Source organism: Thalassospira sp. ER-Se-21-Dark (genome assembly GCF_017922435.1).
Classification (GTDB): Bacteria; Pseudomonadota; Alphaproteobacteria; order Rhodospirillales; family Thalassospiraceae; genus Thalassospira.
The window spans coordinates 115,343-173,013 of sequence record NZ_VDEZ01000006.1; the positions used below are offsets into that span (position 1 = coordinate 115,343).

A 57,671-nucleotide genomic window follows, 5' to 3' on the forward strand; every position below is an offset into this window, starting at 1 on the left:
TCGATCAGCCACTCGACCGTATCGGACAGAACAATATCGCGCGCCGACAGGTTAAACGATACGGGCAGGTTTTCCGGCCAGTCCTGCATATCAACCATCAGCTTTTCGAACAAAACCCGTGTCAGAAAACCGACCTGGCCAGTTTTTTCTGCCACCGGAAAGAACGTGCCTGGCGAAACCGCGCCCATCTGGGCACTTTCCCAACGTGCAAGCGCCTCAAGCGAGCTCACCTGCCCGGATCGAATATCAAATACCGGTTGGTAATGCAGGCTGAGCTCGGTCGATAAATCCGCCTTGCGCAGCGCCTGTTCGATCTGGGAGTCATGGCGAATCAGTGTTTCGTGGTGGGCGGCAAACAAAACCGCCTCGCCGCGTGCATTCTTTTTCGCATGGTAAAGCGCAAAGTCAGCACGCTCGAACAGACCGTTCGGGCTGCGCGCCACTGTGGGATAGGTCGCAAACCCCAGTGATGCCGAAACCTGCACGGTCACACCATTTAGGACAAAAGGTCGATTGAGCGCGTCACAAAGCTCCTTGCCAAGGGCAATCAGTTCGAGTGCGTCGTCATAGCCCTTAAGCAACAATCCGAACTCATCCCCGCCCAAACGCGCCAGAAGCGTATCGTGACCAAGGACTTTGCGAAGCCGCCTGCCCGCCTGCTGCAACAGCTCATCTCCCGACGGGTGACCATGCACATCATTGACCGGTTTGAAACCGTCCAGATCAATCATCGCCACCGCGAATGTTTCATTCTCGGTGGCGGCATTCACCCTATCTTCCAGCACGGAAAAAAAGGCCCGGCGGTTGGATAAACCGGTCAACGGATCAATCAGCGCCAATGCCTCGTTCTGGCGCGACAGTTCGATCATCGTCTGGTGCTGTGCTTCAAGGTCGTTCTGGGTCTGGATCAGGCCAGAAAAATTGGCATAGAAGCTTCGGATGATCTGAATGATCATCAACGACACAAGCGCCATATTGACCGCGATCGCGACATAAACTTCGTTGCCGCTGGTGCCGAAGAAGAACACGAAGGTGCCCAGCACAATCGCAACAACCAGCAGTGCCGCCGGCGGAAAATTCACCAGACAGAAAATACAGCCAACAACCGTGATCGATATGAAATAGGCAACGTGGCCGCGCTGATACGCATCGCCATAATCAAACATCGTGATCGCCCAAAGGGTGAACAGGACGGATATCACCACCGCCAGCACCCTGATGCGCTTGAGATGTTTGATACAGACATCAATGTCACCGACATCAACGCGGGCGCGGTTCCAGGCAACCGCACGAATAATACAAATGACACCGAGAACAATCACCGCATGGACTGTCATCCAGTCGGGTGCTGTTCCGTAATGGGTATAGGCAAGGGCCACCGCGTTGGCCAGCAGCAGCATATAAAGGACAGGTATCTGACGCGAAAGAGCACCAACCTGCGCGCGCAACAGTTCCGGCTTGTCTGTCCGAATTTTTAACGTGTCGGCAAAACCTTGCCAGAAACTACCGGCTGCCACTTGTCCCAGACCTAACGCGTTCTTTATCCCGAAAAAATACTATACAGGAAAAGTGCGACCGAACATCACTGATTGCAAGCGGCGTCTAAATACACCTGCCCCGAATATCCCGGGATCTGTTTGTTTTGGCCAAGCCTGGTTACTTCTTGGCAGTTCGGCCCTTTTGTGCCTGTGAACGGCGCGCAGCCCCAAGCGCCAACGTGGCAAATTCAAGAATTTGTTCTTCATTATCAAGCCATTCACCAGGCACCTCAAAATAAGACAGCGTCACCGGCCTTCCCGACGGTACGGCAAATGGCTGCATCCCCATCGCATCAAAGCGCTCCTTGGTCTGTGCGTCTCCTTTGAGATACAGGACATCATCGGAAATGATCGCAAAGAAGGCGCCGTCACAATAAAGCCCGACGGCGCCAAACATCCGTCTGGACCTGATGTGCCCCAAAGGTGCCAGCAGCTCTGACACCAACAGAACGAACTCGCTATCGTCCGATGCCATTAAGGATCTCGCCTTCAACACCTTCGGAAATCAGATAATCACGCAATGACCGCCCCGGAACCGGGCGAAAGCGCGATGTCGATATCTCCATATGCGCAATCCGGTCGGCCCGAAAAACGCGAAAGGCCTCGCGCAATTCGCACCAGCTGGCCAGAAGCCACGTACTGCCAAAAAACAACATGCCAAGTGGCCAAACCCGGCGACGGGTATTGTCGCCCTTCGCATCGGTGTAATCGATATCGATCAGAAACCGTTCGCGAATGGCCCGCCTGAGGTCGGGCATCGAAATGGCAATCGGTTCCTGCGCGATTTCGGCAATCGCAATCGGAACACCCCCGACCAGACCACGGATCTTTTCGGGCAGCACCGCCTCAATTTTGGTCAGGGCATCACCAGCGGCACGCGCCATCTGCGGATCGGTCCAGCTTTGAACCATGCGGGCCGCAACAACAAGCGCCTCGATCTCGTCGGCATCGAACATAAGCGGCGGCAAGTCATACCCATCACGCAGGATATAGCCAACGCCCGCCTCCCCCTCAACCGGGACGCCCGATGCGGCAAGGTCGCGAATATCGCGGTAAATGGTGCGTTCGGAAACTTCAAGTTCCTCGGCCAGGTCACATGCGCGGCACAGTTTGCGTCGGCGCAAGATTTGAACAAGGCGAAATAATCGGTCAGCCCGTCTCATGATCACTCCTTTGTCATCCTGCCCCAAAAATTATCATACCGCTCCTGACAGGCTCCTGTCAGGAGGGATGTGCAACCATTGACAAATCGGGACAGGATTTACCCCCAACGTCAGGAGCATGACGATGAAAGTCACCAACGCCTATCAGATCATCATCACCGAAAAATTCACCCAAAGCCGCGCCTTTTACAAAAAGCTCGGCTTCACACCGGTCTTTGACGGTGACTGGTATTGCCAGCTTGTCTGGCCGTCCGCACCATCCGTTCAGCTTGGCCTGATGAAACAGGGACACGAAACCCAGCCCGCCATGTTCCAGGCGGCCACCATCGGCGAAGGAACGGTTCTTACGCTGGAAGTCGAAGAAGCCCGCGATGCAGCGGATGAATTGCGAGAAGCCGGGTTTGAATTCGCCCTTGATGTCCGCGATGAACCTTGGGGCCAGCGCCATTTTGCCTTTCTTGATCCCAATGGCGTGCGCATCGACATCGCAAGTGCCACCGCCGAACTTTCCCCTGAATATGCCCAGCAGTTCAAGGAAACCGGCGAAGGCGTACTTGCCTGACCTCCCTCGCGCACCAAGCCCCGCAAACTTTCTGCCAACGGCCTGCCCAAGTGGCGGGCCGTTTCTTTTAACCGAGCATCTTTGCAAACCGGGATATCGCCGTGGCGGCATCGGCGATGTTCTGGCTTTGGGTACGTCCGGAACTTTTGCGCGGCTTGAAGTCATGTTCACCGTCTTCAACCCAGTGAAGCGCAATACGGTCCGAAAGCCCGTAACCCGCAATCTCATCCGGACTGCCAAACGGATCGCGCGTGCCATGACAGATCAGGCTCGGCGTTTTCAGGGTTTTAAGATGTTCTGTGCGCAGGTTTTCAGGTTTGCCCGGTGGATGGAACGGATAGCCAAGGCAAACAAGACCAGCGACACCAAGATTATCTGCCACCATGCTGGCGATCCGTCCGCCCATGGATTTTCCGCCGATGATCAACTTCTCTGCCCCGCCAACTGCGCGAACAACTTCACCGTAATGGTCGATCAAAACCGGTGCCCGATCCGGCCCACGCTTTTTGCCATCGATCCGGCGTTTGGCCATATAGGGGAATTCAAACCGTGCGACGCGTAAACCCGCCTTGGCCAGTTCGCCCGCCATTTCGTTCATGAACGGGCTGTCCATGGCTGCCCCTGCCCCATGGGCAAGAACAATCGTTCGGGCAGCATCTTCATCGCCATCAAACTGAAAATGGATTGGATCGGTGCTCAAAACAGGTTCCCCACAGACTGCCGCATATTGCTTAACGTCATACAGAACCCGCCGATATTCTCCAAGTCCGACATGGCCTTCATCTGGCGGGATCACGCAAATACTCGCATCCATCGCACAAGCTGGCTATAATTGCGATCCCCACCTTGACGCCCCCCACAGGCGCCAGCACGCCATCACATCGCGCCACCCGCGATCAGATGCCTTCCATAAATGACAAAGGCCGCATCGTGTCATCCGAACCAACGTCACCGATCATAAATCCCCCCAAAGAACGGCTTGGCCGTCTGCCGAAACCGGTTCAGTGGTTATTGCTGATTTCCACCTCCGTCGTGTTTTCGGTCCTGCTCCATCATTGGCAAGTCCCTGCCTCACTTCTGGTGGGGCCGATGATCATCGGCATTCTGATGGGCACCAACGGCGCAACCATTGCCGCCCCCAAGCAACTTTATCTTGGCGCACAATCGGTGTTGGGCGTGATGATCGGTGGTTCAATGACCGTCGGGATTTTGACATCCTTTGCCACCGACTGGCCGATGATCCTTGGCGTTACCGGTATCACTTTGCTTGCCAGCAGCTTTTTGGGCTGGATCCTGTGTGTCAAACAGGTTCTGCCCGGAACCGCAGGCATCTGGGGATCAACACCCGGTGCGGCATCGGCCATGGTGATCATGGCAGACGCCTTTGGCGCGGATGCAAGGCTGGTGGCCTTCATGCAATATGTGCGCGTGGTGATCGTTGTCGGTGTCGCATCCAGTGTCGCCAATTTCTGGGTTGATCCGGAAACGCTGGCTGCCATGGGCCCCCATGACTGGTTCCCGGCTTTTGACCCGGCCGGTTTTGCCCTGACACTCAGTCTGGTGGTTGCCTGCTGCTTTGTCGGTCAAAAAGTACGTCTGCCATCCGGTCCGCTTCTGGTGCCGATCATTGTCACCATGATCCTGCATGTCAGCGGCTTTTTCGATGTCGTCCTGCCGGAATGGTTTCTCGGCCTGACCTACGCCATGATCGGCTGGGTGATCGGTTTGAAATTCACCCCACCGGTCCTGCGCCACGCAGCACACGCACTTCCCAAAATCCTGTTATCAATCTTTGTACTGATCGGCTTCTGTGCCGGGATTTCGGGGCTTTTGGTGTATTTCATGGATATTGATCCACTGACCGCCTATCTCGCCACCAGCCCGGGCGGCCTTGATTCTGTTGCGATTATCGCGGCCAGTACGAATGTCGACCTGTCCTTCATCCTCGTGCTGCAGGCAACACGCTTTTTCATGGTGCTGGCCTTCGGACCGCCCCTGGCACGGCTGGTCGCCCGGCGCACCCCCATCACGTCGAAAATCGGATGAACGGATCAACCTAGGTCACTAGGCGATGCGTATCTTGCCAACAAACCCTTCGACGCGGGCGCTTAACTCTGCACCCTGTTTTTCAAGATCATGGGCAGCGCTCCCAAGCTCGCTTGATACGTGCTCACTGTGTTTGATCGCTGCGGTTATTTCCGAGACGCCATCACCAACCAGGCGGGAGTCTGCGACCGCGGCATCGACACATGATGCAACCGAAACGCAGGTTTCTGTTTGCTGATCGGCTTGTGTCGCTGTCGCCTCTGCCCGGCTCTGAAGATTATCCATCGCCAAGGCAATCTGTTCGATATCGTTACCGGCTTTAGAAATCGCGTCGAGTATTTCACTCATCCAGCGGGCGATATCCTCGGTCGCACTGGCAGACTGGCCTGCAAGCGCCTTGACCTCCTTGGCGACAATCGCAAACCCCTTGCCTGCCTCACCGACGCGCGCCGCCTCAATCGAGGCGTTCAAGCCCAGCATCTTGGTCTGCGCAGCGATGGCTGAAATGGAAGCCAGCATTTTCTCAGCATCAGCGGCACGATCTTGCAGTGCGGCAAATCCGGCGCGCATTTCTCGGGCCTGACTGCCCATATCGTGGGTAATCTTGACGGTTTCGGACGCATCCGTACCAACGACGGCCAACGCATCCTTAAGGCTTTCCATCTGGTCTGCGACGTCTTCAATCCGTGAAATGGCTCGCCCTGTCGCATCATCAATGCCGCTACTGCATTTGCGGGTTTGATCTGTGCTTTCGGCCAATACATCAAGCGCACCGCGCATTTGACTGACAGCAGCCGCCACCATGCCAACAGTTCCCTGAACTTGCGACTCAAAGCTTGATGCCAGGGCCTCACGCGACCGAATGACGCGTTCACGTTCCAGCACACGCGCAACCTGCCCGCCAACAAACCCAAGAAGCTCAAGCATTTCATCATCAAGCTGTGCGACGCCCGGACTAAAGAATTCAATAACGGCCTCTGTCTGCCCCTCCAGCTTGACTGGCAGGGCAAAACAGCCGCGCAACCCGTTTCTGGACGCCGCCGCCGCACGCAAAAAGCCGTCTTTCACGGTGACATCGGCGATACACACAGGCGCCCCCGTTGCCGCGACAGCGCCAATAAGGCCCTGCCCGATCGCAAACACAGTCTGTTCGGACTGGGTGCGAAATTCGGCAATGTCCCCTGCCGCAATCGAAGAACTGATTGACCAGATACCTGCAGACGATAGTTTGTCATTCACACGCAGATACGCGTGCCCAACCGGCCAGTGGCAATAATTGCAGACTGCCGAAAGGATTTGGGTAACTGCCGTTTCCTTGTCTGCGGCCTCATCAGCGACAGCACTGACCGTCCGCAACAGCTGCAGGATATCAGTCATGCTGGTTTTGCGATTGGGTCCGTTAAATTCCGGATCGTTTTCAGGGGAAATAGGGCGAATAAAACCAGCAAGCATTTGAATAACTCCGAGGCATAACCGTCGAGCGCCACCAAAAGACGCTGACAAAGTTGCGCAAGCCTCGTTGCCTGCCGATAAATCATTGGGTGAATGGCGCCGTTGCCATCACGTGCATTACAATAACCTAAAGCTGCACACGCGAAAAGAATATTTCGCACGTGCAGCACACTTAGTTGATGTTCATCATAAGATGAAAATGCCCTGATTGAAAAACAGTCAGTTCAAGGGCCTAAATTCGTACGCGACGAAACACACCAGACGCCGTCATCACGCCAAGGATCACCAGAACAACCGCAAGAACCAGTGCAAGATTGCCCGGTTCCCCCAACAGGATCACACCGCCAAGTGCGGTCAGGGCCGGTGTCATCGCGCCAAATGCGGACGCACCGGTCGATCCGATATGGCGTACGGCTAGGCCATAGGTAATCACCGCAACACATCCGGCCAGAAGCCCCTGCGCTGTCAGCAACATCATGATATCCCCCATCGGGGCATCGCCAATCGTGGTGCCGGTAAACAGCGCAATAATCGCCATCACGACAAATGACCAAAACCCGACAAAGGATGCGGCTTCGAGCGCGCCAAGGCCGCTTTGACGCATGGCATGGGTGTAGCACGCCCACATAAACGCCCCGGCCGAAACAAGGCCATAGCCCATCAGCATGTCATCACTGATCACACCGGCCGGTTTCAGGGCGACAAGCGAAGCCACACCAATCACCACGGCGGCATAGCCAACGATGCGGACCTTGCCCGGACGTTCACCGAACAGAAGCATGGCAATCAGAACCGCCCACACGGCCATCACACCGGGCAAAAGAATGCCGACATGGCTTGCCGGAACGAACTCAAGGGCGCTTGCAACCATCAGGGTGTAAAACGCGCCGGAACCAACGATCATCAGAAGACCATTGGTCACGGAAAGCCCCTTTGGCCAGATGCCTTTTCTAATCCAGATCGGGGCAAGCAGAACAAAAGGCACAACAAAACGCATCAGGCCAATATCAACAGCGGTAAAGCTTGATGTCATGGCATAGCGGGTGGCAATCAGCCAACCGGCCCAGATGCAAACCGTCGCAAGTGCGGCGGTCACACCAACCAGTCGGCTTTCCGTCGCACCGGTGGCAGAGAGCGCGGAAGTTTCAGACATAACAGGTTATCCAGTAAGGGGTTGATTTTGCCCAATACCATCACGCATCTGCGAAGACGGCAAGACCTTTGACCTGGGGTCAGCTATGCAAAGCAAAAACGGCGCGAGGTTTCCCCCGCGCCGTTTGGATACTCCGTGAACTGATTTCTGATCAGATGCCGAATTCGGCGAAGAAATCATTGCCCTTGTCATCAATGACGATGAAGGCCGGGAAGTCTTCGACTTCGATCTTCCAGACGGCTTCCATGCCAAGTTCCGGATACTCGTGAACATCGACCTTCTTGATGCAATCCTGCGCCAGACGGGCTGCCGGACCACCGATAGAGCCAAGATAGAACCCGCCATATTTGGCACAGGCATCCTTGACCGCCTTTGACCGGTTACCCTTGGCCAGCATGACGAACGAGCCGCCAGCGGCCTGGAACTGTTCGACATAGGCATCCATACGCCCTGCCGTGGTCGGGCCGAATGAACCGGACGGCATGCCTTCCGGCGTTTTGGCCGGGCCCGCATAATAAACCGGATGGTTTTTCAGGTATTCCGGCATCTCTTCGCCGGCATCAAGGCGTTCCTTGATTTTGGCATGCGCGATGTCACGGGCCACAATCACGGTCCCGGTCAACGACAGACGGGTTTTGACCGGGTATTGCGACAACTGCTTGCGGATTTCATCCATCGGACGGTTGAGGTCAACCTTGACCACTTCGTCATCAAGATGCTCGTCGGTGACCTGCGGCAGGTATTTCGCCGGATCATGTTCAAGATCTTCGATAAAGATACCGTCCTTGGTGATCTTGCCCAGAATCTGACGGTCAGCCGAGCACGACACGCCCAGACCAACCGGGCAGCTCGCACCATGACGCGGCAGACGGATCACACGCACATCGTGGCAGAAATACTTGCCACCAAACTGCGCACCGATGCCCATTTCGCGGGTCATCTGAAGGATCTTCTGTTCCCATTCCAGATCACGATAGGCCTGACCATGATCGCCACCTTCGGTCGGAAGGTTATCGTAATAACGCGCCGATGCCATTTTCACGGTCTTAAGGCACGCTTCCGCCGAAGTACCACCAATGACAACCGCCAGATGGTATGGCGGGCAGGCAGAGGTCCCAAGCGTGCGGATTTTTTCATCCAAAAATTTGCGCAGGCTTTCCGGGTTCAGCAGTGCCTTGGTCTGCTGGAACAGGAAGGTCTTGTTGGCAGACCCGCCACCCTTGGCCATGAACATGAATTTGTATTCATCGCCCTTGGTCGCATAGAGATCAATCTGTGCCGGAAGGTTCGAGCCGGTGTTCTTTTCCTCGAACATATTTTTCGGCGATACCTGCGAGAAGCGCAGATTGTGTTTCTGATAGGCCTGCCAGATGCCCTTGGACAGGGCTTCTTCATCGGAACCATCGGTGATGACCTTGCCACCGCGCTTGCCCATGACAATGGCCGTACCGGTATCCTGACACATCGGCAAAACGCCGCCCGATGCGATGGAGGCGTTTTTCAAAAGATCCATCGCCACGAACTTGTCATTCGGGGTGGCTTCTTCGTCATCAAGGATTTTGCGCAACTGTTCGAGATGCCCCGGACGCAAAAGGTGCGAGCAATCAAAGAAAGCCTGAAGGGTCAGTTTCTCGATCGCCTCGGGTTCGACTTTCAAATAGGTCTCGCCATTGACGTCAACGGTCGAAACACCCTCGTCCCCGATCTTGCGGTAAGGGGTGGTGTCCTTCCCCTGCTCAAACATGGGTTTATAGACAAAATCACTCATCGGAAGGTTCTCGTCTCTCTCAAAAACAAGGTGGGTTTGTTCTTTGTGTGGCTGGTTTTAGCGCCAAATGGATCAAATTGCCACGATACATTAGCGTAATACGCCCTGCCCCGGACGCGGGAAACATCAACGGGGATCAGGCAAAGAAAAAGGGCGGATCAAGCCCGCCCTGTAAATCTTCTATTTCTTACGGAACGCATCAAGTGCGATGACCTCGCCGGTTTCATTGGCATCCGGCTTTGGTTTTTTGCGCGATTTGGATGGCTCGGTCACGAGCGTCGGCGCACCGTCTTCGCCCTCAATCAGATCGGCATCAAGATCATCATCTTCATCATAGTCGAAATCTGCATCATCCATTTCTTCTTCGACACTGAATGTCAGCATGAAGTTCGCGGACGGATCGACAAAGGCCAGCATCGCGTCATAGGGCACGACAACCGTGGTCGGCATGCCATCAAAGCTCATTCCGACCGAGAAGTGATCATCTTCGGATTTCAGATCCCAGAACCGATGTTGCAAGACAACCGTGATGTTGTCTGGATGCGCCTTGCGCTGACTTTCAGGCAGGGCCACACCGGGATGGTTGGTCTGGAACGTGATGTAATAGTGATGCTCTCCGAAAAGGCCCTCTTCGGCCACACGCGCGAGGATATCTTTCACCACACCGCGCAGCGCCTGGTCGACCATAAGATCGTAGCGGAATTCTTCCGGTTCTTGCATCAGTAATCCTGTATCTGGCGGAACCACCGGCAATGTCCAGCGCGTCCCGTCATTGTCATATAGCATCTCTGCACGCCAATTACATCTTGGCGTGTTTGATAATCACTCTATTCATAACGAAGCGGGAAAGAAATACAAGAGTGGGGCGTTCTGTTGCTAGGTGCCCCGTCCCCCACCAAATTACCGCTCCCGGCAATCGGAATTTCGCTTTGGTGCTAGTACCGCTTAGGCGGCAACAGCAACCGGAGCATTGTTGTCGTTTGCATTTACAAACATTGGCCCGATGCGGTGGTACCATGCCGAGCGCCCACATTGACTTTTACTGCTCACGTCGATCCTATTTCGGCCCCACGAAGATTGTCTGAGTCGGACAACCGATAAATTTGGTGGAGCCGCCGGGTACCGCCCCCGGGTCCGTAAAGCCTATTCTGTCACGCAGTTTAGCGCCGTAGTCGGGTTGCCCCGACAGCCCCTATATAGGTCAAACGCCCCCCGCTCCACAAGGGGAATCGGGAAATCTTTTTTTGGTTTTCCTCGGAACATTTCGGGGTCCGGGTAATGCACCATCGCCAGTTTTTGGCAAAGTCACACCCGACGGAAGGTATCGGGGTAATCAATGACAAGCCCCGCATCATCGATCTCAAGCTCTGCCGAGAAATTGCGAAACAGCCCCTCATAGCGATAACGACGATCCGGAATCAGACAGGTGTAACGTTGTGGCGCGCTACGTGGCAGAAAATCGCCCTCTATCTGACTTGGCAGTGGCACGTACGCCGCCGAAATATCACGCGCTTCGCCCTCGGCCAGCTTCAATCGTTTGATCGGAAGCATGTTTGTCGCGGGTGTTATCCCGATATCGACATCGAAACATCCCGCCAAAGACGGCAGGGTCTGCTGCCCAATGCAGTCAAACCAGCTTCCCTTTCCATCCGAGGTCACATGCATCTGCGCCCCGCCGACATAACTTACCTTCACTTCACGGGTGGCAAACATCGCATCCGTCACCACAAGGTAAGACCCGCCATAATGACCATGCCGCGTCCCGACCACGACTCCTTCAAGCTCTATCCCGTCCGGATCTGACTGACAGACACAGTGTTCAAGACCGTTTCCATCCCAATCAACCCACTGAACAGTTTTTTGCAAAATCAACACTCCCATACGGCAAACGTGCCCAAAATTCAGATAGTTGAGTATATCCACTGTTCTCAAGTTTACCTGACCTGTCCTGACACCTCCTGTCAGCAGAAACGGTTCAAATAACGGTCCGGCAAAGATCGGATGGCGTCGCTTGCCCGTGACCATCGACCTGACTATGCTGCGACAAAAGTGATTCTTAAAATGCAGGACTGAGCATGCAGCAATATCTTGATCTGATGCGTCTGGTGCGTGACACCGGCACGCGCAAGGAAGACCGGACGGGTACTGGCACGGTTTCGATCTTTGGTCACCAGATGCGCTTTGACCTTTCCAAGGGTTTCCCGCTGGTCACCACCAAAAAGCTGCATTTGAAATCGATCATTCATGAATTGCTGTGGTTCCTTGATGGCGACACCAACGTCAAATATCTGCAGGACAATGGTGTTCGCATCTGGAACGAATGGGCCGATGAAAATGGCGACCTTGGTCCGGTTTATGGTGGCCAGTGGCGTTCCTGGCGCGGGGCCAATGGCGAAACCATCGACCAGATCACCGGCCTGATTGACCAGATCAAAAACAATCCCGATTCCCGCCGCATGATTGTGTCGGCCTGGAACGTTGCGGATGTGCCCAACATGGCGCTGCCGCCGTGTCACTGCCTGTTCCAGTTCTATGTCGCTGATGGCAAATTGTCCTGCCAGCTGTATCAGCGCAGTGCGGATATCTTCCTGGGTGTGCCATTCAACATCGCATCCTATGCGCTGCTGACCATGATGATTGCGCAGGTCTGTGATCTGGATGTTGGTGATTTTGTCCATACCCTTGGCGATGCACACCTCTACACCAACCACCTTGATCAGGTCGAAGAACAGCTGTCGCGCGAACCCCGCCCGCTTCCGACCATGAAGATCAACCCGGCCGTCAAATCGATCTTTGATTTCAAGTATGATGATTTCGAACTGACCGGCTATGACCCGCATCCGCACATTGCCGGCAAGGTTGCTGTCTGATGGCAGGTCCCAAGATTGAACGGGTTGCCGTGGTTGCGGCGGCCGCCAATGGCGCAATTGGCAAGGATGGCTGGATGCCGTGGGAACTGCCCGAAGACCTCAAACGGTTCAAGGCGCTCACCCTTGGCAAACCGATGATCATCGGGCGCGTAACGTTCGAGGCAATCGGTCGTCCTCTTCCCAAACGCACATCGATTGTTGTGACCCGCGACACCGACTGGTCCTTTGACCACGAAAATGTGAGGGTTGCTCACACTATTGTAGAAGCCATTGAATTGGCGGACGAAATCGCCGTGCGCGATGGCGTCAATGAAGTGATCATTGGCGGAGGTGCGCAGATCTATCACCTCGCCCTGCCGTTCACGACACGTTACGAGCTGACCGAAGTCCATGCCGAGATCGAGGGCGACACCTTCCTTGATCCGCTGCCCGCTGATCAATGGCGTGAAACCAAGCGTCAGAAAATCGATAATCCTGACGGGCCGGATTACAGCTTTGTAACCCTGGATCGGATCGCCTCGTAACCCCAAGTTTACCAGCAAATCACAAGCTCTTATTGATTTTGCGGCGCAGTCGGCCCATCTTCAAAGCAATTACAGAACATTCGTTCCAAAGTATGGATCTGATCGAAGGAACTGCCAATGCCACGGCCGCGTGCGTTTGATGAAGAAAGCGTTCTTGATAACGCCATGAACATCTTCTGGAGCAAGGGGTTTGAAGCAACCTCTATTCAGGATCTGGTCAATGAAACCGGCCTGAACCGGGCGAGCATGTATGCAAGCTTTGGCGACAAGAAGGCGTTGTTCCTGCGTGTCCTTGATCATTACAGCCAGAAAATCAGCACTGAACGCTTTGCCGATCTGCGCAATATCGAAGATGGCCGCGCCGCAATTGAAAAGACATTCCGTGACGCGGCCAAAACCGGCACCGCAGAAGGACGGCACAAAGGCTGCCTGATGGTGAATTCGGGCATGGAGCTTGCCCCGCACGACCCGGAAACGGCCGCGATCGCCCATCAGGCATTCCGTCGGGCCGAGGACACCTTTGCCGCCGCACTGAACCGCGCAATTGGTCAGGGCGAAATTGCCGAAGGCAAGAATGTCCGCGCCCTTGCGCGCTTTTTGGCCGGATCGTTTCAGGGGGTTCAACTGATGTCGCGCCGTGGTGCGGATCAGGAAACCTTGAACGACTATTGCGAAACTATTCTGGCCGCACTCGACTAAACCTGCGCGATTTTTCGTAACCGTTTCTGGTTGCGCATTGCGCTGCACTCCTTGATAGTCACGCGCTTGTTTCAATGCCCGCACATCGGGTGCAAAAGCCGGATATATCATGATACGCAGCGACACGTTCTGGGACTCTGCCGCCGAAAAATACGCCCGCAAACCGATCGGCAACGAGGCCGCCTATGCGCAAACCCTTGATCGCACGCGCGCCTATCTTTCCCCCGATCAGAACGTCCTTGAAATCGGGTGTGGGACTGGCACCACGGCCCTGAAACTTGCCCATAGTGTCGGGCATCTGACGGCCACCGATATTTCCGCACGCATGATCGAAATTGCCCAGGGCAAGGCCAAAGATCAGGCGACCAACAATGTCACCTTCGCCCAAAAGACGATTGATGATATCGCCCAAGGGGCAGAGCGCTTTGACGTGGTGCTTGGCTTTAACATCCTGCATTTGCTTGATCAGCCGGAAGACGCGATTGCCGCCCTGCACAAGGTCATCAAGCCGGATGGCATGTTCATCACCAAAACACCCTGCCTTGGTGAAAAGCTTTGGTATCTCAAACCCCTGATCTGGGTCATGCAGAAACTTGGCAAGGCGCCGCGCGTTCATTTTCTGAATTATGCCCGCCTTGAGGGCATGATCCACACTGCCGGGTTTGAGGTGATCGAAACCGGCTCCTATCCGGCCAGCACCGGATCACGCTTCATCGTCGCCAAGCGGGTATAACAACACTTCCCGAGACAATATCCGCCATCACGGTTCGGTGATGGCGGTTCTTTATTGTTGATTTATAGAATGATCGTTCCATAATCATCTCCAATTAAACCTGACCCAAGTCATGAGGAACGAAATGTCTGCAATTACCCCGCTGATGCCGCGCCAGAAGGTGCCATCCCTGTCCGTCCCGCTTGTTGGTGGCGGCACATGGTCGCTTGCCGACCAAAGCCCGGAAAACTTCACCATGGTTGTTTTCTATCGCGGCCTGCATTGCCCGATCTGTGGAAAATACCTCAAGGACCTCGATACCAAGCTTGCAGACTTTGCCAAGCGCGGTGTGAACGTCGTCGTTGTATCATCCGATGGCGAAGATCGCGCGACCGAGGCCAAGGCGAAATGGGAGCTTGAGAACGTTGATCTCGGCTATGGCCTTGATCTTGATAACGCACGCGAGTGGGGTCTTTATATCTCGACCTCAAATGGTGTGACCTCAAGCGGTTATGAGGAACCTGCCGTATTCTCTGAACCCGGGCTGTTTCTGGTGCGTCCGGATGGCACGCTTTATTTCGGCACCGTCCAGACCATGCCGTTTGCCCGTCCGGCATTCGATCAGATCCTTGGCGCGCTTGATTTCGTGATTGCCAAAAACTATCCGGCACGCGGCGAAGTGATTGATCATACCAATCCCTAAGCCCACGACCAAAAGCCGATAAAATGCCAAAGGGCCGGTTCCAAAGCGCAGGAACCAGCCCTTTTATTCCTCATACAATTGAATCGGTACAACTAACCCGCAATTGCAGCGGCAAAATGCGGTGCATCCAGTTCCTGTGCACGCTGATAGGCCGGGCGGGCATCAATCCGGGCGATGTAGGCCTCGAATTCCGGATATTTCGGCAGAATGCCGAACATGCAGCCAAACCGAATGGTCGAACCAAACACCACATCAACGGTAGTGAAGTTCTTCCCCATCAGCCACGGGTCGGCCTTGCCAACAAAATCGACCAGAATGGGCACCAGCGTCTCCCAGTCACGATAGGAATTCTGGCTGCTGTCTTCTGCCGTGTACTGGCGCACGCGGTCGATCATGGCCGGTTCGATGGTAGACGGTGAAAAGAACAGCCAGCGCAGATATTCACCGCGTTTCGGATCATCCAATGCCGGGGCCAGGCCGGCCTCAGGATACAGATCGGCCAGATAGCAGCAAATGGCGGCAGCCTCGGTTATAACCGTGTCGCCATGCACAATGGTTGGCACCTTGCCAAGCGGATTGAGGGCCAGGAATTCCGGTGTTTGCCCTTCGCCACCCCGGATGTCGACAAGTTTGACATCAAACGGAATGCCCAGTTCCTGCAACATCCAATGTACGGTACCGCTGCGTGACGGTACGGCGTGATAAAAGGTCAAGTTCCGCTGTGATGGCATTCTTAAGGCTCCTGCGTTTGCGCGTGTGATTATGTTTGAAATCCGGCGGCAATTTCCCCTTGTTTCCCAACAATGTAAATCGCCCAGTACGCAGGCTCCTGACAGCAGCGTGGCAGGAGAGCGCAAGGACATTCCGTGGCCTGATCAATCGACCCTAGAATAATCGGCGGATTAATCGTCGCGGTCTGATCTCTTGCGCGTGCGCAGCACGATCCACCCTGCCACAAGTGTCAGCAAGGCCATGCCAAACCATGTCAGCGCATAGCTGAGATGGTTATTGGGGAAGCGGATTTTTGTCAGACCACCCAGCGGGAGTTTGGCCGGGTTTTCCACCCCGTCAGCATCAATGAAATAGGGCGCGACGTTTATTGGATCGAGGCCACGCTTGGTTGCCATCGCATGCACATCGCGTGAGTACCAACGTTCCTCGCTTGGCACGTTGTCGCGTATGAAGGTGCCAACAGGCTCGTTGATGCGAAGCAGGCCAGTCACGGTGACTTCGCCCTCGACCATGCCCTCCGTCCGCGTATCGGGATCACGCTTTTCGGTTGGAACAAAGCCGCGGTTGATCAAGACAATCGTGCCGTCATCCCGCATCAGCGGTGTCAGAACCCAATAGCCCGCCCCGTAATCAGTGGCAGTATAAACCTGCGTTTCAAGATCGTTGCGATAGGTGCCCGTCACGCTGACCTTGCGGTATTCATCACGCGCCCGACTGATATTTTCCCAGTCATTACGTACCGGTGCCGCCACCGCATCGCCATGAACACGCGCTTCAACCCGCTCGATCAGATCAAGCTTCCAGGCCCGACGCTCGACCTGCCAATATCCAAGGCCACAGAACCCGGAAAACAGGATAGCCGCCAGCATCAGGACAACAATCCGGGTTGCCATGGAGGGGCCCTTTTTCGGGTTATCAGTTGCGTGGGCGGAAACGTGGTCGTCGGACATGCCGGGTTCTTTCAAAAGGCAATCTGGTGAAACAAAAAGGGCGCGATCCCCCTAAAGGTATCGCGCCCCCTTCACATATCAAGCAGTCCCTAGCCGAAGCTCGGGATCATGTCGTGATCCATCTGCGGCATCATGTTGGTGTTTAGGTGATACATCACCCACAGCGACCCGGCGATGGCAATCGCAACGATCACAAGGGTAAAGATCAGCGCCAGGAAGTTCCAGCCACCTTCGGATTTGGTGTTCATGTGCAGGAAAAAGACCATATGCACAATGATCTGGACAACACCAAGCCCCATCACCCAAAGGGCGGTTGCGACCTTGCTGTCCAGAACACCGTCCATGACAAGCCAGAACGGGATCGCGGTCAGAATGACCGAGAGGACAAACCCGATCACATAGCTTTTATAGGTGCCATGTGAGGCCCCACCATCATGATGGTCATCATGTGCGTGTGAATGTGCGCTCATCCCAGAACTCCCAGCAGATAAACAACGGAGAAGACACCGATCCAGACGACGTCAAGGAAGTGCCAGAACATCGACAGGCACATCAGACGACGCTTGTTCTCGACGATCAGGCCGCGCTGGGCGACCTGAACCATCAGGGTTACAAGCCAGATGATGCCAAACGTCACGTGCAGACCGTGGGTCGCCACCAGCGTATAGAACGCCGACAGGAAACCACTGCGCATCGGGGTCGCACCCAAGCTCCAGAGGTGATGGAACTCATAAATTTCCAGCCCCACGAAGGCGATACCAAACAGACCGGTAATCGCCAGCCACAGTTGCGTGCCTGCGGCATTGCCCTTTTCCATCGCCAGCATGGCAAAGCCATAGGTGATGGACGAGAACAGCAGCATGGACGTGTTGATCGCCACCAGTTCAAGGTCAAACAGATCCGCCGGTGCAGGACCAGCAGCATAGTTCTGACCAAGAACCGCATAGGTTGCAAACAGGATCGCAAAGATGAGGCAATCGCTCATCAGATAGATCCAGAAGCCGAGCATCGTCCCCGTTTCCGGGTGATGCTCTTCTTTCAGGTAAAAGACCGGCGCTTCGGTCTGAGAGGCAGTTGTATTCGCCATTGTCATTCCCTTACGCCTGCTGTTTTGCCAGAAGGGCGGTACGTTCTTCTTCGGTCTTCACAACTTCGGATGCCGGAATGTGATAATCGCGGTCATAGTTGAAGGTGTGAGCAATGGAACCGGCAATCAGAACGATGAAGCTTGCCGCAACAAGCCACCAGATATGCCAGACCAGTGCAAAGCCAAGAACGAGCGAGATCGCAGCCAGGATAAAGCCAGCGCCGGTATTTTTCGGCATATGGATATCCAGGAAGCCCGACGTCGGACGGACGTAACCACGTTTCTTCATGTCTGCCCAAGCGTCCAGGTCATGGACAACCGGGGTAAAGGCGAAGTTGTAAGCCGGGGGCGGCGAGGACGTCGACCATTCCAGCGTACGACCACCCCACGGGTCACCGGTTTCATCACGCAACTTGTCGCGTTTGATCACCGCAACAACGATCGACATGATGAACGAACCGATACCACCGGCAATCAGAAGCGCGCCAAAGGCCGCAATGATGAACCAGATCTGAAGCGACGGATCGTCAAACTGGCTCATACGGCGGGTGACGCCCATCAGGCCGAGAACATAAAGCGGCATGAAGGCAAAGTAGAAACCGATGGTCCACAGCCAGAAGGACATCTTGCCCCAGAACTCGTCGAGCTTGAAGCCGAATGCTTTCGGGAACCAGTAAACGATACCGGCGAACATCCCGAAGACCACACCACCGATAATCACGTTATGGAAGTGCGCGATCAGGAACAGGCTGTTATGGAGCACGAAGTCGGCCGGCGGAACAGCAAGCATCACACCGGTCATGCCACCAATCACGAAGGTCAGCATGAAACCGATGGTCCACAGCATCGGGACATCAAAGCTGATGCGGCCCTTATACATGGTGAACAGCCAGTTGAAGACCTTGGCCCCCGTCGGGATCGAAATGATCATCGTGGTGATGCCAAAGAAGGCGTTCACACTTGCACCCGACCCCATGGTGAAGAAGTGGTGCAGCCAGACGATGTAGGACAGGATGGTAATAACCACAGTGGCATAAACCATCGAGCTGTAGCCAAACAGACGCTTGCGGCAGAAGGTCGACACAACTTCGGAAAACACACCAAACGCAGGCAGGATCAGGATGTACACTTCCGGGTGACCCCAGATCCAGATCAGGTTGATGTACATCATGGCGTTACCGCCAAGGTCGTTGGTGAAGAAGTTGGTGTCTGCGTAACGGTCAAGACCCAGCAGAACCAGAACCGCCGTCAGAACCGGGAAGGCTGCAACAATCAGGATGTTGGTGCAAAGCGCGGTCCAGGTAAAGACCGGCATCTTCATCATCGACATGCCCGGTGCGCGCATCTTTACGATGGTCACAATCAGGTTCACACCCGAAAGAAGCGTACCGACACCGGCAATCTGCAAGGCCCAGATATAGTAATCAACCCCGACCCCCGGACTGTAGACAATGTCAGACAGTGGCGGATAAGCCAGCCAACCGGTCATTGCGAATTCGCCAACAAACAGCGACGCCATGATCAGCGCGGCACCACAGGTGGTCATCCAGAAGCTGAAATTGTTCAGGAACGGGAAGGCAACGTCGCGCGCGCCGATCTGCAGCGGCACAACGAAGTTCATCAGACCGGTCACCAGCGGCATCGCAACGAAGAAGATCATGATCACGCCATGCGCGGTAAAGATCTGATCATAGTGGTGCGGCGGAAGGAAACCTTCGGCACCATTGAAAGCGATGGCTTGCTGGGCACGCATCATGAGGGCATCGGCAAAGCCACGCAGAAGCATGATAATTGCCAGAATGATGTACATGATGCCGATCTTTTTATGGTCGATCGACGTGATCCACTCGCGCCAGAGGTATCCCCACAGACGGAAGTAGGTCAGACCACCAACGACGGCGATGCCACCCACAACCACACCCAGAAACGTCACAAGAATGATCGGATCATGGAGAAACGGGAAGGAGTCGAGGGACAGCCGGCCAAATATAAAATGTAAAAGGTCCGGATTGGAGAACATCGGATTACTCTTCTTTCAAATGCAGAATGGCACCGCAACCGATGCCTAAACTGCGAAGGGCCGGTTGGCATTCACCAACCGGCACTGCTTTTAGAACCCTGTCGAAACACCTGCGGGTGCAACACTCATCGCGCGCGAGACCGGCCCGTTGTCAAACAACGGAAGGTTCGCGATTTCGCCAGACAAGCCACCCTCGGGGGTGGTGCACAGCGTCGCAACGAACGACTTGCTATCCGGCAACGGCTGACTGCCGCGCATCTGCGGAACGTCATAGGTCAGTGACATGACGTTGTAGACACCGGCAAGACCGCCACCGCCATTTTCGTCAATGTGCATCATCTCGTTCATGCACATTTTCGACTGGTCAACGCACATGTTGAGAATGGCCTGATAGAGTTCCGGGTCCACAGAGCTGTAATAGCGGACCGGTTCCTTCACACTCGGCTTTTCAAGTTCGAGATATTGCGAACGGCCCAGGAAGTTCTCGTCGGACTTCACATCATTGACCCAGGCATCAAAGCCGTCCTGGCTCAGACCATGGAACTTGAAGCGCATGTGAGAGAAGCCCTCACCACTGTAGTTCCCGGAGAACCCGTCATACACGCCTTCTTCGTTGATCACGGCATGGAGTTTGGTTTCCATACCTGCCATCGAATAGATCTGCCCTGCAAGGGCCGGAATGAAGAACGAGTTCATGATGCCCGATGATGTAATCTTGAACTGGATCGGCGTATCAACAGGAGCTGCAAGCTCGTTGACCGTCGCAATGCCCTGTTCCGGGTAGATGAACAGCCATTTCCAATCAAGGGAAACGACTTCAACCACCATCGGCTCATGATCTTTGGGCAATGGACGTTCAGCATCAATACGGTCGAGCGGACGATACGGATCAAGCGTATGGGTCGTGACCCAGGTAATCGCCCCAAGAGCAATAATGATCACCAGCGGCGCGGACCAGATGACAACTTCCAGCTTGGTGGAATGGTGCCATTCGGGATCGTATTCTGCATCCTTGTTACCCTGGCGGTATTTCCAGGCAAAGAATACCGTCAGTGCCATGACCGGAACGATGATTAGCAACATCAGGATGGTCGAAACGATAATGAGGTCGGCCTGCTGGGACGCAATATCACCCGACGGATCGATCACAACCAGGTTGCAACCGGCCAGAAGCGAGAACATCGAGGTCAAGGCGACGCCACGTACAAGTTTTGAAAGCATGCGCTTCATACTTCCTCAGTCTCTGGAAGATGTTCTCACAGACAACCATATGCCTGCGAGCCGCATAGCGACCCACCAAAGATCGCCACGCGTCGTACCCTGCCGCACACGCATATAGGAATTATAATTCCAGACATCCACGGAAAGGGCACAAAGAAAGCAATTTTTTTTCAAAAAAATGCCAAATCGGAAATTCGCGGGAATTGCTATAGCTGCGTTGCAGCAATGTCAAGCTACCCGCGGCGCATAGCAGGGTCGTAATGACAATTATCATTCGGATGTAAACCACGCGTTGTGCGGTGCATCACAATAATTGACACTGACGTTTGCAATTCACATGTCTATAATTAGACTCGATCCAAAGTCGTATCGTCCTTTGATCCGAATTTGTGATCCAATCAAAAGCAGTTAGGGCCAAAAGGCCCGACCAGTGAATAAGGGAGAACGGCGTGACCCAAACAACAGAACACTACGCGACCGCCACCTCTTCGGGTTTGGAACGCGATGCGCGGCATCACAATGCCGACGCCACCAATGATCCGGGACAAATCGCGCTTGGCGTGATCATCGGCCGGACATCAGAGTTTTTTGACTTCTTCGTCTATTGCATCGCATCGGTACTGGTTTTCCCGCAATTGCTGTTTCCGGGTGAAACCGCACTCATGGGCACCATGTATTCGTTTGCCATCTTCTCTCTGGCCTTTATCGCCCGCCCTGTCGGATCGCTTGTCTTTATGACCGTTGACCGGCAATACGGACGCGGCGTGAAACTGACGATTGCCATGTTCCTGCTGGGCGGTTCAACCGCTGCGATGGCATTCCTGCCAAGTACGGCTTCGGCCGGGATCCTTGCGATTTACCTTCTGTGTGCCTTCCGCTTCCTGCAGGGTCTTGCATGGGGTGGCGCATGGGATGGTCTGGCGTCGCTTCTGGCACTCAACGCGCCAGACAACCGCAAGGGCTGGTACGCGATGATCCCGCAGCTGGGCGCGCCGCTTGGCTTTATGCTGGCATCTTCGCTGTTTGCTTATTTGCTGCTGACACTTCATCCCGACGACTTCCTGGCCTTTGGCTGGCGCTATGCGTTCTTCGTTGCCTTTGCAATCAACGTTGTTGCGCTGTTTGCCCGCCTGCGTCTGGTGGCAACGTCCGAATTCGGCCATCTGCTTGACAAGAACGAGCTTGAGGCAGCCCGTGTCATCGACACGCTCAAACATAATGGTCGTACCGTTGTGCTGGGTGCGCTGGTCCCGATGGTCAGCTACGCGCTGTTCCATCTGGTCACTGTCTTTGCGCTGACTTGGGTCTATCTTTATGCCAACGGTAATCCGGGGCAGTTCCTGCTGACCCAGGGTGTTGGTGCGGTGCTGTGTGCCTTTGGCATCATTGCATCGGGCTTTATCGCCGATCAGCTCGGCCGTCGTCGTCTGCTTGGTTACAGTGCCGGTATTATCCTGCTGGGTGCGATCCTGACACCGCTGCTTTACACCTATAACATCATCAATGAAGGCATGATTGTTCTGGGTGGCTTTGCGGTTCTGGGCCTGTGCTTTGGTCAGGCGGCCGGTACGCTGGCATCGAACTTCAAGCGTGAATACCGCTACACCGGATCGGCCCTGACATCCGACCTTGCATGGTTGCTAGGGGCTGGTTTCGCACCGCTGATCGCACTTTATCTGTGTGACAAGTTCGGTCTTGCCGGTGTTGGTGCCTACCTGCTTTCGGGCGCGGTTGTCACCCTGCTGGTGTTGCAATTCAACAAGCAGTTCGGGGCAAAAACCACCGACTGATTGCCAAGACATACACATCAAAGCAAACACCCCGGCCAGATTGGCCGGGGTGTTTTCGTTTGCAGACCGCGAAGGGGTCTTATGCGTAGTTCGACGGGAACATGGCGCGTTTTGCGTCTTCGTCCATTTCGGTTTTAAAGGCGTGGTCCTTGCCAACCTCGCGCGCACTAACGGCTGCCGGCAGGCGATTGATCGCATCAAACCAGCGTTTGATGTTGGGATACTTGTCCCAGACATCCGGGTTCTTGTGCACGAACGGGGCCTTGTCGATCCAGCCCCAGGCAGAGATATCAACAATCGTCATTTCATCCCCGACGATGAACTGGCGACCTTCCATATGGTCTTCCAGCACCTGATAGTGGCGGGCGATCTCGTTGCGATAACGGTTTACACCATAGTCACTGCCCTCGGGTGCGACATGCTGGAAATGCACCGCCTGCCCTGAAAACGGACCCAGACCGGTGGCAATAAACATCAACCACGACAGGAATTCACCGCGATCTTCGGGCTTACCCAGGAACTTGCCAGACTTTTCCGCGAGATACAGCAGGATCGCGTTTGAATCAAACACGCGCACTTCCTTGCCCCCTGGTCCGTCGGTATCGACAATTGCCGGGACCTTGCCATTCGGGTTGATCGCGCGGAAGGCCGGGTCATGCTGCTGACCTTTACGGGTATCAACCGGTAGGACCTCATACGGCAAACCGGATGCCTCAAGCATCATCGAGATTTTCTGCGGGTTTGGGGTCGGATGGTAATAGAAGCGGATCATGACACGTCTCCTTGCCAGGTATCGCCGTTACACAATGGCGTGACCGACTCTTGCATTTTGGAATGATCGTTTTAAATTGACCGATAACGCCCCGATTGGCAAGCTTCGATTATGGAAATCGCCATCACGTATACATCTAAGGAGCCTATGGTTCATGATTGATCTGTATTACTGGCCAACACCCAACGGCCACAAAATCACGCTGTTCCTTGAAGAAGCCGGACTGGACTACAAGATCGTGCCGGTCAATATCGGCACCGGCGATCAGTTCAAGCCGGAATTCCTGGCCTTTTCGCCCAACAACCGCATGCCCGCGATTATCGATCACGATCCCGCAGATGGCGGCGATGCCATCACCGTGTTTGAATCCGGTGCGATCTTGCAGTATCTCGCCGAAAAGACCGGCAAGTTCCTGCCCACCGATGTGCGCGCCAGAAAAACCGTGATGGAATGGCTTTTCTGGCAGATGGGCGGTCTTGGCCCGATGGCGGGACAAAACCATCATTTCAGCGCCTATGCCCCGGAAAAGATCCCTTATGCCATCACCCGTTATGTGAATGAGACCAACCGTCTTTACGGGGTTCTGAACAAGCGCCTTGAAGGCCGCAAATTCATTGCCGGTGATGACTACACGATTGCCGATATGGCCAGCTATCCGTGGATTGTCAGCCACGAAAAACAGCAGCAGGACCTCAATGAGTTCCCGAACCTGAAACGCTGGTTCGAAGCCATACAATCCCGTCCGGCAACGATTGCGGCCTATAAGGCGGGCGAAGGTCTGCGCGCTAGCGAAATGAGTGAAGAAGACAAAAAGGTCCTGTTTGGTCAGACGGCGAAAAGCACTCAGAAATCCTGACCAGATGGACCAACCCACAAGATCATGAAAAAACCGCCAGCCCTGTTACAGAGCTGGCGGTTCTGTTTTGCGCGATCGTCTCAGGCTTAGGCGTTGCGCACTTCGGCCAGGAACGATTCAACTGCTTCGTTCAGGACAGCTGCCTGACGTCCAAGACCCTCGGCAAGGTCAAGCACCTCGCCCGAAAGCTTTTCGGCGTCATTTGCCGCCGTCGACACGCCCGAGATATTTTCAGATACATCGCGGCTGCCGTGTGATGCCTGTTCGACGTTGCGGGCGATTTCCTGAGTTGCGGCCCCCTGCTCTTCAACGGCGGACGCGATTGTCGTCGTCGCCCCGTCGAGGCTGCGAATGGTTTCGGCGATTTCGGCAATCGCATTAACGGCATTGGATGTGGCGACCTGAATGTCGCTGACCTGGGACCGGATATCTTCGGTTGCCTTTGCCGTCTGGTTTGCGAGGTTCTTGACCTCGTTGGCAACCACGGCAAAGCCCTTGCCTGCATCACCGGCACGCGCGGCCTCAATCGTTGCGTTCAGGGCCAGAAGGTTCGTCTGTTCGGCAATGTCGGTGATCAGCGAGACAACTTCACCGATCTGGTTTGCCGCCTCTGCCAGCAATTCGATCTTCTGATGGGTTTCTTCCGAGGTTTGAACCGCACCTTTGGCGATGGTTGCGGACTGTGCGACCTGATTGCTGATTTCGGCAATAGACGTGCTCAGTTCCTCAGCCGCCGAGGCAACCGTTTCCACGTTGGTCGACATTTCCTGGGATGCTGCCGAAACAACCGTCGAACGTTCACCGACCTGCTTGGAGGTATCGGTCATCGCATTGGCAGAGCTTTGCATATTGCCAGATGCCTCGATCACCTGGGCGACAACCTGCCCGACACTGGCTTCGAAACTGTCGGCCATTTTGCGAAGGGCCGCACGTTTGTCTTCTTCGGCGATGCGTTCCTGCTCTTCACGCTGGGTGCGCATTTCTTCCATTTCGATGGTTTTCGATTTGAAGATATCCATCGCCCGCGCCAGATCGCCGATCTCGCTTTTCTGGTGGGTGTAATTAACCTCGATATTGTGATCACCCTGCGACAGACGCAGCATGTTTTCCGAAATATCGAAAAGCGGGCGGGTAATCCCGCGACTGATCATCAGCGAAACGCCGACAACCGCGACCAGGATCGCCAAGGCAACCCCACCCATCACCAGCATGATTTGCATGAAAACAGCGTTTACATCATCGATGTAAATGCCGGTGGCGACGATCCAGCCCCACGGTTTGAAATCCTTGACGAATGAAAGCTTCGGACGAAGATCATCCGAATTCGGGACCTTGTAGGTATAATCGACAAAGCCCTCGCCCTTTTCTTCGGCGACGCGTACGAACTCGCGATAAAGGAATTTGCCCGATCCATCGACATTGTCGGTCAAGTTCTTGCCGACAAGATCCTTCTTGATGTCATGGATCAGAAGAACCGGCGTGTGATCGAACACAAAGAAATAGTTCTTTTCATCATAACGAAGGGCTGCAACAGCGCCTTTGGCCGCATTTTGCGCCTCTTCGGTGGTCATTTCGCCGGACTGTTCCAGCGCATGATAATGACCAATCAAATTGATTGTGGATTCAACAAGGTTCTTCGTTTTTGTCTTGCGATCCTCAAGCATGTTTTGGCGCAATTCGGTCAGACCGAACGCCCCGACCAGCAACACCGCAAGAACTGCGCCCGCGACAATAATCAGCATACGTGTGCCGATTTTCACCGAACTCAATGATAACATCCCAATCCCCTTGAATATTCCTTGCCAAGGTGGCGGCAAGGTTTTCTTGTTTTAGAACCACTTCACAAACACTGAAGTCGGCAGCCCGTGACCATGTCACAAATCATCATACCAATTGAATCGCATATATTATGCATTGTCTCTTTGCTGTGACGGCCATCACAGTTGCTTGCCATTTCAGCTTGGCATCCGGTAATCTTCCTATCGCTATCCGGGCACACCAACGCACGATAAGACGCGCCAAACAAGTGATCTGTAGTGCGACGTTTGACGTAGCCATTTCAGTGATTTACATCAAAACGAACTCGTTTCTCAGCATCATGGCCAAAGGACACCTCATGCGCCCACTTCGCACAATCCTGTTGGCCCTGATCCCGGCAAGCCTGCTTGCAGCCTGCGCATTCCCTCCGGAAAACGCGCTTTATGATCAGTCACCCGGTATCCCGCCCTACACGCAGGATAATTTCGAGGATTACGTATCTGAAACGCGTGACTGGATCGCCGCCCATCGGGTTTTTCTGACCGATGACCACGAAATGGAAATTGCGCGCAACATTCCATTTGAAGTGCGTCCGGACGCACCGGATACACCAGATACGACGGCTGCGGACCAGCCCAGCCGAGGCGTTCTGTTTGTTCACGGTCTGGGATCAAGTCCTTGGTACTTCCATGATATTGCTGTGGCAATGGCAAAGGATGGCTGGCTTGCACGGTCGATGTTGCTGCCCGGCCACGGCACCCGCCCGGGTGATCTCAGCCTGCCCGATTATGATGACTGGACTGGATCGGTCGCCCATCAGGTTGCTCTTCTGGAACGCGAGGTCGATGAAGTCTGGCTGGGTGGCTTTTCAACCGGTGGCAATCTTGTCACCAGTTACGCTGCTCGAAACCCGGACATTGACGGGTTGTTGTTGTTTTCGCCGGGCATCGAGCCGGGCAGTGATCTGTTATTCCTGACACCACTGGTCCAGTATCTGTGGGATTGGGTCGATGCCGATCCGGAAGACAACGTGATCAACTATCAATCCCTGTCGACCAAGGCATCGGCACTTTATTACCGCAGCGTCACCGACGTTGATGATGCGCTTGACGTAAAGCCGTTTGACCGCCCCGCCCTTGTGACCATGAGCGCGGATGACAGTGTGCTCGATCCAATTGCAATGCTTCGTCGCTTTGAGACGCATTTCACCAACCCGGCTTCACGCCTGGTCTGGTATGATGAAGTCAACGCACCAAGCAAGGACAGCCGGATCGAGAACCTCAACAGCAATCTGCCAGATCAACAGATAAGCAGTTTCTCACATCTGAGCGCGCTGTTCTCGCCCGACAATCCGTATTACGGTGCAAAGGGAAGCTTTGTCTTCATCGAGAACGGTCAGGAAGACATCGAACGACCAGCGGATCGCGTACGGCTCTGGCGCAGTGCATGGGGATATGTGGAACCGGGCAAGTATCATGCCCGCCTGACATGGAACCCCTATTTCGATGCCTTGATTGACGCAATCGGCGACGTCACCAACTAGGCCAAAGGACCCGTCAACACCATGACCAACAGCGAACAGGAAACGATGAGTGCAGGGCGTATTCATCACCCCAACCATCGCACCCGTGTCTTTGCCTTGATTGCGTTTATGGTGTTGTGTCTGATCATATCGGCATTTGGCGGGGCGGTGACAGCCACCAGCGTCAATGACTGGTATGCGGCACTGAGCAAGCCGTTCTTCCGCCCGCCCAACTGGGTTTTCGGCCCGGTATGGACCGTCATTTATTTCATGATCGCCTTTAGCGGCTGGCGCGCCTGGCTCAAGGTGGGTATCGCCAACGCCAAAGGCGCGTTTGGCCTTTATGCAGGTCAGTTGACGCTTAACCTTGCATGGTCGTTTTTGTTCTTTGGCGCGCAGTCGCCACTATTGGGCCTGATCGATATCGTAATGCTGCTTGGCCTGATCATCGCCAACATGGTTGCGTTCTGGAAGATTGACCGTCTGGCCGGGATGCTGTTGGTGCCCTATGCCCTTTGGGTGGCATTCGCCACCCTGCTCAATGCCGCGATCTGGCAGCTTAATTAACTGCTTGGTTCTGCGGCGACATCAGTTGCGGCTTCGGTGGCCGCACGATCACTCTTGGGCTTCGCAGCTTCATTTGTCTGCGCAACGCTATCCATGCCCAAGCGACCGATGGATGGCAAACGCAGTGCCGGACGGTTGAAATCAATCCCGAAGTTCAGACCCAGCAGGTTAAGCTCGATCCCCTCTTCCAGACCAAGCGACATACCAAGAACGCCCAGCAAGTTGGCCTGCACGCCCTGTCCGCTGGAAGAAAGCCCAACCGGATTGGTGATCGGGCGATAATCCTTGCCGATTGCGTTGGCCGGCATATCAAGGTTCAGCCCCGGCACTTCACGGCCGATATGAGCGATGAAGGTGTTGCTGTTCGGGCCCGGATAACTGCGATATTCGCGCGGGAACGGATAGGATTTGATCGCCGCTTCGATCTCGGGGATCAGCTTTTCTGCTGCCTCGCCCCGATGAGCCGCCAGAAGTTCCGGTTCCGAGCCATACCAAAGACCATCCGGGATCGCGTAATTCTGGCGAACGACATTGCCACTGCCCCACCCCACCACGTCATAGCGGGTGTATCGGGTTTCACCCGCACGCTTATAGATGATCCATGGATGAACCGCGAAATAGGCGCGCCAGCCAAATGTTTCGGCCGCCATCACCATGACAATCGCCTGATCCCGGTTGGCGACCGCATCAGGCGCCACACCCGAAGAATGGCGCGGCGCGTTGCGCCATGTATAGCGTTCCTTGGCTTTTTCACCCGGTGGGTCTTCTGCCAGGCTGATGCCAAATGGCAGGACAAGAACGGCCAAAAGACCAAGAAACAGGGTTTTGCCTTTACGCAACGTCGATCCAATCAAACTAACAGGTCATGACCTTATTGTTACGGTTAAAGCAGACAAGTAGGATCAAAAAAAGGCAACGCAACCTTCTATCCTGAGGGGAATCAATCTGTATTCCGCCTGAAATGGCGAAACCGGGCCTATGGCCAGGCCGCAAAAGTATCATCACGCACACGCTCGTGCGCGCGCCGCAACCGACGATAGCCACCGGGTGCCTCGCCCATATAACGTTTGAAAAACCGGCTGAAATAAGCCGGATCGCGAAAACCCAAACCATAGGCGATCTGCGCCACACCAAGCGGGGATTGTTCCAAACGCATGCAGGCCTCGCGCAGGACACGTTCATGGATAATCGTTAAGGGCGGCTTGCCGGTTGCGCGCAACACCGCAGACCCCAATCTGCGTTCACTAACACCAAGGGCCTTTGCATAATCAGCAACATTCCAGTGTTCACGAAAATGCAGCTCCAGCACCTGCAAAAATCGCTGAAAGGTGATCGAGCCCGGACCGTGCTGGTTACGTTGTGCCGTGACACCTTCCGCCAGACGCAGAACCATGGTCAGAATGATCTGTAAATGCGCGCCAACCACAAGACTGGCACCAAGCGCATTTCCCATCAGCTCAGACCGGATGGCTTCAAAGCTGCGTTCAAGCAATACCAGATTGCCACTGCTCTCTTGCGGGGTAACGTTATGAACGGTGTCTGCGGCAAAGCGCAAGGGCAAGCCATTCTGGGCGAGACCACCTGCCACTGAACTGCCATCGCCGCAATGGCGGGCCACCAGATCCTCGGCAACGGACAGCAAATAACCGTCACTGCCGGGGCCAACGCTGAAGCGCTGCGTTTCACCGAGCGGCAACCAGACAAGGGCGGGGGCCGTGCAACTGATCGTGCCATGCCTCAAGCCAACCTCGGCCCGGCCACTTTGCAGCAACACTGCATAACAGCGATCTCGCCGCGCCGGATCGTTCATCACCCAGGCCTGTTGCGACAACGGGTGATCAAAACGATCCATCATTGTCTGTGCTGCGACAGGGACAAGATCCGTAAACGGGCTTTCGGTATCTTCGTCCCGATCAGAGGCCGAAAACGGATGACCTTGTCGATCAATCATGCCTTTTTATCGCCTATCTATTCCCAAATAGTTATAGGTATAAATGTACAATTTTTCGTCTTAAATTGTCAATTTCGGTACCTTTACATTGAAACAGTTCCATTGCCTACTGGAAAAAAGGTCAAAGAAACCGTCAAAAACAAAAAAATGTAACGAATACAAACCTGTTATTTTGAAACATCAAAACAACAGTGGGGAGGATAACCACCAATTTTACTTCGTGATGCGAAGTATATTGGTAAAAATGCGACCGTATCCTCCGAAAATACATCAACCGGGCCAAGGTCCGGGTCATCACCCTGCTGTGTCAGGCGACGTTTGACCGTTTGGTCATGAGCTATATTTTGCTTCGTCGCCGTCCGGCAGATAATGAAAATTCAGGAGAAACGTCATGAATCAGACCCAACTTTTGATCAACAATCAGGATGTAAGTGCGTCAAACAACCGCACTTTTGAACGCAAAAACCCGGTCACCGGCGAAGTTGCAACCGTGGCGGCGGCCGCCAATGCCGCCGATGCCCGCAAGGCGGCTGATGCGGCAGCCGCGGCCTTCCCGGAATGGTCGAAAATGGGTCCGGGTGGACGGCGCAAGATCCTGCTTAAGGCCGCCGACATCATGGAAGCCAAGGGCGATCAGTTCGGCCAGCTGGTCCTTGATGAAACCGGCAGTACGCGCATGTGGGGTGGATTTAACGCCCATCTTGCCGCCAATATGCTGCGCGAAGCCGGTGGCATGACAACGCAAATTCAGGGTGATCTCATCCCGTCTGACACGCCGGGCCTGATGGCCATGGGCATTCGGCAGCCTGTTGGTGTGGTTCTGGGCATTGCGCCCTGGAACGCCCCGGTGATCCTTGGCACGCGTGCGATTGCCATGCCGCTTGCCTGTGGGAATACCGTCATCCTCAAGGCGTCCGAACTTTGCCCGGCCCTGCATCGCCTGATCGGTGATTGCCTGGTTGAAGCTGGTGCCCCTGAAGGCGTGGTTAACGTTGTGACCAACGCGCCTGAAGATGCCCCGGAAATCGTTGAAACCCTGATTGCCCATCCGGCCGTGCGCCGTATCAACTTTACCGGCTCGACCCGCGTTGGCCGCATCATTGCCAAGCTTGCGGCGGAACACCTTAAGCCGGTTCTGCTTGAACTGGGCGGCAAGGCACCGTTCCTTGTTCTGGATGACGCCGACCTTGATGAAGCGGTCAATGGTGCAGCCTTTGGGGCCTATATGAACCAGGGCCAGATTTGCATGTCGACCGAACGCCTGATCGTCGATAATGCCGTTGCCGATGACTTTGTTGCCAAACTGGCCGCCAAGGCCAAAACCCTGACCGCTGGCGATCCGGCCAAGGCCGAAAACATCCTTGGCGGTGTTGTCAGTGTCGAGGCGGTCAATCGCATCGAGGAACTGGTTGAAGACGCGGTTTCCAAGGGTGCGAAACTGGTTGCCGGTTCTGGCAAGGCCAAGGACGGCGTGTTGATGGACGCGACCTTGCTTGACCATGTGACCCCGGCCATGAAGATCTATTCAGAGGAAAGCTTTGGTCCGGTTTGTGTCGTTATTCGCGCTGGCAACGAAGACGAGGCCGTGCGTATCGCCAATGACAGCGAATATGGCCTGTCTTCTGCGGTCTTCTCGACCGACATTCCGCGCGCGATGGAAGTTGCCAAACGCATTGAAAGCGGCATCTGCCACATCAACAGCCCGACCGTTCAGGACGAGGCACAGATGCCGTTTGGCGGTGTGAAATCATCGGGTTATGGCCGTTTCGGATCCCAGGCATCGATTGATGAATTCACCGAAATGCGCTGGATCACGATCCAGAGTGGCAAGCGCCATTACCCGTTCTAAGTCCACACAAACACAAGGCCCTTGCGCAACATCCGCACGGCCTTGCTGTTATTCAAAGATACGCAGGGGGGAAGCCTGATTTCGTGAGAATTGTTCCCTCACCAAATCAGGACCTGTGTGCGGGCCGTCAGATTATTCATCTGGCGGCCCGTGTTTTTTGGGGTTGTCGATCAGCCGCGCAGAACGGCCTGCACCAGAACTTCCAACGCGCTTGAAAACTTTGATCGGTCTTTCTGGGTGAACGAAGCATTGCGCCCCTGCTCGCCGGTGACTTCGCGCATGTGGGCGGCAATTTCACGGCCCGCTAAGGCATTGCCAATATTGGCCTCGGTAAATTCCTGACCGTTGGCTTTGAGAACCCGGGCACCGATTTCAATCCCCCGCGATGCCAGCGGAATATCATTGGTAACGATGACGTCACGGGCGCGCGCGTTTTCCGCAATCCAGTCATCGGCGGCATCGGGTTCCGGCGGGACAATGACGATTTTGATCAATGGATTGCGTGACGGGCGAATGCCGCCGTTTGATACCATGATCATCTCGATCCGGTGGCGTTCGGCGACACGTTCGCATTCTGCCTTCACCGGGCAGGCGTCGGCATCAACAAACAAACGTGGACGGGTGGTTTCAGTATTTTCGTTCATGGCGCGATAATCGCCGGGACGCGATCAAAGTCAAGCCATCATGAATCCTGCCCGACCGTCGCAGAATGCTTTGCATCGCGCATGACCGCCAAAACCACCGCCCCGACAAAGGCAAACGCGCAGGCCATCAAAACGGTTGTCTGAAAATCAAAGGCACTGGCCACCACCCCGGTCAAAAGATTGCCGATCAAACCACCGACAAACAGCGTGCTGACATAGTAACTGGTCGCAACACCGGGCTGATCGGGGGCGAAGTTTTGAACGAATGTCATGCTGATCCCGGCAAAGATGCCGTAATAAAGCCCATCAATCGCGGCGAGTGCCAGCACATCGACAAGTGTTGTGGCGTGATAGATCAGGCCAAAGAACACCGCCCCCAGAAGGGCTGCGATCAACATGCCCTTACGCTCGCCCACCCGTTTGATCAGCGTTGCGCAGAAATAAATCACCACCACTTCGACAAAGCATTTAACCGTCAAGGCTAAACCCGCCGAAGACGCCACCAGCCCCAACTCGGTCGAGAAATAAAGCGGCATGGCCGAAACAAACACTACATTGGCCGCCCCGATGAAAAATACCGGCACACAGGCCGACAACAGGCCAAAGTTAAAGGGGACTTTCTGCCCGGTTTTCAGACTGTTGGGGTGATGGGTTTTAAATGCGCCCGGCACAATCACCAAACAGGTTACACACCAGATCGCGGCCAGTCCGGCAATTGCGTAATAGGTCGGTGCAAAACCATAGACGCCATAAAATGACAAGGACGCCGCCGGCCCGACCATCCAGCCAAGCGATGTCTGGATGCGCAGGAAACCATTGAACTTGACGACATCACGTCCGGTCTGTTCGGCAAACAGGCGCCCGAACGAATACATCACCGAAAGCGCACCGGACCCGATACCAAGCAGGACCGATGCAATGCCAAGATAAACCCAGTAGATCTGAAACAGACCCAGCAGGGTCATGCCAATACCAAAGCACAGAATACTGGTCACCAGCAGGAACTTGACGGGCACAGCCCGATCAATCGCGCGGCCAAATGTGCGGTTCACAATCAGGGTCACACACACCTGCACAATCGCCACCAGGCTAAGCTTCCAGGGGGCTTGCCCCAAACCTTCGACAACATAAAGCCCGGCCAAGGGTGCTGCACTCGACGAGGCAAAAGCCCCAACAAGCAGCAAGCCAAGCACAAGAAACGGATAGCGATCGAGAACCGCCATGATTGGCGACAGCCCGGCTTTTTCGCCAGCCCCAACATCACTTGCCCCGTCACCTGCCCCATCACCCTGCATCGAAACCGTCCCTTAACCTGTCATGGCATCACGGGAACCGTTCTAGCGCCTTGTTGCAAATTTACTAAGCCTTTCGGACTATTGGACAAAAGATGTCACAAAAGCATCATCACAAATGACGTCCGCAAAACAAAACCCCCACCCGGTTTCCCGGATGGGGGTTTCGTTAATACGGTGCCCTTCACAAGGAAGGACAAGCCGAATTAGGCAGCGGTCAGATCATCTGCCGAAACGCGGCCCGAACGTGAGTCGGTGCGCAGTTCGTAGTTGATTTTGTCGCCTTCCTGCGGGTGGCCCATGCCAGCGCGTTCAACGGCGCTGATGTGCAGGAATACGTCATTTCCGCCTTCGTCCGGCTGAATGAAACCAAAACCTTTAGTTGCGTTGAACCATTTAACGGTACCAGTTGCCATCTTTAGATCTCCTATCGAGTATTGATTGGCGTTTCGACACACCCCGCGTGGGTGCGCCTATAGGGGTTTGAAAAACAATCAGGCGCGTTCACGCCTCGGCTGTTTTCCAGAAGTGTTTTCGTGGCCCGCACCACCCGGCTGCCCGCCGGACTGTGCGCCACGATGATTGCGATTGCGGTTTACACCGCCGCGCTTGCCTTGCGGTCCGGTATTTCGGGCACTATTGCTCCCGTTACCAGTCGCGCGGCGTTCCTCGGCACTGCCCATAAAGGACAAACCGGAAGAAATTGAATTGTCAGCTTTCGCCCCGTCGCGACGATTTCCATTGGAATCAACGCGTTTCGTCGGGCGCTTGCCACCGTCATTCTGACGGGGGCCATTTTCAGGGTTCCCGCCACGACCATTGGCAGGTTTCGACTTGAGGCCACCCTTGTAACGGCTTTTGGATTTCTCCAGCGCCGGGTTCGAAGGGGCCTTCTCAGCCGATGCTCTTGATGCATTGCCTGCGCCATCGCGGCTTTGGGTCGTTTGTTTGCGGGCATCATCACGATCACGACGCGGCGCAGAAGCGCGCGCATCACTGCGATCCGAACGATCATTGCGGGCATTCCGGCCATTGGCCGGGCGACCACCGCGACCATTACCACCCGATGCACCACGTCCGCCATTTCCGCGCGACTGACCACCACCATTGCCACCACTAGTGCGGCGACCACGGTTGCTTTCACGCGCTTCGTCGGAAAGTGCTTCCTGCTCGGCTGCGGCCTTTGCATCGCGGCGATCAATCACCGGAATGCTCTGGCGGGTGGTTTTTTCGATATCGCGCAGCAGACCACGTTCTTCTTCATCACAAAACGCAATTGCCGATCCGCTGGCACCACCGCGGGCCGTACGGCCGATACGGTGAACATAGCTTTCCGGCACGTTCGGGAGTTCGAAGTTCACAACGTGGGTCACGCTGTCAACGTCGATACCGCGCGCGGCGATATCGGTTGCGACAAGCACGTTGATCTGACCATCCTTAAAGGCGTTCAGAGCACGTTCACGCTGGTTCTGGCTTTTGTTGCCATGAATGGCAGCCGCGCTGATTTTATTGGCTTCAAGATGGCGCGCGACACGGTCGGCACCGCGCTTGGTCCGGGTAAAGACCAGCGTACGCTTGAAAGCCGGATTATCAAGAAGCTCTGCCAGCAGCTGACGCTTGCGCGTGCGTTCGATCAAATAGACCGACTGTTCGACACGTTCCTGGGTGGTGGCAACCGGGGTTACCGACACCTTGACAGGATCAGACAGCATGTCCCCTGCCAGCTGACCAATCTGGGTCGGCATGGTGGCAGAGAAAAACAGGTTCTGACGATTGCGCGGTAACATCTTGATGATGCGCTTGATCGGCGGCAAGAAGCCAAGATCAAGCATGTGGTCGGCTTCATCAAGCACCACCACTTCAACATGTTTAAGGCTGAGCTTGCCGCTATCAACATGGTCAAGCAAACGACCAGGTGTTGCGACAAGAACCTCGACGCCGGGGGTTATTGCCTTGATCTGCGGACCAGGGGCAACACCACCAACAACGACAGCCGTGCGAACATTGAGAAAGCGGCCATAGGCACGGAAACTTTCGCCAATCTGGGCGGCAAGTTCACGCGTCGGCGCAAGAACAAGTACACGGCATGCCCCTTTGGGCGTGCGGGTTTGGGATTTGGAAAGGCGGTCAAGGATCGGCAATGCGAACGCTGCCGTCTTGCCAGTACCGGTCTGTGCGATACCAAGTAGGTCCTTACCGTCTAGAAGAGAGGGAATGGATTGTGCCTGGATCGGGGTCGGCGCGTCGTAGCCTTCTTGGGCAAGCGCGCGAAGGACCGGCTCGGCGAGGCCGAGTTCGGAAAACTGGGTCAAATAAGGGTAACTCGTAAATTGGAGGCTGCAGACAGCTGGGACTTCGCCCGGTGAAAATTAGTAATCAGGTCTGCGCCTTGCAGTTCTGGAAGCACCCGCGTAGCTGGATACTTCAATGCGTTCTTGGGTTAACCACTCGACAGTAGGGGCGTTAATTCCCCTCTACGCTTCTGGAGCGATCAAATAACAGCCACACCATGCGCAGAGTTTTACCCCCTTGTCAAACAGCTTATTTTTGACAGCCCCGCGTTTTACGCACAACGGCACAGCAGAATTGCGCTGCCATGCCGTTGTAATTTCAAATGCATACTGCCTTTGGCGGCATCAATATGCCGCACACGGGTTCCCTGCCCCGCACGGATTATAGGCCGCACATGGATTGCTGACAGCACATGGGTTACTTGCCGCTGGCGCGCACGGAGACGCGGCACACGGGTTATAAGCGGCACACGGATTTCCTGCCGCACATGGGTTCGAAGCACTACACGGATTGAATGCAGCGCAGGGATTGGCGCTGCATGGTGCAGCGGCGCAGGGGTTAACCGAGCGCACACCGCAGGGGTTAAAGCCACCGCACGGACTGGAAGGACTGCAAGGGTTTCCTGCCGCACACGGGTTGTAGGCCGCGCACGGATTGGCCGCACACGGGCTTGCCGCACAAGGATTATAGCCCGCACCACATGGATTCGCACCGCACGGGTTATAGCCAGCCGCACACGGGTTTGCCCCGCAGGGATTTGCGGCACAAGGATTTGCAGCGCACGGATTACTGCCTGCCGCCGGAAGTTTGGCCGGGGCCGGATTGGCAACGGCCGGGATATTTGCGGTGTGGCTGTAGTGATCCAGCGCAACGGCACCGGTTGCCGCAAGGAAGACCGCACCAAAAAGAAGTGTGTTTTTCTCGCTCATTTCCGGAAACCATCCATTCCAAAGACAGGACGCAATGCAATGCCGATCCAGCTTCCGGCAAAGGCCAGCACAAACCACAGCCAGCCATGCACACTGCCCGAGGCGATCCCGCTAAAGAACGCGCCGATATTGCAACCAAACGCCAGACGCGCACCATAGCCCATCAAAAGCCCGCCAATAGCGGCCGCGATAAGGGATGCAACCGGAACGGAAACCTTCGGCGCGAACTTGCCGGCGAGGGCTGCCGCAAACGCCGCCCCGATCACGATGCCGAAATTCATCACCGAGGTATTATCCTGCAGGACCGAATTGCCAAGCGCCCGCGCCGGGCCAGCCCAGTTCCAGAATTCCCAGGTTTCAACCGGAACACCAATGACCTGCGCGATCTTTGCGCCCCACAGGCCAAAACCAAAGGTGATCGACCATGGGTGGCCTGCGATCAGAAGCGTTGCGACATTGAGGCCTGCCAAAAGCAAGCCGGTCCAGACCAGCGGCCACGGACCATGGATGAAACGCGCAATGCCCTCGCGCGGGACACTTGAAACAACCTCAAGCCCGCCATGGGCACGCTTTTCAACAATCACGGTCAGCAATGCGACCAACGCCAAGCCGCCAAAGGTCACGGCAAGACCACCGCCAACACCATATTCACGACCAAGGCTCATAGGCGGCAAGGATGGCAGTTCAAGCCACATCGGCAAATGGGCCGTCCCGATCACCGCACCGATAATAAAGAACACGAGCGTGATCAGCATCCGTGCACTGCCGCCGCCAACCGTGAACAGCGTGCCCGAACCACAACCACCACCAAGCTGCATGCCAAGACCAAACAAGAATGCCCCGATCAGAACCGACATCCCCACAGGGGCCACCGCACCAACAACCGATCCCCCCAGCGGGTTGCCAAGCGACAGCATCGGGATAAAGGCCGCCGCGGCAACCCCGATCATCAGAAGCTGCGCGCGCAAGGCACGGCCGCGCTTTTCAACCGAAAACCGTCGCCAACCGCCCGTGAAACCAAAGGATGCATGATAAAGCGCAATGCCCAGCAATCCGCCAAGGCCGTACAGAACGGCCTGTTTAAGGTCAACCGCCTGTGAAATGGCGATCCCGACAAGGACAAACAGGACTGCGGTGATGGCAGCCGGTCCTTTGTCAAAGGTGAAACCCGGTGTTGCCGCATTTGCTTTTAAGGTCGTTTCAGACATGGTGAGGCTCAATAACCTGAAATCAGATATCTAAATGAAAACGGAACCGGCTGCCCGGTTCCGTCCAGAATGTTCGCGGCCTGGTGGAAGCCGTATGGTTATCCGGTTATTCCGGGATCACCATTTCACGGTTCGGATCCGCCGCCCATTCGGTCATGGAGCCATCATACATCGCCGTGTTCTTGTTGCCCATCACTTCGGAAAGGCCAAACCATGCGACCGACGCCCAGTGACCGGTATTGCAATAGGTGATTTCCTTGCTGTCCTTGGAAACACCCGCGTCCGCCACAAGGCTTTCGATCACGTCAGCGGCAACAAAGGTGCCATCCTGATCGTTATAAAACTTTGACTGCGGAATGTTTTTCGCCCCCGGAACGGCACCCGGACGGGCGACAACACCGCTTTTTGCTTCGCCCTTGAACTGCGAAACCGGACGGGCATCGACAAGTGCAACACCCTCTGCGCGCGCCTTGGCAACATCATCGGCGGTCGCAACAAGTTCAGGACGGAAATTGGCATTGAACGCAACGGCCTTTGGCACGACCGGATCGGTCGAGACTTCCTTGCCAGCGGCAAGCCAGGCGCGCTGACCACCATCAAGGATGGTAACCGCGTCATGACCAAGCACCTTGAAGGTCCAGTACACGCGGGTGGCAGAACCGAAGTCGGAGCTGTTCTGGCCGGCCGGAACGACAACAACCTGCTTGTCATTGTCGATGCCAAGTGCACCGATGCGTTTGGAAATCACATCAACCGGCGGCAGCATGCCAACCACATCATTGACCTTTGCCCGCCAGCCAAACTTGCCATAAGGCGCAAAGACGGCACCCGGAATGTGGCCAGCTTCATAAGGGTTGCCGTCCTTGGTAAGCGAGCGGATATCAACAACAACCATCGACGGGTTATCAAGATTGTCCGCAACCCAGTTGGCATCAACCAACGGTTTTTCGGTAAGACGTTCCGCCTGCGCAGCACTTCCGGCAAAGACAAAAGTGACCGCCGCAACGGCAGAAAGAATAAGGGAACGCATGGGGCTGTCTCCAATGATCAATTCATCATGATTTTGTGCATTATACCTAATTCATCAAAAATAATTGTCAATGCAATCCATATTACATTTATAATTTGTATTAACTACTGACAACACAAGAATGTACGTGCGGCGCAATTCTGAACGAAGGGCTTTAGGGATAAAGCGTGATCAAGGCCGAAGATTATTGAGATAGCGGGCGAATTCGCGCGCGAATGAATCCTGGGTTTCCAGATTGCGCAAGGCAGGCGGCCGGGTCAGGAACCCGTGCAGGGCGGCAATGATGAATTCCGCAACGGCCGAGGGTTCGATATCGGTGCGGACGGTTTTGTTGAACTGCGCCTTGCCGATGTGGGACGCAAGCCCGCGCCGCCAATACCGATACACACCATCGATACGCTTGCGCAGATTTTCATCAAGCTCCCCGGCACCGGATGCCAGACGCGCCAAGGGACATCCGCCTGCCAGCATTGCCGGTGCATTTTCGCCACCCAATCGATCCACCTGCCCCATCAACACGGGCAATATATCTTCTGCCCCTTCAAGATCATCCAGCCAGACCTCGTCAACATATCCCGGCAGGCATTCCTCGATCACGGCGTTGATCAGTTTGGCCTTGCCGGAAAAGTGGTGATAAAGCGCGCCTTTCGTACAGCCGCTTTGCTCAAGGATGTTGCTGATTGACGCCCCGCCGAACCCGGCCCGGCGGATTTCGCCAAACGCCGCGTCCAGAAGCTTCTGACGGGTGGCATCCGGATTGCGGATCCGTTTGGGAACGAGTGCTGTTTCGGACGAACCATCAAGCTCCATGCTTTCGCCGACTTCAAGCACATCATCGTCATGACCTTCATCAGGACGTGAAATGCGGGAAAGGGCGGCAGAGAAGCTAAATGGTTCTTTTGACATCGCGCCGTTCTGTTTTTTTGATTTGAACCGGGGATTGGAACCCGTAACTTTCAGGTTCCACTGTTTTTTTCGTGCCGTCAATCATACTGGTGTTTAGTCAAAACATCTGCATGGCGACGAACATCACGCAGCCCCTTGCAATTCAGTGCAAAGCGTACTCTATTGTTCGGCCATGCCCTCTCGGGCGAGCCCCAAACATCCGTTGGATCGAAGATGCAGCTTGATTCCATCGCCTTCGTTGCAGCCGAAACCAAAATCGCACAGGATGCGATGTATCGGCTAAAACACAGATACGGCCACATTGCGCCCGACAAGGCCGACGTGATCGTAGCCCTTGGCGGCGACGGTTTCATGCTGGAAACCCTTCACCGCTATATGGGCCGCAAGGTGCCGATCTATGGCATGAACCGGGGCACGGTCGGATTTCTGATGAATGAATTCCGCGAAATGAATTTGACCGACCGCATCGCAGAGGCCCAGACGGTCGAGCTGCACCCGCTTCAGATGGAAGCCCACACCGTTTCGGGCGAAAGCCTGTGTGCGCTGGCAATCAACGAAGTGTCGCTTTTGCGTGAAACCCGTCAGGCCGCGAAACTGCGTATCAAGGTGGATGGCGTTGAACGTCTGGCCGAACTGGTTTGTGATGGCGCGCTTGTCTGCACCCCGGCCGGAAGCACGGCCTATAACCTGTCGGCACATGGTCCGATCCTGCCGATGGGAAGCGGGTTGTTAGCGCTAACACCGATTAGTCCGTTTCGCCCGCGTCGCTGGCGTGGCGCGCTTTTGCCCCATGGCGCAGAAGTTGTCTTCCAGATCGAGAACCCCGAAAAGCGCCCGGTTTCGGCCGTTGCCGACTATACCGAGGTTCGCGATGTCTCGAGCGTGAAAATCCGCGAAGACCGCAGCATGAAAATCAAGCTGCTGTTTGATCCGGAACACAATCTTGAAGAACGTATCCTCAAGGAACAATTCGTCGAATGACCACCGCCGCACTTGCCCCGTCAAAAAATACCATTGAATGGTGCCGCAAACTGATCCGCCATCCATCCGTCAGCATGACGCCCAATCTGGCGCTGATTGACGAGGTAAAGGCATTCCTTGACGGTTTGGGCTATGACACGCTGGTTGTGCGCGACCCGACGGATACCAAGGCCAACCTTTATGCCACCATCGGCCCGGACGTTGCGGGCGGTGTGATCCTGTCAGGTCACAGTGACGTGGTCCCGACCGAGGGCCAGAAATGGGCGTCCGATCCCTATGAGATCGATATTCGTGACGACAAGATGTATGGCCGCGGCACGTGTGACATGAAGGGCTTTCTGGCCTGCCTTCTGGCGAAGGCCGAAACCTTCAAGAATGCCGATCTGCGCGTACCGATCCATCTGGCTTTCACCTATGACGAAGAAGTTGGCTGTCTGGGTGTGCCCAGCTTGGTTGAGGCGATTAACAACCTGCCGCACAAACCGGCCATGTGCATTGTCGGTGAGCCCACCGAGATGAAGGTCATCACCCAGCACAAGGGGAAGTTTTCGGCGCGCGCGCATTTCGCTGGCCGTTCCGGGCATTCGTCGTTGCCGCGCGAAGGGGTCAATGCGGTTGAATTTGCAGCCGAACTGGTGGTGTTCCTGCGCAAGCTTGGCCACGAATGCCGCGAAAACGGCCCGCATGATGACGAGTTTGAACCAAACCACACCACCTTCCACACCGGTGTGATCAAGGGTGGCACGCAGCTCAACATCATTCCGCAGAATTGCTTTGTCGATTTTGAATTCCGCAATCTGCCCAATGATGATCGCGAAGCACTTAAAGCCAAGATTTACGAGTATATCGAAAATACCCTTCAGCCCGAAATGCGCGAGATCTATGATGATGTTGGCATCGAGGTTGAAGTGATTTCCGATATGCCGGGCCTTGCCACTGGCGATGATGAGGAAGTCACCAAACTTGTCATGGCGCTCACGGGTGCGAACACCACCGGCAAGGTCAGCTTCGGCACAGAGGCCGGCGCATTTTCCGCCCTTGGCGATATCCCGACCGTGGTCTGTGGCCCGGGCAGTATCGAACAGGCCCACAAGCCCGATGAATTCATCGAGCTTGATCAGTTGGGCCGCTGCGAAGTGTTCCTCGACAAGCTTCTGGCGGTTTTGGTCAAGTAACCGGCTTAGCGGAACTCGGCCATCATATGGTGGAGCTCATCCCAAAGGCTACCCGCAAAGCTGCGCAATACAATCAGCTCGAAACTGTCATCCTCAACGCGGGTGATCATCGCCCCGATATGCCCGATCTGGGTCATGGCCGACTGACCGATGGCATATTGATCGGCTGACAGATCGACCATGGTGCCCTTGGCCAGAACCGTGCGCGATGACGGCCCGGACAATATCATGCGCACCCGCCCGTGCGTCTGATCGGCCAGTGCGAACTGGTTGGAAAGCCCCGCCTGAATTTCCGTCAGCCGCTCAGAAGAAACATCCGCATCCCCCACCCAGAACCATTGATTTGGCGCGGATTTCCGCACATCCGCACCAAGTTCCGGGGCGATCTTTGCAAGCACCTGTTTCAGGGCCGCTTCATCGCTTTTGGCATCGCCAAGCACATGGATCACAAAGCCCCCCGTCACCGGGGCAAGATTGATCGCGGCACCCGCTGCGACGCTGGGCGAAAATGCGCTACGGTTTTCGAGTGGATAATCACGCATGGAGCTTCTCATTTTCCGGATCGACAAAGGCAGAATTGCACAGGATGCCGGTGACAGTCGTTCCGGCCAATCCATTCCAGATGACCACTTCCTCACCAACGCGCTCGGGGCCGTTTTTCACCAGCGCCAGACCAATCGCATGGCCAAGCGTCGGTGAATGACACATCGAGGTGACATACCCCTGATCATTGGCAAGACTGACATCATCGCCGGGATTAAGAATGTGCGATCCGGTGGCGAATTTATCTGTCGGTGATTTCGGCTTGATCCCGACAAGCGCCGGACGATCTGGATCCACCAACCCTTCACGCAGGTTCATCACCCGGCCAATGAAATCATCCTTCTTGGCTGACACCATCCTGCCCATGCCCAGATCGGCCGGCGTGACAGTGCCATTGATTTCTGCGTGGGTGACATGGCCCTTTTCAATCCGCATGACGCCGAGTGCCTCGGTCCCGTATGGAGTGATACCGAATTCTTCCCCGGCAGCCATGATCGCATCAGCAACGCTTTCGCCATATCCGGCAGGCACGGCAATTTCAAAGGCCAACTCGCCGGAGAACGAAATTCTAAACAACCGCCCCTTAAGCCGCCCGCCAAACATCGATACTTCGCGTGCGGCCAGGAACGGGAAGGCCTCGTTCGAGATATCCTCGTCAATGATTTTGGACAGCACATCGCGGGACTTGGGCCCGGCAATCGCCATCTGCGCCCATTGATCGGTTGCCGATGCCATACGGACATCAAGCTCCGGCCACAGCACCTGCGCACAGAATTCAAGATGGGTCAGCACCCCGGCAGCAAGAGCGGTCGTGGTGGTCATGAAGTAATGATTTTCGCCAAGGCAACTGGTCGTGCCGTCATCATACACAAAGCCATCCTCGCGCAGCATGATGCCATAGCGCGCCTTGCCGACAGGCAGTTTAAGAAACGCGTTGCAATAAACCCGGTTCAGGAATTCTGCCGCATCAGCGCCAAAAATCTCGATCTTGCCAAGGGTCGAAACATCACAGATGCCAACCTTGGTCCGCACCGTGCTGACTTCACGATCCACGCTGTCGCGCCAGAAAGTTTCGCCATCCTTGGGGAACCAGCTTGATCGATACCAAAGCCCGGTTTCGACAAACCTTGCACCATTGCGCTCTGCCCAACCATGCAGGGGGGATTTGCGCACTGGCTGAAATTCCATTCCCTTGGATGCCCCCACCAGCGCGCCAAACGATACCGGCGTGTAGAACGGGCGGAAGGTTGTCGTGCCGATTTCACCGGGTGAGACACCCTTGTTCTCGGCCAGGATGCCAATGGCATTCACATTCGATGTCTTGCCCTGATCGGTTGCCATGCCATTGGTGGTGTAGCGCTTGGCAAGTTCGACATGATCATAGCCTTCGCGCATGGCAAGGGTAATGTCAGACGCAGCGACGTCATTCTGATAGTCGACAAAGGCCTTTCCCTTGGTCGATGCGACATGCCAGATCGGCTGGATGTGATCGACTGTTTCCGCGGTCTGCTCGACACCCGGAAGTGATGCGGCCTCGCCCATCACACCCAGTTCCGCCAGCGCCTTGACCGCGGCAACACCGCCGTCAGCAAAACAGGCCGCAATACCGGCTTTTCCGGCAACTGCCCCGCAGGGCGTCATGCCATCGGTATTTTCTGGCGGCATGAAACCGACATGCGCGTCCGACCAGACCGGTTTGCCACCGCGATGACAGGCCAGATGCACAATCGGGCTGTATCCGCCTGATACGCCAAGGGCATCCACCGCAATCACCTCGTCACGGCCGTCATCATGGCGGACGGTGATGGACTTGATCGCCTTGCGACCTGCAGTATCGCGCACCATCGCACCGGCAATCAGGCGCGCCTTACCGTCATAATCGATATTCGGGCAGGTGCGCGGATCAATGATCGCGGCGACCTCTATACCACGTGCCTCAAGGTCCATCGCGGTCTGATAGGCCTGACTGTTATTGGCAAACAACGCCACCCGTTTGCCCGGCGCCACGCCATAAGCATTCAAATAGGTGCGCATGGCACCCGCCATCATCACGCCCGGGCGGTCATTGCCACCAAAGACAATCGGCCGTTCTTCCGCGCCTGTCGCCAGCACCACCTGCCGGGCAACGATCCGCCAAAGCCGTTCCATGGCGCGATGCGGATTGATTTCATGCTCCGGCAGATGCTTTTGCACCCGTTCGACCGCGCCAAACACCTGATCATCATAGGCGGCAAAAACCGTGGTGCGTTTCTTAATCTCGACATTGGGCAGGGCGTGCAGTTCGCCAACAATATCACCAAGCACCGCGTCTGCGGGCTTGCCGCCCAAAGGGCTGCCTTCAGCCAGGAAACCACCGCCAAATTGCGCCCCTTCATCGGCAATGATAACGCGCGCACCAGCCCGTCCGGCGGTCAGGGCCGCAGCAAGGCCTGCGGGTCCCGCGCCGATCACCAAAAGATCACAATGCGCCCAGCATTTTTCGTAATAGCCGGGATCGGGGTCATAGCTTGCCCGCCCCAGACCTGCGGCCTTGCGGATCAGCGGCTCATACACCTTTTCCCAGAAGGCTGCCGGCCACATAAAGGTCTTGTAATAGAACCCAGCACCCAAAAGCGGCCCGAGCAACCCGTTGGCCGCCCCTATATCAAAATTGACATTCGGCCAGCAGTTCTGCGATCGCGCTTCAAGGCCATCAAACAACTCCGCCATGGTGGCACGGGTGTTGGGATCACGCCGCCCCTCACGGCCAATGGTCAGAAGCGCATTGGGTTCCGCCGCCCCGGCAGTCAGGATGCCGCGCGGACGGTGATATTTGAAACTACGTCCGACCAGTTGCTTGCCATTCGCCAAAAGGCTTGATGCAACCGTATCCCCGCCAAAACCACTCAGGGCCTCACCGTTAAAAGTAAAGCATCGCACATCACTGCGATCAATCAGGGTACCGCCATCCATCCGGAAACTGGTCATGCCCCGCCCCCCAATTTCAAGGTGCTGGCATCGACCACCTCGGACGTTTCATGGGTCAGGGTATTGCGGCTTAGCACCAGCCAGCGACGACAACCGCCGGAATGGTGCCAATACTCACGATGTTCGCCGCGCGGGTTATCCCGCAGATAAACGTGATCAAACCAGACGGCTTCATCGGCACCGGCACTTGGGCGCGGGGTGGCAACTTCGCCGCGGATTGTAAATTCCTCGCGTGGACGCAGACCGCAATGAGGACATTTGACAAGACTACTCATTTCCAAACTTCCTCAATGCAGGTTGGCCTGGGCGCCAACGCCCTTTTCATCCAGAAGATACCCGCGTGCAAAGCGGTCCATGCGAAACGCGGTTGCGGTTTCATGCGGCGTATCGGTCGCCAGCAAATGGGCAAAGCAATATCCCGACGCCGGGGTCGCCTTGAACCCGCCATAACACCAGCCGCCATTGAAATAGAGGTTCGACAGATGGGTGCGATCCATGATCGGCGATCCATCCATGCTCATATCCATGATCCCGCCCCAACTGCGCAGGATACGTACCCGCGACAATGCCGGAATCATCGCCATGCCGGCCTCGGCCACATACTCCACGCACGCTAGGTTTCCGCGCTGGGCGTAGGAGTTATAACCTTCGATATCCCCGCCAAACACGAGGCCACCCTTGTCAGACTGCGAGACATAAAAATGCCCCGCGCCAAAGGTGACCACGGTATCGATGAACGGTTTCAATCCTTCGGACACAAAGGCCTGAAGCGCGTGACTTTCAATCGGCAGGCGCATATCGACCATTTTGGCAACATGGCTTGAACTGCCTGCCACCGCCATGGCGAGCTTGTTGCACGTGATCGCGCCCCGTGTGGTTTGAACCCCGGTGATCTGATCGCCTTCGCGGTCAATGCCGGTGACTTCGCAATTCTGAATGATATCAACGCCGTTCTGATCGGCCCCGCGCGCAAAGCCCCACGCAACGGCATCATGGCGCACCGTGCCGCCGCGCGCCTGCATCAGGCCACCCATGATCGGAAAACGGGCATTCTCATAATCAAGGAACGGCAGCTTTTCACGCAGCTGATCGCGACCAAGAAGTTCCGCATCCACCCCATGCAGGCGCATGGCATTGCCCCTGCGCGTGTAGGCATCGCGCTGGGCATCGGAATGAAACAGATTGACCACGCCGCGCTGGGACACCATGGCGTTGAAATTGAAATCCTGCTCAAGGCCCTCCCACAGCTTCATCGAAAATTCGTAGAACGGGTTATTGCCTTCAAGCAGGTAGTTGGATCGAATGATCGTAGTATTCCGCCCGATATTCCCCGATCCAAGATAGCCCTTTTCAAGCACGGCAACATTGCGCATACCAAATACCTTGGAAAGGTAATAGGCGGTTGCCAATCCATGCCCGCCACCGCCGATGATGATCACATCGTAATGCGGTTTCGGGTCCGGATTGCGCCAGGCCGGCTTCCAGTTCTTGTTCTCGGAAAACGCATTGCCAAGCAATGACAGGGCTGAATAACGCATCATCGATCTTTCGCTGTTGCCCACATCGGGTACCCAGCAATCTTGACAGAGGTGCAAATTGCAGCTTGTCTATTAAAGACATCCAATAACACAAATGCGACATCGCGATATTATTGTCGCCCAACGCGGGATACCGGCGTCATGAGCTCAGACACCCAAAACAGAACCACACGCACCCCGCGTACCGGGCAACTTGACGCCAAACCGGTTCCGGCCACCCAGCATATCGGTTTCATGTTGCTGCCCGATTTTGCGTTGATGTCTTATGCCTCGGCGATTGAGCCGCTGCGTGCGGCCAACCTTCTGGCGGGCCAGCCGATCTACAAGGTTTTGAATTATTCGGCGGCGGGCGGAAACGTTTTATCCTCGTCGGGCACTATGGTGCCGACCACCCCGCTGTCGCAGGCCCCGACCAGTTTGCACACCCTGTTCATCTGTGCCGGTGGACATCCGTCGCAATGGCAGGCACCGGGCATGCTTGGCAATTTGCGCAAACTGGCGCGCTGGGGTGTGCGCATGGGCGGCATATCAAGCGGAGCTTATGTTCTGGCCGCCGCCGGGCTTCTGGGGCAGCGTCAATTCACCATTCACTGGGAACATGCCCCTGCCCTGATCGAAGCCTTTCCCGATCTGGAACCCCAACGCGCACGGTTTGTCATTGACGGGGATCGCATCACCTGCGGCGGCGGGGTGGCACCGCTTGACATGATGCATGCCATGATCGCTGAAAACCTTGGCGCGGATTTCGCAACCCGGGTTTCGGACTGGTTCCTGCATACACAGGTCGGGCAATCGGGCGGCCCGCAACGGGCATCACTTGCAGAACGCTATAACGTGCATCATGCCGGATTGCTTCGGGTTCTCGAAAAGATGGAAACCACCATCGAAGATCCTAAAACCCGCGAAGAAATGGCGCGCTTTGCCAGGCTTTCAACCCGGCAGCTTGATCGCTTGTTTGACCAGCATCTTGGCAAGTCGTTCCTTGAAACCTATCGACAGGTCCGGCTTGAACATGCCCGCAAGCTTTTGACGCAAAGTGCCCTGACCATTTCCGAGATCGCCTTCGCCACCGGCTTTTCCAACAGCAGCCATTTTTCACGCAGCTACAAAGACGCTTACGGCGTGAAGCCAAGCGAAGCGCGCGGTCTCTGACCCGAACACTCTGCAGATCAAAAACCCAACCCAAAGATGCATTTCCCACCCCGGGAAATAGACGGAATCGGCACGACTCCGGCGATCTGCATATTTGATATGCATTAAATTTTAGCGTCTATTTTTTATTCAAATTTTCTCTTGATCGATTTTATATTCTTTTAGATGATTGATTTTCCTGTAATTTTTGCGACGCACAATAAAAAACACATTTGCGCTTGTTCACTACAGGGAATTGAATTTTAATAAAAGGAATGTCCATCGGGGGGCATTTTGTGATGGAGAGACTAAAATGGAACAATCCGTACCAGAGTTGATGGCGAGGCTGGACAGCCTTGAAGCATCGCTCAGCATGGCAACGACCATCAATTCCGAAGTATTCTATTGGTGGTGTACTGCACTGATGCTTGCAATTCACGCAGGCTTCCTTGCGTATGAAATGGGTGCATCGCGTGCGAAGAACGCACTGGCATCCGGTATGAAAAACCTGATCGCTTTCGCATTCCTGATCCCGGCCTTCTATTATATCGGCTGGTGGATCTATCTTGCGTTCCCGACCGGCTTCACCATTTCCGACGGTTCCGAGGCAGGCCTGCCCTGGAGCGAATATATGGGTCCGAACCTGACGGATAACGCGTCGGGCATCTTCTATGCGGCCTTCACACTGTTTGCGGCAACCACCGCCTCGATCATGTCGGGCTCGGTGATCGAACGTATCCGTATTTCCGGCTTCACCATCCTTGCCCTGTTCCTGGGCGCTGTTGTCTGGATCCTTGGCGCATCCTGGGGCTGGCATCCGGATGGTTGGCTCACCACCGAGTGGGGCCTGCATGACGTTGGTGCGGCGGGTGCCGTTCACACCATCGCCGGCTTCTTCACCCTTGGCGTTCTGATCAACCTTGGTCCGCGTATCGGTCGCTTCAATGCCGACGGTACCGTCAACAACATCGACGGTCACAACATGCCGATGTCGCTGATTGGCCTGATGCTCATTGTTATGGGCTTCTTCGGCTTCCTTGGCGGCTGCATCATCTATACCGGCGATACCTGGATGACCATTTACAACACCCCGGCAACCCTGTCGGCGTTCGCATTCAACACCCTGATGGGCGTTGCAGGCGGCATGATCGGTGCGTATCTGGTCACCCGTGATCCGTTCTGGATGATGTCTGGTGCACTGATCGGTGTGATTTCCTCTGCGCCGGCACTTGACCTTTACTATCCGGGTCTTGCCTTCCTCGTCAGCTTTGGCGGCGGTTGCGTCATGCCGAAACTCAACGACATCCTTGTTGAGAAATTTAAGATCGACGATGCGGTTGGCGCGGTTGCCGTCCACGGCTTTGGCGGTGTCTGGGGTCTGGTCATGGCCGGTATCTTTGCGTCTGGCTATCAGAACGTTGCCGGTCCGGAGATCTCGTTTGTCGGTCAGCTTTCAAGTGCTGTCGTCTTCATGATCCTTGGCTTCGCTCCGGGTTACGTTCTGTCCCTGGTGCTGAAGCTTGTTGGTCTGCTGCGTGTGTCTGAACAGGCAGAAGTGGCTGGCCTCGACAAGGCAGAAGTACCGGTCCGCGCATATCCGGAAAGCACCGTTCCGGCAGCGTTCACCAACGATCCGACTTCGCCGACCCCGGCTGAGTAAGATTGTTCTGACACATCGAAACAAGGAAACTGAAACATGAACTCAGCTCCGATTACCAGTTGGGAAGGTGCAGAAGCCTACTTCACCTTTGCTGACAAACCGGCTCTGCTCGTGGCGCTTACACTTGTTGGTGTTGGCGTGTGCATCTGGACCATCGCCTCGATGGCCATTCACGAGAACAAAGCCTACAAGGACATGTAATCTGATTGATGCAAAGCAATACAATGACGCCCTGAACCCTCGGGTTATTGCTTCGCTCAACCGACACAGCGAGAGGCCAGTGTCAAAACTGGCCTCTCTGCCTTTTCCCGATAAAGTAAAAACACCAAATACCCTTCAGGCCCGCCGCTTTCAGATCATTCACCGCACACGAGGCCACAATGATCGACCTTGCCCGAACACCGGAAAACTATCCGCACGCTGTCCGCGCTGCGCGTCCCAGTCGCATTATCAATGCCGGACGCACCGCGATGGCGCGCAATCGCGAACGCTATGAAATTCCCGGACGGGGCGCGATCATGATTTCGGTGCGCGAGGGCGACCAACTCGCTCTGCGCAATTGCGAAGGCATGCAATCGGTCGAGCTGATCGGCCTGACACCATCTGGCACCCCAAGGCCCGAGATTTTTGAACCTTTGGCACATGGCACCCCAAAAGGCCTGATAGATCTGCTGTCTGATCCGTTTGACGACAGCCTGATACGCTTTGCCAAGACCTTGCGCAAACGCGATATCAAACTTGAAACCTGTCTTGCCCATCGGCTTTTTGGCAATGCCAGCCCGCCCGGTGATACGGTCGAACTGACCATCCAACTTGACGGGTTTGTCATCATCGCCACCCCGGCACCCCTGATGCGGATTGATGCCCATAATACCGCAACACCGATCACAGCCCTGATCAAGCGCGCCCATCATTCTGATACCTACAGCTTCGCCCTGCCCGACCCGCTGGCCGATCCGGTTGTGGATTTGCGTGTGCATTCCGCCACCGCCGAGGCCTATGAAATCAAGGCGGGTGATTACATCCAGATTCTTGATGTTGACGGGCGGCAATGTACCGATTTTCAGTGCTTTGATGCGCGCAAACTTGATCGCGGTATTCAGAACCCGTTGGATGTGACCACCACACGCACATTGACGGGCCATGCCTATCCAATGCCGGGCCTGCACGGAAAATACTATGATCAGGACATGGATCCACTGGTCGAGGTCGTTCAGGATACCTGCGGGCGTCATGATGCCTTTGCCATGGCCTGTGCGGCAAAATATTACGATGATATCGGCTATCCCGGTCATGTGAACTGCACGGACAACTTCAACACAGCCCTTGCCAAACATGGTGTTGATCCGCGCGCAGGCTGGATGGCGATCAATTTCTTTTTCAATACCGGCATTGATGACCATGGGGTGATGTATGCCGATCAGCCCTGGTCACGTCCCGGCGATTATGTGTTGCTGCGCGCGATGACCGATCTGGTCTGCGTATCGTCCGCCTGCCCGGATGACACATCGGCGGCCAATGCCTGGAAACCGACCGACATCCATATCCGAAGTTACGATGGTGCTGAAAAATTCAGCCACGCCGTTGCCTGGCGCCCGACTGCAGAGGCCGAAGCAAAAATGACCAAAGAAACCGCCTTCCACCCGCGCACAAGCGAACTTACCCGCAACTTCGTCGAATATAAGGGGTTCTGGCTGGCCCATGAATATACCGGCCATGGCATGATCGAAGAATATTATGCCTGCCGTGAAAAGGCCGTGGTCATTGATCTGTCGGCCTTGCGGAAGTTCGAAATCACCGGCCCGGACAGCGAAGCGCTGATGCAATATTGCCTGACGCGCAATGTCAAAAAACTTGGCATCGGACAGGTCGTCTATTCCGCGATGTGCTATCCGCATGGCGGGATGATTGATGATGGCACATTACTGCGTCTGGGGCAGGATAACTTCCGCTGGATTTGTGGCGATGATTACAGCGGTGTTTGGCTGCGTGAACAGGCAGAAAAACTTGGCCTTCAGGTCCTGATCCGCTCATCGACCGATCAGATGCACAACATCGCCGTTCAGGGCCCAAAAAGTCGCGATATTCTGCGCGAAGTCATCTGGACTCCACCGCATCAGCCGTCCATCGATGAAGTCGAATGGTTCAAATTCACCATTGGCCGGATCGGTGACGCCAAAGGCGCGCCTGTTGTCGTGTCACGCACCGGCTATACCGGGGAACTTGGTTATGAAGTCTGGTGCCATCCCAAGGATGCCATCACTGTTTTTGACGCCATTTGGGAGGCCGGCAAACCACACGGCCTGACGCCGATGGGGTTGGGAGCCCTTGATATGGTGCGGATTGAAGCCGGATTGATCTTTGCCGATTATGAATTTTCCGATCAGACCGACCCGTTTGAAGCCGGAATCGGCTTTACCGTGCCTCTGAAATCCAAGGAAGATGACTTTATCGGCCGTGACGCCCTGATCCGGCGCAAGGAACATCCATCACACAAACTGGTCGGGATCGAGATTGATGGCAATGTCACCGTCGGCCATGGTGATTGCGTCCATATCGGACGTGCGCAGATCGGTGTGATCACCAGTGCGGTGCGATCCCCCATTCTGGGCAAGAATATCGCGCTAGCGCGGGTTGATATCGCGCACGCCGATATCGGCACCGAGGTCGAGATTGGCAAGCTTGACGGCCATATGGTCCGCCTGCCCGCCATCATCACCGCCTTCCCGCATTATGATCCCAAAAAGGAAAAGCCGCGGTCCTGAAACCCTCGGCTTAAAGCCTTGCAAAAGAAACCCCGCAGCCATATCGACTGTGGGGGTGACTGCGAGTTTGGTTAAGGGAGACGGCGGGCTTGCGCCCGCTTCTTTGAAAGTCCTGAAAGTTCGGCTGCCTATTCGGCAGCCGTTTTCTTTTCAACCTGCAAATAGGCTTCAAGGCTGTCATCAAGTTCGTCCAGCCACGGCGTGTGATGGGCGGGTGACATATTGCCCGTCATCAGCGAGCGATAGGACTTGTTGCGATAGCCCATGATGTCATCAGCCTTGTCATGTTCCCATTCCTCGAAGGTCTTGTTCACCCCTTCGATATCGAACATCGGGTAATCCGTCATTTCGATCAGATGGGCGGTGTAATCGCCCTGGAACCAGATCATGTCGTGATCGTCCTTAAGACCCTCTTCGCGCTCCCGCCAGGCTTTGCTGTCGGCCTTCATCTCATCCCTGGATGGCAAGGGAATGCGGCCCATGATCACATCACGGGCAAACCATGCCTGCGCGTCAAACATGTTGAAGGTATAGAACTGGTCCTGCATGCCGAGATACATCATCTTCGGATTTTCTTCCCAGACGACCCCCTTATAAAGTCCCAATGGCCACAGGCGGTTAGCGGTCTTAAGCCGCAGATCATCAGTCAGGAACGGGAAGTGATGCTGATAGCCGGTGCACAGAATGATCGCATCGACGTCTCGCGAAGAGCCATCCTTGAAATAGGCCGTATTGCCCTCAACCTTGGTCAGAAGCGGCACCTCTGCCCAGTTATCGGGCCAGTCAAAGCCGATCGGATTGGTCCGGTGGCTGACCGTCACCGACTGGCATCCATACTTGTAACACTGTGATCCGATATCCTCGGCCGAATAGGACGTCCCGATGATCAAGATATCCTTGCCCTTGAATTCCAGTGCATCGCGGAAATCATGGGCATGCAAAACACGCCCACCAAAGGTATCAAATCCGGGGAATTCAGGCACATTTGGCGTCGAGAAATGGCCATTGGCAACAATGACATGATCAAATTCCTCGGTCGACACCACATCATTTTTCAGATCGTGCGCCGTCACCAGAAACGTTTGGCTTTCTTCATCAAACTCAACACTGCGCACCGGGGTTCTGAAACGCACCCATGGCCGGACATTGGCCTTTTCAACGCGGCCCTTGATGTAATCCCAGATCACCGCGCGCGGCGGATAGGATGCGATGGGTTTGCCGAAATGCTCCTCAAACGTGTAATCGGCAAATTCCAGGCATTCCTTTGGGCCGTTCGACCACAGATAGCGATACATCGATCCGTGGATTGGCTCGCCATATTCATCAAGACCGGTGCGCCAGGTATAGTTCCACAAACCACCCCAGTCTTCCTGACGTTCAAAACACACAATCTCGGGGATTTCGGCCCCTTTGGCGGCAGCAGATTGAAATGCACGCATCTGCGCCATGCCTGACGGACCGGCGCCAATAATCGCAACACGAAGTGTCATAGCCTTAATTCCCCAATAAAAGCGTTATTCGTTTCCTCCGTCCGGCTTTGTGCCGGTTCGTTTTTCAGGGTCAAAGCCCTAGTCGGGGAAAATCCCCGGTGACGTCGGCGCGCCGTCGTCAAATTGTGAAAGCCATTCGACCAGGATCGGGTGGTAACGTGACAGCCCCTTGTAATTGACAAGTTCGGGCCGCAAATCGCGCATGACACGATGCAGGCGACGGCCCCATTTCGGCTGGGTCACCACTTCGTTCATCGCCATCAAATAAGTCCGGATCGGAAACAGGATCGCATTGGATCGCGGCAACCGCCAGAACGTCTGAAGCTCCACACGCAGATGGACCTTTTCGCCAATATTTTCTGGCGTCACGGTCAGCTTGTCCGGCCCCCATTTGGGATAGTTTTCCGGGCTGGTATCCAGACGCGGATTGACGGTCAGTGTCCAGTTCAGACGCCGCGATGGTTGCCCCTGTGGCAGGGTCAAAAGGAATTTCAGCGCACGCTGGAACACGCCCAGCTCATGGGCCAGCGGCACGGGCGCATGCCATTCAAAGAAATTCATGCCAATGTCGAAATCAAGCGACCAGTCGGCCTGTGCCGTAATGATCCCCGCATCCATCCACAAATTGCCATCGCGCTGATCAAGGATGGCGTGATCGCCTTGTACCTGACGTCCGATATATTCCATCGGATGGCAGGGCAAAGTCGAACTGTCACCAAAGGTAAAGGTATCGTCGATCTGAAGCGGCTTGTTGATCCAGTGCCAGTGACCGCCATCCATAGTCAGTTTGAACAGATCAGGATAATCGCGCGCCTTTGACACCATCACGAGTTCGAGGAAATCCCACCCCGCCGTTTCCATATGCGGCAGGGCTTGACAGCGACCGGGATCGTCGGCCAGCACAAGGGCGCGATCCTTCATTTCCGCGACATAATGTTCATCCACATCAAACGCATTTTCAAACGGGCTACCGACACGCGCCGCATGATGCGGTTCGATATTGGTCGAATACATGTATTCGTCTTCCGGGAAGGGAAACGGAAAACGCGGAATGTTTGACGGGCTGTTGGCGTAGGTGAAATCACCGCGGAAGCTCTCGTCCTTAAACTGGATGGTCATGACCAAAATCCCCCTTACAGATCAAGTTCAAGGCGTTTGCCACGGAACCGCGAAACGCACGGCATGATCCGTTGCCTGGACGCGCGCTGTTCTTCGTCAAGCCAGTGGTCGTTGTGCATGATGTCACCATCACAGGCGACAACCACCGTTTCGCACTGACCACAGGCCCCGCCCCGGCACATGCAATTGATCGGGGTGCCGGATGCCTCGACCGCCTCAAGCAGGCTTTGTTCAGCACCCACCGTGATATCAATCCCGGCCTTGGCCAGATGCACGTCAAACGGTTCGCCAACCGGTGGAGCCAGGAAGTGTTCAAAATGAACGTGTGCGGCAGGCCAGCCAAGATTGGTGGCCGTTTCAACCACCCGTTCGATCATGCCCTTGGGGCCGCAGACATAAACATGCGTACCAAGCGGCTGATTGGATAACAGCATTTCCAAATCAATGCCTTCGCCCTGATCATCGCAATAGCACGACACATGATCGCCAAACCGATCTGCAAGGCTATCCATATAGGCCGCCTGTGATACGGAACGCGCGGCATAGTGCAGTTCAAACGGCACGCCGAGCTTATCGGCCTGGGCCATTTGGGCGATGAACGGCGTGATGCCGATGCCACCCGCAATCATCAGGTGCTTTCGCGCCCGCAGGTCCAGCGCGAACAGATTGACCGGGGCTGAGATTTTCATCTGCATGCCAGGTTGCACCTGTTCATGCATGAATTTCGATCCACCACGCCCGGTATCATCACGGCGCACCGAAATGGCATACTGATCGCGCTCGAACGGGGAACTCATCAGCGAATAGGGATTTTTGCGTTTGGTGCCGTCATCAAGCATTTCGACAACGATATGCGCCCCACCCGAAAAGGCGGGCAGTTCATCACCATTCACATGCCTGAATTCGAAACGTTTGATGATCGGGTTGACCTCGACCACGTTGCTGACAACCACCGGAATCAAATGATCGGACGCACTCATTTGAACACCTCCTTGATTTCGATTTCTTCAGACGGGTCTTCGGCATTGATGCAGACACCCTGAAACGCCGCGAGACGACGGGAATAGTGATCACGCACGAGCAACAGCAAATCGCAGGACGGACATTTGACCGGCTGGGTGGTGACGTTCTCGATCATGGTTTTGCAGTGAACGCACTGAACGCGCCGGGCCAGACTGCCGCGATGCTCACACTGCACGGCGGTATGATCGAGCCCGCATGCCTCGCCCTTGGCGACACCCTGCCCGACCAGACCCTCGGTGCCCGCAAGATATAGCTGCGTCCCCATCTTGGCGTCTGATAACCAGTCGCCCAGTTTTGAAACGGCTTCTTCGATGGTCGGGAAATGTTCGAACCGCTTGGCACCCAGCGCATAAAGCGACGTTATCAGGGCGGCCTCGCCCGGGGTCGGCACATAAAGGATATGCACCTTTTCCATCATGTCGCGCGGCAGTTCCTGCACGACCCGGATAACGCATTCGGCACCGGATGCATCGGCCAGAAAATAATGCGCCAGACCGGGCACGATTTTTAACGTGCCATAGGTCGGGCGGGAAAGAATACTTTCTTCGATCAAGCTCTCAGACATGGTAGCGGGTCCCATTCTGTCAGAAACCAAAGGATCAGGCACATGATCCGGGGGCCTCTGACAGCCCCCGGTCTTTTGGCTTAACCCTTGGCTGTTCTTTTCAATTTTTTGGGGTCGTCAAATGGCATGGTATGGGCCATCCCACCGA

Annotated in this window: 53 protein-coding genes and 1 other RNA gene (2 of these 54 running past the window's edge); 18 read left to right on the plus strand and 36 right to left on the minus strand. The window is 55.4% G+C overall.

Going from position 1 to position 57,671, the window contains the following annotated elements:
* From FHI25_RS19005 to FHI25_RS19015, 3 genes are all read right to left on the minus strand, one after another.
* Positions 1 to 1,517, minus strand: partial view of an EAL domain-containing protein gene (locus FHI25_RS19005; protein WP_210520468.1) — the 5' portion only. The gene continues 436 nt to the left of window position 1, outside the view; 1,517 of the gene's 1,953 nt are visible here — the first part of the coding sequence; its start codon is at positions 1,515 to 1,517; the stop codon falls past the left edge of the window.
* A gap of 139 nt (positions 1,518 to 1,656) precedes the next feature.
* Positions 1,657 to 2,013 carry a TfoX/Sxy family protein gene (locus tag FHI25_RS19010; RefSeq protein WP_210520470.1) on the minus strand — a complete coding sequence of 119 codons (357 nt, stop codon included), beginning with the start codon at positions 2,011 to 2,013 and terminating at the stop codon, positions 1,657 to 1,659.
* Entirely contained in the window at positions 1,997 to 2,701 is a 705-nt protein-coding gene (locus tag FHI25_RS19015) for a YafY family protein (RefSeq protein WP_008892071.1), read from the minus strand. Before FHI25_RS19015 ends, FHI25_RS19010 begins: the two co-directional genes overlap by 17 nt.
* 124 nt (positions 2,702 to 2,825) lie before the next feature.
* On the opposite strand from FHI25_RS19015, the gene FHI25_RS19020 reads away from it, so the two are divergent.
* Positions 2,826 to 3,263, plus strand: coding sequence for a VOC family protein (locus tag FHI25_RS19020; protein WP_210520472.1), 438 nt, complete (start codon positions 2,826 to 2,828; stop codon positions 3,261 to 3,263).
* Positions 3,264 to 3,330: 67 nt separating this feature from the next.
* Here the strand turns inward: FHI25_RS19020 and FHI25_RS19025 are convergent, their stop codons facing one another.
* The gene (locus tag FHI25_RS19025; protein ID WP_246879225.1) at positions 3,331 to 3,963 is read right to left on the minus strand and encodes an alpha/beta family hydrolase; all 633 of its coding nucleotides are present in this window, start codon (positions 3,961 to 3,963) and stop codon (positions 3,331 to 3,333) included.
* Between the two features lie 230 nt (positions 3,964 to 4,193).
* On the opposite strand from FHI25_RS19025, the gene FHI25_RS19030 reads away from it, so the two are divergent.
* Positions 4,194 to 5,309, plus strand: a complete 1,116-nt coding sequence (locus FHI25_RS19030) for an AbrB family transcriptional regulator (RefSeq protein WP_349238036.1) — start codon at positions 4,194 to 4,196, stop codon at positions 5,307 to 5,309.
* A gap of 18 nt (positions 5,310 to 5,327) precedes the next feature.
* On the opposite strand, the gene FHI25_RS19035 is transcribed toward FHI25_RS19030, so the two are convergent.
* The 6 genes from FHI25_RS19035 to FHI25_RS19060 form a co-directional block, all read right to left on the minus strand.
* A complete protein-coding gene (locus FHI25_RS19035; protein WP_210520474.1) occupies positions 5,328 to 6,761 on the minus strand; it encodes a methyl-accepting chemotaxis protein in 1,434 nt (477 codons plus the stop codon).
* 232 nt (positions 6,762 to 6,993) lie between these two features.
* Complete coding sequence (locus FHI25_RS19040) at positions 6,994 to 7,914, minus strand: DMT family transporter (RefSeq protein WP_210520476.1); 921 nt, start codon at positions 7,912 to 7,914, stop codon at positions 6,994 to 6,996.
* A 151-nt stretch (positions 7,915 to 8,065) separates the two neighbouring features.
* Positions 8,066 to 9,682 (minus strand): fumarate hydratase, encoded by a 1,617-nt coding sequence (locus FHI25_RS19045; RefSeq protein ID WP_210520478.1) that lies wholly within the window; start codon positions 9,680 to 9,682, stop codon positions 8,066 to 8,068.
* Positions 9,683 to 9,862: 180 nt separating this feature from the next.
* Positions 9,863 to 10,402, minus strand: a complete 540-nt coding sequence (locus tag FHI25_RS19050) for a ClpXP protease specificity-enhancing factor SspB (protein WP_008892065.1) — start codon at positions 10,400 to 10,402, stop codon at positions 9,863 to 9,865.
* A gap of 139 nt (positions 10,403 to 10,541) precedes the next feature.
* Positions 10,542 to 10,908, minus strand: a transfer-messenger RNA (tmRNA) gene (ssrA, locus tag FHI25_RS19055).
* 79 nt (positions 10,909 to 10,987) lie between these two features.
* A complete protein-coding gene (locus tag FHI25_RS19060; RefSeq protein ID WP_246879226.1) occupies positions 10,988 to 11,548 on the minus strand; it encodes a putative glycolipid-binding domain-containing protein in 561 nt (186 codons plus the stop codon).
* A 209-nt stretch (positions 11,549 to 11,757) separates the two neighbouring features.
* Between FHI25_RS19060 and FHI25_RS19065 the strand changes: the two genes are divergently transcribed.
* From FHI25_RS19065 to FHI25_RS19085, 5 genes are all read left to right on the plus strand, one after another.
* Positions 11,758 to 12,552, plus strand: coding sequence for a thymidylate synthase (locus tag FHI25_RS19065; RefSeq protein WP_210520482.1), 795 nt, complete (start codon positions 11,758 to 11,760; stop codon positions 12,550 to 12,552).
* Positions 12,552 to 13,076 (plus strand): dihydrofolate reductase, encoded by a 525-nt coding sequence (locus tag FHI25_RS19070; RefSeq protein WP_210520484.1) that lies wholly within the window; start codon positions 12,552 to 12,554, stop codon positions 13,074 to 13,076. Before FHI25_RS19065 ends, FHI25_RS19070 begins: the two co-directional genes overlap by 1 nt.
* A 117-nt stretch (positions 13,077 to 13,193) precedes the next feature.
* Positions 13,194 to 13,775: a TetR/AcrR family transcriptional regulator gene (locus FHI25_RS19075; protein WP_210520486.1), complete on the plus strand. Its 582-nt coding sequence runs from the start codon at positions 13,194 to 13,196 to the stop codon at positions 13,773 to 13,775.
* Positions 13,776 to 13,884: 109 nt separating this feature from the next.
* A complete protein-coding gene (locus FHI25_RS19080; RefSeq protein WP_210520488.1) occupies positions 13,885 to 14,508 on the plus strand; it encodes a class I SAM-dependent methyltransferase in 624 nt (207 codons plus the stop codon).
* A gap of 124 nt (positions 14,509 to 14,632) precedes the next feature.
* Positions 14,633 to 15,190, plus strand: coding sequence for a peroxiredoxin-like family protein (locus tag FHI25_RS19085; RefSeq protein ID WP_062957986.1), 558 nt, complete (start codon positions 14,633 to 14,635; stop codon positions 15,188 to 15,190).
* A 92-nt stretch (positions 15,191 to 15,282) separates the two neighbouring features.
* Here FHI25_RS19085 and FHI25_RS19090 read toward each other — a convergent pair whose 3' ends face one another.
* The 6 genes from FHI25_RS19090 to cyoA all read right to left on the minus strand — a co-directional run bounded on the left by FHI25_RS19090 (position 15,283) and on the right by cyoA (position 21,200).
* Positions 15,283 to 15,921, minus strand: a complete 639-nt coding sequence (locus FHI25_RS19090; RefSeq protein ID WP_210520490.1) for a glutathione S-transferase family protein — start codon at positions 15,919 to 15,921, stop codon at positions 15,283 to 15,285.
* 171 nt (positions 15,922 to 16,092) lie between these two features.
* Complete coding sequence (locus FHI25_RS19095; RefSeq protein ID WP_246879227.1) at positions 16,093 to 16,872, minus strand: SURF1 family protein; 780 nt, start codon at positions 16,870 to 16,872, stop codon at positions 16,093 to 16,095.
* An 89-nt stretch (positions 16,873 to 16,961) separates the two neighbouring features.
* On the minus strand, positions 16,962 to 17,342 hold the full coding sequence (locus FHI25_RS19100; protein ID WP_210520492.1) for a cytochrome o ubiquinol oxidase subunit IV: 381 nt from the start codon (positions 17,340 to 17,342) through the stop codon (positions 16,962 to 16,964).
* Positions 17,339 to 17,959, minus strand: coding sequence for a cytochrome o ubiquinol oxidase subunit III (gene cyoC / locus FHI25_RS19105; protein ID WP_210520494.1), 621 nt, complete (start codon positions 17,957 to 17,959; stop codon positions 17,339 to 17,341). The genes FHI25_RS19100 and cyoC overlap by 4 nt, the downstream gene beginning before the upstream one ends.
* A gap of 10 nt (positions 17,960 to 17,969) precedes the next feature.
* The gene (gene cyoB, locus FHI25_RS19110; protein WP_210520496.1) at positions 17,970 to 19,979 is read right to left on the minus strand and encodes a cytochrome o ubiquinol oxidase subunit I; all 2,010 of its coding nucleotides are present in this window, start codon (positions 19,977 to 19,979) and stop codon (positions 17,970 to 17,972) included.
* A gap of 90 nt (positions 19,980 to 20,069) precedes the next feature.
* Entirely contained in the window at positions 20,070 to 21,200 is a 1,131-nt protein-coding gene (cyoA, locus tag FHI25_RS19115; protein ID WP_246879228.1) for a ubiquinol oxidase subunit II, read from the minus strand.
* A 449-nt stretch (positions 21,201 to 21,649) separates the two neighbouring features.
* Here cyoA and FHI25_RS19120 point away from each other — a divergent pair, with 449 nt between their 5' ends.
* Positions 21,650 to 22,990, plus strand: a complete 1,341-nt coding sequence (locus tag FHI25_RS19120; RefSeq protein ID WP_063090329.1) for an MFS transporter — start codon at positions 21,650 to 21,652, stop codon at positions 22,988 to 22,990.
* A gap of 79 nt (positions 22,991 to 23,069) precedes the next feature.
* Here the strand turns inward: FHI25_RS19120 and FHI25_RS19125 are convergent, their stop codons facing one another.
* Entirely contained in the window at positions 23,070 to 23,762 is a 693-nt protein-coding gene (locus FHI25_RS19125; protein ID WP_210520500.1) for a glutathione S-transferase family protein, read from the minus strand.
* A gap of 154 nt (positions 23,763 to 23,916) precedes the next feature.
* On the opposite strand from FHI25_RS19125, the gene FHI25_RS19130 reads away from it, so the two are divergent.
* Positions 23,917 to 24,618, plus strand: coding sequence for a glutathione binding-like protein (locus tag FHI25_RS19130; RefSeq protein ID WP_210520502.1), 702 nt, complete (start codon positions 23,917 to 23,919; stop codon positions 24,616 to 24,618).
* An 86-nt stretch (positions 24,619 to 24,704) separates the two neighbouring features.
* Here the strand turns inward: FHI25_RS19130 and FHI25_RS19135 are convergent, their stop codons facing one another.
* A complete protein-coding gene (locus FHI25_RS19135) occupies positions 24,705 to 26,396 on the minus strand; it encodes a cache domain-containing protein (RefSeq protein ID WP_210520504.1) in 1,692 nt (563 codons plus the stop codon).
* Positions 26,397 to 26,734: 338 nt separating this feature from the next.
* On the opposite strand from FHI25_RS19135, the gene FHI25_RS19140 reads away from it, so the two are divergent.
* Both FHI25_RS19140 and FHI25_RS19145 read left to right on the plus strand, forming a co-directional pair.
* Positions 26,735 to 27,919, plus strand: coding sequence for an alpha/beta fold hydrolase (locus FHI25_RS19140; protein ID WP_210520506.1), 1,185 nt, complete (start codon positions 26,735 to 26,737; stop codon positions 27,917 to 27,919).
* Between the two features lie 21 nt (positions 27,920 to 27,940).
* On the plus strand, positions 27,941 to 28,465 hold the full coding sequence (locus FHI25_RS19145) for a TspO/MBR family protein (RefSeq protein WP_210520508.1): 525 nt from the start codon (positions 27,941 to 27,943) through the stop codon (positions 28,463 to 28,465).
* Here FHI25_RS19145 and FHI25_RS19150 read toward each other — a convergent pair.
* Together FHI25_RS19150 and FHI25_RS19155 are read right to left on the minus strand one after the other, a co-directional pair.
* Positions 28,462 to 29,304 (minus strand): DUF3750 domain-containing protein, encoded by an 843-nt coding sequence (locus FHI25_RS19150; protein ID WP_246879229.1) that lies wholly within the window; start codon positions 29,302 to 29,304, stop codon positions 28,462 to 28,464. The two genes, FHI25_RS19145 and FHI25_RS19150, sit on opposite strands and share 4 nt — an antisense overlap.
* A 137-nt stretch (positions 29,305 to 29,441) precedes the next feature.
* Positions 29,442 to 30,416, minus strand: a complete 975-nt coding sequence (locus FHI25_RS19155) for a helix-turn-helix domain-containing protein (RefSeq protein WP_210520511.1) — start codon at positions 30,414 to 30,416, stop codon at positions 29,442 to 29,444.
* A 391-nt stretch (positions 30,417 to 30,807) separates the two neighbouring features.
* Here FHI25_RS19155 and FHI25_RS19160 point away from each other — a divergent pair, with 391 nt between their 5' ends.
* Positions 30,808 to 32,265 carry an aldehyde dehydrogenase gene (locus FHI25_RS19160; RefSeq protein WP_210520513.1) on the plus strand — a complete coding sequence of 486 codons (1,458 nt, stop codon included), beginning with the start codon at positions 30,808 to 30,810 and terminating at the stop codon, positions 32,263 to 32,265.
* Between the two features lie 170 nt (positions 32,266 to 32,435).
* Here the strand turns inward: FHI25_RS19160 and FHI25_RS19165 are convergent, their stop codons facing one another.
* From FHI25_RS19165 to FHI25_RS19195, 7 genes are all read right to left on the minus strand, one after another.
* Complete coding sequence (locus FHI25_RS19165; protein ID WP_210520515.1) at positions 32,436 to 32,909, minus strand: YaiI/YqxD family protein; 474 nt, start codon at positions 32,907 to 32,909, stop codon at positions 32,436 to 32,438.
* A 38-nt stretch (positions 32,910 to 32,947) separates the two neighbouring features.
* Positions 32,948 to 34,204, minus strand: coding sequence for an MFS transporter (locus FHI25_RS19170; protein WP_210520516.1), 1,257 nt, complete (start codon positions 34,202 to 34,204; stop codon positions 32,948 to 32,950).
* Between the two features lie 203 nt (positions 34,205 to 34,407).
* The gene (locus tag FHI25_RS19175; RefSeq protein WP_008892034.1) at positions 34,408 to 34,617 is read right to left on the minus strand and encodes a cold-shock protein; all 210 of its coding nucleotides are present in this window, start codon (positions 34,615 to 34,617) and stop codon (positions 34,408 to 34,410) included.
* A 78-nt stretch (positions 34,618 to 34,695) separates the two neighbouring features.
* Positions 34,696 to 36,513, minus strand: coding sequence for a DEAD/DEAH box helicase (locus FHI25_RS19180; RefSeq protein WP_210520519.1), 1,818 nt, complete (start codon positions 36,511 to 36,513; stop codon positions 34,696 to 34,698).
* A 905-nt stretch (positions 36,514 to 37,418) separates the two neighbouring features.
* Complete coding sequence (locus tag FHI25_RS19185; RefSeq protein ID WP_210520521.1) at positions 37,419 to 38,630, minus strand: YeeE/YedE family protein; 1,212 nt, start codon at positions 38,628 to 38,630, stop codon at positions 37,419 to 37,421.
* A 106-nt stretch (positions 38,631 to 38,736) separates the two neighbouring features.
* Complete coding sequence (locus FHI25_RS19190; protein ID WP_210520524.1) at positions 38,737 to 39,660, minus strand: sulfurtransferase; 924 nt, start codon at positions 39,658 to 39,660, stop codon at positions 38,737 to 38,739.
* A gap of 171 nt (positions 39,661 to 39,831) precedes the next feature.
* Complete coding sequence (locus FHI25_RS19195; protein ID WP_210520527.1) at positions 39,832 to 40,566, minus strand: TetR/AcrR family transcriptional regulator; 735 nt, start codon at positions 40,564 to 40,566, stop codon at positions 39,832 to 39,834.
* A 213-nt stretch (positions 40,567 to 40,779) separates the two neighbouring features.
* Between FHI25_RS19195 and FHI25_RS19200 the strand changes: the two genes are divergently transcribed.
* Together FHI25_RS19200 and argE are read left to right on the plus strand one after the other, a co-directional pair.
* Complete coding sequence (locus tag FHI25_RS19200; RefSeq protein ID WP_040824675.1) at positions 40,780 to 41,547, plus strand: NAD kinase; 768 nt, start codon at positions 40,780 to 40,782, stop codon at positions 41,545 to 41,547.
* Entirely contained in the window at positions 41,544 to 42,722 is a 1,179-nt protein-coding gene (gene argE, locus FHI25_RS19205) for an acetylornithine deacetylase (protein WP_210520530.1), read from the plus strand. The genes FHI25_RS19200 and argE overlap by 4 nt, the downstream gene beginning before the upstream one ends.
* A gap of 5 nt (positions 42,723 to 42,727) precedes the next feature.
* Here argE and FHI25_RS19210 read toward each other — a convergent pair whose 3' ends face one another.
* From FHI25_RS19210 to FHI25_RS19225, 4 genes are read right to left on the minus strand one after another with little or no spacing between them, the layout of a single operon-like run.
* A complete protein-coding gene (locus FHI25_RS19210) occupies positions 42,728 to 43,264 on the minus strand; it encodes a sarcosine oxidase subunit gamma family protein (protein WP_210520532.1) in 537 nt (178 codons plus the stop codon).
* On the minus strand, positions 43,257 to 46,232 hold the full coding sequence (locus tag FHI25_RS19215; protein ID WP_210520535.1) for a sarcosine oxidase subunit alpha family protein: 2,976 nt from the start codon (positions 46,230 to 46,232) through the stop codon (positions 43,257 to 43,259). The genes FHI25_RS19210 and FHI25_RS19215 overlap by 8 nt, the downstream gene beginning before the upstream one ends.
* Positions 46,229 to 46,507 carry a sarcosine oxidase subunit delta gene (locus FHI25_RS19220; protein ID WP_210520537.1) on the minus strand — a complete coding sequence of 93 codons (279 nt, stop codon included), beginning with the start codon at positions 46,505 to 46,507 and terminating at the stop codon, positions 46,229 to 46,231. The genes FHI25_RS19215 and FHI25_RS19220 overlap by 4 nt, the downstream gene beginning before the upstream one ends.
* Positions 46,508 to 46,519: 12 nt before the next feature.
* Positions 46,520 to 47,770, minus strand: a complete 1,251-nt coding sequence (locus tag FHI25_RS19225) for a sarcosine oxidase subunit beta family protein (protein ID WP_210520678.1) — start codon at positions 47,768 to 47,770, stop codon at positions 46,520 to 46,522.
* A gap of 141 nt (positions 47,771 to 47,911) precedes the next feature.
* On the opposite strand from FHI25_RS19225, the gene FHI25_RS19230 reads away from it, so the two are divergent.
* From FHI25_RS19230 to FHI25_RS19245, 4 genes are all read left to right on the plus strand, one after another.
* Positions 47,912 to 48,922, plus strand: a complete 1,011-nt coding sequence (locus FHI25_RS19230) for a GlxA family transcriptional regulator (protein WP_210520540.1) — start codon at positions 47,912 to 47,914, stop codon at positions 48,920 to 48,922.
* Between the two features lie 292 nt (positions 48,923 to 49,214).
* Positions 49,215 to 50,561 carry an ammonium transporter gene (locus tag FHI25_RS19235; RefSeq protein ID WP_063090363.1) on the plus strand — a complete coding sequence of 449 codons (1,347 nt, stop codon included), beginning with the start codon at positions 49,215 to 49,217 and terminating at the stop codon, positions 50,559 to 50,561.
* A 36-nt stretch (positions 50,562 to 50,597) separates the two neighbouring features.
* Entirely contained in the window at positions 50,598 to 50,762 is a 165-nt protein-coding gene (locus tag FHI25_RS19240; protein WP_165374900.1) for a hypothetical protein, read from the plus strand.
* A 179-nt stretch (positions 50,763 to 50,941) separates the two neighbouring features.
* Positions 50,942 to 53,326, plus strand: a complete 2,385-nt coding sequence (locus tag FHI25_RS19245; RefSeq protein ID WP_210520542.1) for an aminomethyltransferase family protein — start codon at positions 50,942 to 50,944, stop codon at positions 53,324 to 53,326.
* A 128-nt stretch (positions 53,327 to 53,454) separates the two neighbouring features.
* On the opposite strand, the gene FHI25_RS19250 is transcribed toward FHI25_RS19245, so the two are convergent.
* The 5 genes from FHI25_RS19250 to FHI25_RS19270 all read right to left on the minus strand — a co-directional run.
* On the minus strand, positions 53,455 to 54,816 hold the full coding sequence (locus FHI25_RS19250) for an NAD(P)/FAD-dependent oxidoreductase (RefSeq protein ID WP_210520545.1): 1,362 nt from the start codon (positions 54,814 to 54,816) through the stop codon (positions 53,455 to 53,457).
* A gap of 78 nt (positions 54,817 to 54,894) precedes the next feature.
* Entirely contained in the window at positions 54,895 to 55,935 is a 1,041-nt protein-coding gene (locus FHI25_RS19255) for a DUF3445 domain-containing protein (RefSeq protein WP_210520547.1), read from the minus strand.
* Positions 55,936 to 55,949: 14 nt separating this feature from the next.
* A complete protein-coding gene (locus FHI25_RS19260) occupies positions 55,950 to 56,915 on the minus strand; it encodes an oxidoreductase (protein WP_210520550.1) in 966 nt (321 codons plus the stop codon).
* The gene (locus FHI25_RS19265; protein WP_246879230.1) at positions 56,912 to 57,523 is read right to left on the minus strand and encodes a dimethylamine monooxygenase subunit DmmA family protein; all 612 of its coding nucleotides are present in this window, start codon (positions 57,521 to 57,523) and stop codon (positions 56,912 to 56,914) included. Before FHI25_RS19265 ends, FHI25_RS19260 begins: the two co-directional genes overlap by 4 nt.
* An 80-nt stretch (positions 57,524 to 57,603) precedes the next feature.
* Positions 57,604 to 57,671 carry the 3' portion of an aminomethyltransferase family protein gene (locus FHI25_RS19270; protein WP_210520552.1) on the minus strand. It continues 1,066 nt past the right edge of the window, so 68 of the gene's 1,134 nt are visible here — the last part of the coding sequence; its start codon lies off the right edge, out of view — the gene reads right to left on this strand; its stop codon occupies positions 57,604 to 57,606.

What these genes read in the sequence shown, in the direction of transcription:
- FHI25_RS19010 (WP_210520470.1), bottom strand. Translation starts at nt 2,013, where the DNA reads ATGGCATCGGACGATAGCGAGTTCGTTCTGTTGGTGTCAGAGCTGCTG.
- FHI25_RS19015 (WP_008892071.1), bottom strand. Translation starts at nt 2,701, where the DNA reads ATGAGACGGGCTGACCGATTATTTCGCCTTGTTCAAATCTTGCGCCGA.
- FHI25_RS19020 (WP_210520472.1), top strand. Translation starts at nt 2,826, where the DNA reads ATGAAAGTCACCAACGCCTATCAGATCATCATCACCGAAAAATTCACC.
- FHI25_RS19035 (WP_210520474.1), bottom strand. Translation starts at nt 6,761, where the DNA reads ATGCTTGCTGGTTTTATTCGCCCTATTTCCCCTGAAAACGATCCGGAA.
- FHI25_RS19040 (WP_210520476.1), bottom strand. Translation starts at nt 7,914, where the DNA reads ATGTCTGAAACTTCCGCGCTCTCTGCCACCGGTGCGACGGAAAGCCGA.
- FHI25_RS19045 (WP_210520478.1), bottom strand. Translation starts at nt 9,682, where the DNA reads ATGAGTGATTTTGTCTATAAACCCATGTTTGAGCAGGGGAAGGACACC.
- FHI25_RS19050 (WP_008892065.1), bottom strand. Translation starts at nt 10,402, where the DNA reads ATGCAAGAACCGGAAGAATTCCGCTACGATCTTATGGTCGACCAGGCG.
- FHI25_RS19065 (WP_210520482.1), top strand. Translation starts at nt 11,758, where the DNA reads ATGCAGCAATATCTTGATCTGATGCGTCTGGTGCGTGACACCGGCACG.
- FHI25_RS19070 (WP_210520484.1), top strand. Translation starts at nt 12,552, where the DNA reads ATGGCAGGTCCCAAGATTGAACGGGTTGCCGTGGTTGCGGCGGCCGCC.
- FHI25_RS19075 (WP_210520486.1), top strand. Translation starts at nt 13,194, where the DNA reads ATGCCACGGCCGCGTGCGTTTGATGAAGAAAGCGTTCTTGATAACGCC.
- FHI25_RS19080 (WP_210520488.1), top strand. Translation starts at nt 13,885, where the DNA reads ATGATACGCAGCGACACGTTCTGGGACTCTGCCGCCGAAAAATACGCC.
- FHI25_RS19085 (WP_062957986.1), top strand. Translation starts at nt 14,633, where the DNA reads ATGTCTGCAATTACCCCGCTGATGCCGCGCCAGAAGGTGCCATCCCTG.
- FHI25_RS19090 (WP_210520490.1), bottom strand. Translation starts at nt 15,921, where the DNA reads ATGCCATCACAGCGGAACTTGACCTTTTATCACGCCGTACCGTCACGC.
- FHI25_RS19095 (WP_246879227.1), bottom strand. Translation starts at nt 16,872, where the DNA reads ATGTCCGACGACCACGTTTCCGCCCACGCAACTGATAACCCGAAAAAG.
- FHI25_RS19100 (WP_210520492.1), bottom strand. Translation starts at nt 17,342, where the DNA reads ATGAGCGCACATTCACACGCACATGATGACCATCATGATGGTGGGGCC.
- cyoC (WP_210520494.1), bottom strand. Translation starts at nt 17,959, where the DNA reads ATGGCGAATACAACTGCCTCTCAGACCGAAGCGCCGGTCTTTTACCTG.
- cyoB (WP_210520496.1), bottom strand. Translation starts at nt 19,979, where the DNA reads ATGTTCTCCAATCCGGACCTTTTACATTTTATATTTGGCCGGCTGTCC.
- cyoA (WP_246879228.1), bottom strand. Translation starts at nt 21,200, where the DNA reads ATGCTTTCAAAACTTGTACGTGGCGTCGCCTTGACCTCGATGTTCTCG.
- FHI25_RS19125 (WP_210520500.1), bottom strand. Translation starts at nt 23,762, where the DNA reads ATGATCCGCTTCTATTACCATCCGACCCCAAACCCGCAGAAAATCTCG.
- FHI25_RS19130 (WP_210520502.1), top strand. Translation starts at nt 23,917, where the DNA reads ATGATTGATCTGTATTACTGGCCAACACCCAACGGCCACAAAATCACG.
- FHI25_RS19135 (WP_210520504.1), bottom strand. Translation starts at nt 26,396, where the DNA reads ATGTTATCATTGAGTTCGGTGAAAATCGGCACACGTATGCTGATTATT.
- FHI25_RS19140 (WP_210520506.1), top strand. Translation starts at nt 26,735, where the DNA reads ATGCGCCCACTTCGCACAATCCTGTTGGCCCTGATCCCGGCAAGCCTG.
- FHI25_RS19145 (WP_210520508.1), top strand. Translation starts at nt 27,941, where the DNA reads ATGACCAACAGCGAACAGGAAACGATGAGTGCAGGGCGTATTCATCAC.
- FHI25_RS19155 (WP_210520511.1), bottom strand. Translation starts at nt 30,416, where the DNA reads ATGATTGATCGACAAGGTCATCCGTTTTCGGCCTCTGATCGGGACGAA.
- FHI25_RS19160 (WP_210520513.1), top strand. Translation starts at nt 30,808, where the DNA reads ATGAATCAGACCCAACTTTTGATCAACAATCAGGATGTAAGTGCGTCA.
- FHI25_RS19165 (WP_210520515.1), bottom strand. Translation starts at nt 32,909, where the DNA reads ATGAACGAAAATACTGAAACCACCCGTCCACGTTTGTTTGTTGATGCC.
- FHI25_RS19170 (WP_210520516.1), bottom strand. Translation starts at nt 34,204, where the DNA reads ATGCAGGGTGATGGGGCAGGTGACGGGGCAAGTGATGTTGGGGCTGGC.
- FHI25_RS19175 (WP_008892034.1), bottom strand. Translation starts at nt 34,617, where the DNA reads ATGGCAACTGGTACCGTTAAATGGTTCAACGCAACTAAAGGTTTTGGT.
- FHI25_RS19185 (WP_210520521.1), bottom strand. Translation starts at nt 38,630, where the DNA reads ATGTCTGAAACGACCTTAAAAGCAAATGCGGCAACACCGGGTTTCACC.
- FHI25_RS19190 (WP_210520524.1), bottom strand. Translation starts at nt 39,660, where the DNA reads ATGCGTTCCCTTATTCTTTCTGCCGTTGCGGCGGTCACTTTTGTCTTT.
- FHI25_RS19195 (WP_210520527.1), bottom strand. Translation starts at nt 40,566, where the DNA reads ATGTCAAAAGAACCATTTAGCTTCTCTGCCGCCCTTTCCCGCATTTCA.
- FHI25_RS19200 (WP_040824675.1), top strand. Translation starts at nt 40,780, where the DNA reads ATGCAGCTTGATTCCATCGCCTTCGTTGCAGCCGAAACCAAAATCGCA.
- argE (WP_210520530.1), top strand. Translation starts at nt 41,544, where the DNA reads ATGACCACCGCCGCACTTGCCCCGTCAAAAAATACCATTGAATGGTGC.
- FHI25_RS19210 (WP_210520532.1), bottom strand. Translation starts at nt 43,264, where the DNA reads ATGCGTGATTATCCACTCGAAAACCGTAGCGCATTTTCGCCCAGCGTC.
- FHI25_RS19215 (WP_210520535.1), bottom strand. Translation starts at nt 46,232, where the DNA reads ATGACCAGTTTCCGGATGGATGGCGGTACCCTGATTGATCGCAGTGAT.
- FHI25_RS19220 (WP_210520537.1), bottom strand. Translation starts at nt 46,507, where the DNA reads ATGAGTAGTCTTGTCAAATGTCCTCATTGCGGTCTGCGTCCACGCGAG.
- FHI25_RS19225 (WP_210520678.1), bottom strand. Translation starts at nt 47,770, where the DNA reads ATGCGTTATTCAGCCCTGTCATTGCTTGGCAATGCGTTTTCCGAGAAC.
- FHI25_RS19230 (WP_210520540.1), top strand. Translation starts at nt 47,912, where the DNA reads ATGAGCTCAGACACCCAAAACAGAACCACACGCACCCCGCGTACCGGG.
- FHI25_RS19235 (WP_063090363.1), top strand. Translation starts at nt 49,215, where the DNA reads ATGGAACAATCCGTACCAGAGTTGATGGCGAGGCTGGACAGCCTTGAA.
- FHI25_RS19240 (WP_165374900.1), top strand. Translation starts at nt 50,598, where the DNA reads ATGAACTCAGCTCCGATTACCAGTTGGGAAGGTGCAGAAGCCTACTTC.
- FHI25_RS19245 (WP_210520542.1), top strand. Translation starts at nt 50,942, where the DNA reads ATGATCGACCTTGCCCGAACACCGGAAAACTATCCGCACGCTGTCCGC.
- FHI25_RS19250 (WP_210520545.1), bottom strand. Translation starts at nt 54,816, where the DNA reads ATGACACTTCGTGTTGCGATTATTGGCGCCGGTCCGTCAGGCATGGCG.
- FHI25_RS19255 (WP_210520547.1), bottom strand. Translation starts at nt 55,935, where the DNA reads ATGACCATCCAGTTTAAGGACGAGAGCTTCCGCGGTGATTTCACCTAC.
- FHI25_RS19260 (WP_210520550.1), bottom strand. Translation starts at nt 56,915, where the DNA reads ATGAGTGCGTCCGATCATTTGATTCCGGTGGTTGTCAGCAACGTGGTC.
- FHI25_RS19265 (WP_246879230.1), bottom strand. Translation starts at nt 57,523, where the DNA reads ATGTCTGAGAGCTTGATCGAAGAAAGTATTCTTTCCCGCCCGACCTAT.